The sequence below is a fragment of the Bradyrhizobium sp. S3.7.6 genome, assembly GCF_054061875.1.
This window is the reverse complement of the sequence record NZ_JBSSEQ010000001.1, coordinates 4,776,725-4,833,116: the sequence shown is the minus strand read 5'-3', so window position 1 is coordinate 4,833,116 and position 56,392 is coordinate 4,776,725. Positions and strand designations below refer to the sequence as shown.

Below are 56,392 nucleotides of genomic sequence, written 5' to 3'. Positions count from 1 at the left end.
GCGTCGGATCGGGGTCAGCTCACCGGAGGCCGAGATGATGGCGGTCTCCTCGCAGCGACAGCGCGGGCATACGAAGCGGACCTCGTGCGGCGACGAAGACCAGCTCGAACGTTTGACGTTGGCCGCCATCGGGCTTGCATCGCAATGCGAGCACGACACCAGGAACCGACCGGGATCGAGCATACCCATTCCATAGGACTCCGCGTCCTGCCTGCCGCTTCAATGACTAACCCATGTGAATCGTTCCGGTGCCCGAGCACCCTCAGCGCTAGCTCCAGCCAGCGCCGCCGCTCAGTGGGCACCCTTGAGGGTGCATGACGTGGTGCAGGTGACGGTGTTGCCGTGGTCGCACGCCTTGCAGGCGGCAACGCACTGGTTCATGTCGCGGGGATTGTAGGAGCTGTAGTTCCGCATCGCACAGACCGGGGTCGAGCCGGTGATGTCCTGCTCCTGGTTGCAGGCGGCCGTCATGAGCGCGAAGATGAGGACTGCGAGAAGGCGCATGGGATTGCCCTGGTGAGGAGCGGCAAAGCGACGTCAGCGAGATGCGCTGCACCGCAACGGACCTCGGCATTCCCAATGCGAGCAATCATGATCGCGACGCTCGCATCCTCAAAGGATGCGCGCCAAACATTAAGAACGGATTGCAGGCGGCGTCAGGCCGCGGCCTTGGTCGCGATCGCCTTCCGCATATCCACCGCCAGCTGACGATACTGCTCCGAGAGTCTCAGATAGAACTCGCGCTTGGTGCTGTCGGTGGCGAGCTTGGCAATCAGCTCGCATTCGGCGGTGAGCGTCTCGAACCGTTCCAGCCTGTCATGAAGTTCTGTCATCGGCGTGTCCCCATCAAACGCCACAAGGGACGTCAAACCTAAGCCTGAGAAATAGGTCACGGCGAACATCGTTATCGAGTAGAAACGTTTTTTCCAGCAAGGGCGGTGCAAGCCCAGCAAGAACGGCTATTTCTGCTCCAGCCGCCAGGCACCATCCCAAGCTGCGTCCGGCGGATTGGCCTCGAACTGCGCGATGCGGCCGAGCAGCGTGCGCGAGGGACCGTCGCCGGGCACGGCTTCGAGCGCTGCATTGAACGCGGCGCGAGCCTCGTCGAAGCGCTGCGCGCGGTAGGCGGCGAGGCCTTCGGCGTAGCGCGCGCGCAGGCTCTCCTGCGGGACGCTGAGCCCGTGCGCCTTGCTCATCACCTCGAAAATGGCCTGCGATGCGCTTTGGCCGGCCACCGCCAGACGATCGATCTCGCGCAGCTCGAGGTTCGAGCCGATCGCGTCCGCCGTGGCCTGCGCGATCAGGATCCGCGTGCCGTAGATCTTGTTGACCAGCTCGAGACGCGAGGCGAGGTTCACGGCGTCGCCCATCACCGTAAAGCTCATCATCAGCTCGGAGCCGATGCTGCCGGTCAGGACCTCGCCGGTGGCAATCCCAATGCGCAGATCACAAGGGCCTGGCATGGCGCGGATGCCGAGCAGGTCAGGCAATTGCTTCTGCAACGCCGGCACCTCATCGGCCATATCGATGGCGGCGTAGCAGGCGAACAGCGCCGGCTCGTCCTCCTCAATGAAGGGAGGGCCCCAATAGGCCATGATGGCATCGCCGATATATTTATCGATGACGCCGCGATGGCTCCGGATCGGCGCGGACATCACCGTGAAATAGTGGTTCATGACCTTGACGAGGCCGCGCGGGGTCATGCCCTCGCTCATCGAGGTGAAGCCGCTCATGTCGGAGAACATGATGGTCATCACCCGGCGCTGGCCGTCGATGGCGACCTCCGGGCGGTCGATCAGCCCCTGCGCCACCTTGGGATCGATATAGCGGCCAAAGGTCTCACGGATCCGCTCGTTGTGCCGCAGCTGCTCGATCATGCGATTGAAGGCGGCGGCGAGTTCGCCGATCTCGTCCTGGGTCGAGACCGTGATGGTCTTGTCGAAGCGGCCCGCCTCGACCTCGCGGGTGCCGGCGAGCAACAGCCGCACCGGTCGCGTGATGCCACTGGAGACGAGGAGCGCGAAAGCAAATCCGACCACCGCCGCGAGGATGGTGACGATGCCCGAAATGATCATCGCCTGGTGCTGGCGACCGATCACTGTCGCCGTACTGGCGAAGACCTGCTTCAGCATGTCGGCGCGGATCGCGTCGATCTTCTGGTTGAACTGGTCGCGTATGGTGTCGAGATGCTCCAGGGTCCCGCGCGCCTCCGTCATCTGCTTGCCTTCGACCTGCTTGAGGAGTTTTGCGTGGTCCTCATTCATGTCGTGACGCAGCTCGGTGAGAGCGGTTTCGATGCGGGTCTCGATCCGCGCCAGCCCGGCATTGTCGGAAGGCGTCCTCTTGTCGTCGATGATCGCGTTGATGTGCGTGCGCGCGGCCTCGGCTTCCTCGTCGATCTTCCGATCGGCCTCCTCGAATTCGCGCAGGCGCGCCGCGTAGGCCTCCTCCTCCGAGGGGGCCTGCATCTTCATCATAACCATCCGCCGCAGCGCCACCGAGCGCTCCAGCGAGCGGATGTTGGCGCGCGCCAGATGGCCATAGGCCGGAATGTAGCGATCGGTCAGCTCGTCGAGCAGGACACCGACCTGGCTCGACATCACCATCGAAAGAATCGCGGTGACCAGCATCAGGACGATCAATCCGAGGGCGATCCCGACGATCTTGCGCCTGATCGACTGGTTGAAAAGTGGCATGAGCGGTGGGGGTAAGAGCTGAAAGGACCGGTTGGGAACTCAATACACCGGTTTTGGCGGCGGGAACACGCGCAATCTGGCCCGTGCGACGCCCCTGACCGCGCGCAACCGTCGCGCGAGCCCTATTCGTTAACAAAGATTGAAGGCATTGCCCTTCCCGCCTTTTCGGAAGTTCCCGAGTTCCCATCGGTATTTTGCCGCATTGTTGAAGGAGCGTGAGGACTGCGAAACGATGTCGTGGCATCGTTTGGGGTGTCGTCTTTGATTCTCAAGCCGCATGTCGTCGCGGACCTTGGTTTGTAGTGGTTTCGCAGGGGGACCATCGAATGAACCAGTGCCTACGCTCGCTCGCGTGTGTCGTTGCCGTGGCCGCATTGGCCCTTCTTCCTGCCGAGCTGGCAGCGAAGAGCAGTCACAAATCGTCGGCGTCAAAGAAAACGCATGAGACGAAAGCCGGCGGCAAGCAGCGTCACGCTGCCGCGAAGTCGCGCCACGGCAAGCATGCCGACGCCAAGCGCAAGTCCAAGAAGGACGACGAGCCCTCGGACAAGCCGGCGCCGCCGCCGCTCACCGGCGACCTCGCCGCGCTGAAGGACGCCATCGATCTCGCGCGCAAGGGCAAGACCGACGATGCGAGCGCGGCGCGCGACCGCATTGCCGACCCGGCCGGACAGAAGCTCGCCGACTGGTTCATGCTGCGCCATTCCGAGAGCACGGCACCATTCAAGCGCTACGCCGGCTTCCTGGCCGCCAATCCGGACTGGCCGAGCAGCGCCCTGCTCCGCCGCCGCGCCGAAGCGCGGCTGTGGCAGGAGAAGAGCGACGCGGCGACCGTGCACAAGTTCACGATGGACCGGCCGACCAGCGCCAAGGGCAAGTTCGCGCTCGCCCGCGTGCTCCTGAGTGAAGGCGACAATGACAGGGCTACGCGCCTGGTGCGCGAGGCCTGGCGCACGGACGAATTGTCCGAGCGCAGCGAGGAGGATTCCTACGAAGCGTTCCGCGATCTCCTGACCGCTGACGATCATCGCGCCCGCATGGACAAGCGCCTCGGCGCCAAGGACTATGCAGGTGCGCGTCGCGCGGCCAAGCGGCTTGGCGAAGATGAGCTCGCGATCGTCAAGGCCTGCTCGGCGGTCACCGGCAAGGCCAACAAGGCCAAGGATTATCTCGAGGACGTCTCGACCGAAGCACGCCGCGATCTCGGCTACGTTCTCTGCCGCGCGCAGTGGCATCTCCAGAACGACCGCATCGACGACGCCGCCGAGGTGATCCTCGCCGCCGCGCCCGACACGATGGCGGCCCAGGACACCGATGCCTGGTGGCGCGAGCGGCGCCTGCTCGCGCGAAAGCTGCTCGACCAGGGCAAGTTCAAGACCGCCTACGACGTGGTGCGTGCGGCGGCGGTGCCCGCGATGGAAGTCTATCGCGTCGACTACCACTTCATGTGCGGCTGGATTGCGCTGCGCTATCTCGACGATCCCAAGGCGGCCATGGTGCACTTCGCCGCGATCGACGAAGGCTCGGCCAATCCGATCGCGCTGTCGCGGGCGCATTACTGGCGCGGCCGCGCGGCCGAGGCGATGGGGGCGACGGTGGATGCCCGCATGAGCTATCAGGCGGCGGCGCGCTATCCGACCGCCTATTACGGCCAGCTCGCACGCGCCAGGCTCGGCCTCGACGGGATCGAGCTGCGCGCGCCCTCGCCCGTGCTGGCCGCGGCCGATACACAGCCCGCGGACGAGCGCGTCCGAGCCGCCGAGATGCTCTACGGCACCGGCGAGCGCGACATGGTGTTCTATTATGCCGAGGATTTCGCCAAGGAGAGCACCGACGTCGCAGCGCTGGAAGCGCTCGGCGAGCTCGCCGGCCGGCGCAACGATGCGCGCGTGATGCTGGAGGTCGGCAAGTCGGCGCTGGCGCGCGGGCTTGCACTCGACCATTACGCCTTCCCGACCATCGGCATTCCCGAGCACAAGCAGGTCGCGCCCGCAATCGAGACCAGCGTGATCTATTCGGTGGCGCGCACCGAAAGCTCATTCGACCAGCGCGACAAGTCACCCGCCAACGCGGTCGGCCTCATGCAGGTGACGCCGGAGGCGGGCCGCGATACCGCAAAGCGCTTTGGCCTGACCTATGACTGGGACAGGATGGTGTCCGATCCCGTCTACAACACGCAGATGGGCGCGGCCGAGCTCAGCGCGCTGCTGTCGGAATATCGCGGCGACCAGATCATGACCTTCGCGGGCTACAATGCCGGCCGCGGCCGGGTGCGCGAATGGGTGCAGGCGCGCGGCGACCCGCGCGACCCCAAGGTCGATCCGGTCGACTGGGTCGAGCGCATCCCGCTGTCGGAGACGCGCAACTACGTCCAGCGCGTGATGGAGAATGTGCTGGTCTACCGCGCCCGGTTCGAGGGCAGCGGCACAGCCACGGCGAAGTCCGAGCAACGCGTCACGACGCACGAAGTCAGCGCGGCACCCACGGCAGCGGCCGCAGCCGCCGCGCCCTAGCTTCGCAACGCCGGGGCTGGACGCGGCGCGAAGCTGGATGCAGTGACTGCGGCCGCCGACTCTGCGCGGCCCGCATCGTTAGGCTAGCCGTCACCTCCTTCCGTGGTCAGAAGGTTCGTGCGCGCGCAGAAATGCTTCCGTCAGCGCGCCCGAGAGCGCGCCGAATTGCATCATCCAGCTCCAGCTCGAAATGGCCGCCAACACCGTGACCATCTCGAGCGAACTGCGGTAAGGCCAGAGCGCTTCCATGCTCGTCTGCTGATATCTGCGGTAGCAATCATACTCGCAGTACTGCCGTTGCGTGGACACATGCCGGACGTAGCTCGAACCGAGCGGCCGGGCGCACGCGCTGCAAGTGACGCCATGGCGCGGTTGGTCCTGGTTGACGAGCATGAATTTCAACGTCCTGTCCTCCCCTGCCAGCAGCCGCGTCGGCCGATGCGCCTCGCCCACCCGTCAGCTCAAGACGCCGCTTGCGCTCGCCTCTCGATCAACGGCGCCGCTTCGTGATGGAGCGCGTAACACTCGTAGCCGCAATAGGGCAGCAGCGTCTTCGCGTCGCGCAGATAGCCGCCGCTGATCTCCTCGCAGCACCATAGACAGAATGTCTTGCGGAAAGGGGTCCTGCCGTTCACCAATATGAATCTCACGTGGCACCTCCCAACGCGAAGCAGTAGACCGTGTCGACCAGAGAGGCGGACGGCGGCGGCGCGCAAAGATGGTTGCGGCCGTCGGGATTGTCCCTGTTTCGCTCGACCTTCTGGGATGGAATGAGGATGTACTTCCCGTCCTCCCGGCGCCGCGCGTAGATCCGGCCGTCGACATATCGCACCTCGGTCGGGTAGCAATCCGCGCTGTTGCAGCAGCTGAGCACGGGATTATCGGGCATGTGCCAGCTGGAATAGAACTTCTCGTGCAGGAGCTGATCCTGGAGCGGATGATGACGATGTGCACCATCCTGTCCGAGCTCGTCGGCCTTCACTCCCGTTACCAACGGAAGCGGCAGCGCGATCATCAAGAGGAGCTTGCAAGCACGGTTCAGCACGCAGCCTCCGGTTCAGAATTGCCGAATGGAGCCGATCGAAGGGCTAATCCTCATGCCGCCTGAAATCGAAACAACCATCGGCGGTCGCGTTCGCGGCGCGCCCTGAAGCGATCGAGACATTTTCTGGAGCACAGCGGCGCTCGCCAGGAATAATATCGGATCAGGCCAAACTTGCCGCTACAGACAGCGCAAGCTTTTACGGCAGGGCCACGCTCGGAGTGTTCAGGCGTATCGCACATCATGCTCTCCTCCCGGCTCTCATGGTCGTGGCTTCGCGCGTACGCTGACGCCCGGCCATCCACGCTCGTTAGTGAAATGCGGCCTCTCAATCGCGACCAGCCAATCGTGCGGCAAGTCGGGCAATGGACGCGGAGCCATCAGCAGCACATCGAGCTAATCGCCGGCTTGTGGCCTTGCACATCGCGTCCCTTCGATGGTTGTGAGACTAATCCGCATGCAACGGACGACTCAATTGTACGGAGGTAAATGTGCGCTATGACTTGGGATGCGCGAGCTATACGTAGGTTTGTCCCGTAGTTTTCCGGGCCTTCGCCGCACCTTCGCAACGAGACGGCGCAAGGCCGGCAGGCTGCACGGCTGCCGCGAGTTTCGGCGCAGAGTCTACTTTGGTCGGAGGGAATTGCTCCCCTGATTGCAAAGTGCTCTACTTGCTTCGACCCCTGCGAGCCGGGACGCCCGCGATGATGCCTGGCCAAATCGCGAAATTTGGTAATTCGGCCGCACAATTGCTGCTCGGCGGCCTCGCGGCGCTTCGATCTTTCGGCACCGGCGAGAAGGACAGTTCCGCGGTCGGTGATGACTCGCGACAGGACATCGTCGATCTACGCGACGCCGTGAAGCAGTGGCGCGAGGTGTTCGAGCATAATCCGGTCATGTATTTCATGGTCGATCCGGCCGGGACGGTGCTCAACGTGAACACGTTTGGCGCCGCACAATTGGGTTACACGGCGACCGAGTTGACCGGCCAATCCGTGCTGAACGTCTTTTTCGAGGAAGACCGCGACTTCGTCCGTCAATGCGTAGGGTTGTGCCTGGAAACCGTGGACCAGTCGCACACCTGGGAGATTCGCAAGATCCGCAAAGACGGCTCGGTTCTCTGGGTCCGTGAAAACGCCAAGGCGATGCTGCGCGGCGACGGCACGCCGGTCGTGCTGGTCGCCTGCGAAAACATCACCCAGCGCAAGGAGGCGGAGGATGCGCTGCGGCAGAGCGAGGCCTACCTCGCCCAGGCTCAGGAACTGAGCCGCACCGGCAGCTTCGGCTTGAGCCCCACGACCGACGAGATCTTCTGGTCGAGGGAAACGTTTCGCATTTTCCAATGTGACCCGGCCATGCAGCCGAACCTGGGCTTCGTGTTTCAGCGCATCCATCCGGAGGACCGCGATGCGGTCCGCAAGACTCTTGATCGAGCCTTCCGCGAGGCGGAGGATTTCGACCATGAATATCGCCTGTTGATGCCGGATGGATCCATCAAATATCTCCATTCCGTGGCACGCGCGGTGAGACGTGCATCCGGGCGCATCGAGTTCGCCGGCGCTGTCACCGATGTCACGATTGCAAAGGAAACAGAGAAGAGGCTGCGCCGCAGTGAGGCCTATCTGGCCGAAGCCCAGCGCCTCAGCCATACGAGCAGCTGGGCCTGGGACGTGCGTCGTCAGGAGTTTGCCTACCGATCGGCTGAGCTCTACCGCCTGTTCGGATTTGAGCCGGACCAGATCGATGTCCCGGCGCGGGCTTTCCAGCAACGGATCCTCGCCGATGACTTTCGACGAATTGCCGACGTGGAACGTCGCGCAATCCACCAAGGGGAGCCCTTCGAAATCGACTTTCGGATTGCACGTCCGGACGGTTCGATACGACGTGTCCATACGGAGGGACATCCTGTCAAAGGCGGCGATGGCGATGTGATGGAAATCATCGGCACGCACGTGGACGTCACCGAGCAGTTCGCCGCAAAAGAATCACTGCAAAAGGCCTTTGACGAGCTCAAGCAATCCGAGCAGCGCTTCCGCGACTATGCCGAAACCGCATCGGACTGGTTTTGGGAGACCGGGCCGGATCACCGCATCACCCGGATATCGGAACACGCCGACACGGCCAGTCCGGTGCCGACGGGCTTGATCGGGCTGACCCGTTGGGACATTCCGCCCGATGCCGAGTTCGAGCCCGAGAAGTGGGAGCAGCATCGCGCGGCGCTCGATGCCCACCTTCCGTTCCGCGACCTGGTTTACCGCAGCAGGGATCGCAACGGATCTCAGATTTACGTGCGCACCAGCGGCAAGCCCTTCCATGACGAGAATGGTAACTTCCTCGGCTATCGTGGCGTCAGCAGCGATGTGACGGCGGCAATCCGCACCGAGCAGGCCGAAGATGCCCTGCGCAAAGCGCAAGCCGAGCTCGCGCATGTCACGCGCATCACGACGCTCGGCGAGCTCACCGCCTCGATTGCCCACGAAATCAATCAGCCGCTCGCCGCCGTCATTTCCAATGCCGACGCCTGCATCGGTTGGCTCGGCCGCGACCCGGCCGATCTCGATGCTGCGCGCCGTTCCGTCGAATGGATCGTGGAGGACGCCAATCGGGCCAGCGAGGTGATCCGCCGGATCCGGGCGCTCGCGAAAAAGACCGAAATCGAGATGGTCCCACTCGACATCAATCAGGTCGTGAGGGAGGTGATGGCCCTCGTTCGGCGCGAGCTCGCTACCCATGCCGTGTCGGTGCGGATGGAGTTGTCGTCGGGCCTGCCCAACATTTGCGGCGATCGGATCCAGCTCCAGCAGGTGCTGATCAACCTCGTCATGAACGGGATCGAAGCCATGCAAGCCAATGTCGAGCTCCCGCGCGAGCTGGCAATTCGCTCCAGTCGAGACGGCGACGAGCACCTGCTTCTTACCGTGACGGATCGCGGTCTCGGCCTTGACAGCGACGTGACAGACCGCATGTTCATGCCGTTCTTCACCACAAAGTCGAGCGGCCTGGGGATGGGACTATCGATCTGCCGATCGATCATCGAGGCTCACGCGGGCCGGCTTTCGGCATTCCCAAATGAGGGGAGCGGTGCAACATTCCAGATTGCCCTGCCCTTCCCACACGAGGCCGCGTCGTGACCGACCACGCCAAGCCAACGCAGGCGCAGGCACAGGCGGGGGCCGATGATCCGATCGTCCTGATCGTCGATGACGATCCGTCGATGCGGCGTGCGCTCACCAATCTCTTCCAATCGGTCGGCCTCAGGGTGGAGGCCTTCGGCTCGGCGGCGGAGGTCATGGAAGCCAAGCCGCCGGTGGTCCCCAGTTGCCTCGTGCTCGACATCCGCCTGCCCGGCTCGAGCGGCTTCGACCTCCAGGCGGACCTCGTGAAGGCCGACATTCGCACGCCCATCATCTTCATCACCGGTCATGGCGATATCCCCATGACCGTCCGGGCCATGAAGAGTGGCGCCATCGATTTTCTGACCAAGCCGGTGCGCGACCAGGACATGCTGGACGCGGTCCAGGCTGCGATCGAACGCGATCGCAAGCGGCGCGATGCCGAGAAGTCGGTGTCGAGCGTGCGGACTCGCTTCGAAGGCCTGACGCCGCGTCAACGCGACATTCTCGCCCTGGTTGCGTCCGGCCTGATGAACAAGCAAGTCGCTGCCGAGCTTGGATTGGCTGAGATTACCGTCAAGATCTATCGCGGGCAGATCATGCGGAAAATGGGTGCGAAGTCATTGGCCGATCTCGTCAGAATGACCGAGGTGCTCGGAATTCCACGCCCGGGGGGAAAGGTGCAAACCTAAGTATGCTTTCCAAGGTCGCTCCGGGGGCCCATTTTCCGATGGGCGGCTGCGCCGCGCGCGGCCGCTCCCCGATCAGGAGCGATCATCTTGTCAGTCCCTTCGGTCATTTCCGTCATTGACGATGATCCATCCGTCCGCCTTGCGACCAACAATCTGCTGACGTCGCGGGGACACACCGTCTACATCTTTGGCTCCGCTCTCGAATTTCTCCAGTCGGCCGAACTGAGGACGACGTCCTGCGTGATCGCGGATGTGCAGATGTCGGTCATGAGCGGCGTTGATCTCCTGATGCATATGCGCGGCCTTGGTCACCGCACGCCGTTTATCTTCATGACCGCCTTTCCCGACGATGCCGTGCGCGACCGCGCACTGAAAGCTGGCGCCATCTGCTTTCTCGCGAAGCCGTTTTCCACGCCGGCTCTGATCAATTGTCTGGAGACGGCCCTGTCGAAGCACAGCGAAGCCAAGACGTAACGCGGCGCCGCGTGAACCTGATTGTTCCACAGGGTGCGGCCACTTGACGTTGTGGCCCCATCCGAAGAGGCAATCCGCCTCAATCCACCTTGATGTCGGCGGCCTTGATAATCGGCCACCATTTTGCGATTTCCGCCTTCTGGCGCGCGCCGAGCGCTTCGGGCGTGAGCTGATCCTTGGGCGTCATCTCGAGGCCCTGGCTTTCGAGCTGCTTCTTCACGGCGGGATCGTTCAGCGCTTCCACGGCGGCCGCATTGAGCTTGGTGACGATCTCCTTCGGCGTGCCCTTCGGCACCCACAGGCCCGACCACAACGTCATGTTGAAGCCTTTCAGCCCCGCCTCGGCTGCCGTCGGAATGTCCGGCGCCGACGAGAGCCGCTTGTCGTCGGTAATGGCATAGGCGCGGATCGTGCCGGCGCGGACCTGGTTGATGGAGTTGGAGGTCTGATCGATGATGACGTCGATCTGGCCGGCGATGAGATCGTTCAGCGCGGGAGCCGTGCCGCGATACGGCACATATTGCAGCTTGATGCCGCTGACGCTCTCGAAATAGACACCGGCGATATGGCTGCCGGAGCCCGCGCCGGCGGTGCCGGCGGTCGGCGGCGACGGCCGCGACTTCAGCCACTCGATGAGCTCCTTCAACGAGGTCGCGGGCACCGCGTTCTTGCTCACCACGATCATCGGATTGCTCGGCAGCAGCACCACCGGCTCGAGATCGGCGACGAGGTCGTATTTGAGCTTGTAGACGGCGCCGTTGGCAACATGGGTGCCGAGATGACCGAAGGAAATGGTGTAGCCGTCCGGCGCCGATTGCACGGCGCGACCGACGCCGATCGAGCCGCCCGCGCCGGTGACATTCTCGATCACCAGCGGCTGGCCGAGCGTCACCCGCATGCGCTCGGCGAGCACGCGCGCCATCGCATCCGACGGGCCGCCGGCGGCGAAGGGAACGATGACGGTGATGGGATGCGAAGGATAGTCGTCGGCGCGCGTGGCGCCGGTCACAGCGAGAATACCGAGCAGCCCGGCCCAGATGGCCTTCTTCATTGTCTTCTCCCCAGCGATGTCTTTGTTGTTTTTTGTGCCCTCCCGCGTACGGGAAGAGGGATCGGTCGTGACGAGACGAAATGACGCGCCAGAGCGCGATCATCGCGCTCCGGCGGTCTGGTCGTGCCTAGAACTGCGTGTAGTCGATCGGCTTGTGGCGATCGAGCGTGCGGGTGACCGGCGGCAGCGGGTATTTCAGGCCGGTCGCGCAGTTGAACAGCATCACGCGGTCGGTCTTGCTGACGCGGCCGTCGGCGAGGCTGTCCTTGTAGGCGGCGTAGGTGGCGGCGCCCTCGGGGCATAGCAGCAGCCCCTCCTCGCGCGCGACCTCGTTCAGCGCCGACGAGATCTTGTCGTCGTCGACCGCGATGGCAAAACCCTTGCTCTCGCGCACCGCGCGCAGGATCAGGAAGTCGCCGATCGCCTGCGGCACGCGGATGCCCGACGCAATCGTGTGGGCGTCCTCCCAGCGCGTCGCATGCTCGGTGCCGGCGTCGTAGGCCCGCACCATCGGCGCGCAGCCCGACGCCTGCACCGCGACCATGCGCGGGCGCTTGGAGCCGATGAACCCGATCTTCTCCAGCTCGTCGAAAGCCTTCCACATGCCGATCAGGCCGGTGCCGCCACCGGTCGGATAGAAGATCACGTCGGGCACGTCCCAGCCGAGCTGCTCGGCGAGCTCCAGGCCCATCGTCTTCTTGCCCTCGATGCGGTACGGCTCCTTCAGCGTGGACGTGTCGAACCAGCCGACTTTTGCCTTGCCTTCGCCGACGATCTTGCCGCAATCGTCGATATAGCCGTTGACGCGATAGACGGTCGCGCCCTGAAGCTCGATTTCGCTGACGTTCACCTCCGGCGTGTCCGCCGGGCAGAAGATCGTGGTCTTGATGCCGCAGGAGGTCGCGTAGGCCGCGAGCGCTGCGCCGGCATTGCCGTTGGTCGGCATCGCCATGTGCTTGATGCCGAGCGCCTTGCCCATCGACACCGCCATCACGAGGCCGCGCGCCTTGAACGAGCCGGTCGGCAGGCGTCCCTCGTCCTTGACGATGATCTCGCCGCCGCCAAGCTTGGTGCCGAGCTTCGGTAGCCGGATCAGCGGCGTCGTGACCTCGCCGAGCGAGACGATGTCCTTGCATTTGCGCACGGGCAAGAGCTCGCGGTAGCGCCACATGTCGCCAGGACGCTGGGCAAGCGCGTCCTTGGTCAGCGCCTTCTTCACGCCCGCGAGGTCGTAGCGCACCAAAAGCGGCTTGCCGGCCTTGGAGAGATTGTGGACCTGGTCGGCAGCGTAATGATCGCCTTCCATCGCGCATTCGAGATGAGTGACGAAGGTCGGGCGTTCGATGGTGAGATTGTCGTTATCGTGCATGGGTTGACCCCTCTTGTTGTTCTGCTTGGTTACTATTGAACTCGTCACCCTGAGGTGCCGGAGCGAAGCGGAGGCCTCGAAGGGCGACGAGCCCGGCTGCTGCATCTCGGCCGTTCACCCTTCGAGGCTCGCTTTGCTCGCACCTCAGGATGACGGATCGGGCACGGCGCCGCCGTCCAATCCTCAAATATTCAACACCCTTCCATACGCATCGAGCACGGCTTCCTTCATCATCTCCGACAGGGTCGGATGCGGGAACACCGTGTGCATCAGCTCTTCTTCGGTCGTTTCCAGGTTCATGGCGACGACGTAACCCTGGATCAGCTCGGTGACTTCAGCACCGACCATGTGGGCGCCGAGGAGCTGACCGGTCTTCTTGTCGAAGATCACCTTGACCAGGCCCTGATCCTCGCCCAGCGCAATCGCCTTGCCGTTGCCGACGAAGGGGAAACGGCCGACGCGGATCTCTCGGCCACTTTCCTTGGCCTTGGCTTCGGTGAGGCCGACGGAGGCGACCTGCGGCTGGCAATAGGTGCAGCCCGGGATCAGGTTCTTGTCCATGGGATGCGGATGCAGGCCCTTGATGGCCTCGACGCAGATCACGCCTTCATGCTCGGCCTTGTGCGCCAGCATGGGGGGACCGGCGACGTCGCCGATCGCGTAGATACCGGGGACGTTGGTCTTGCCGTAGCCGTCGATGACGATACAGCCCCGGTCAGTCTTCACACCGAGCTTTTCGAGGCCGAGATTCTCGATATTGCCGACGACGCCGACCGCCGAGATCACCCGCTCGAACTCGGTGGTGACGGGCTTGCCCTTGCCGTCGTCGATGGTGGCGACGACGCTGTCGGCCTTCTTCTCCAGCTTCGTGACCTTGGTCGAGGACATGATCTTGATGCCCTGCTTCTCCAGACGCTTGCGGGCGAGGCCTGCGATCTCGGCGTCCTCGACGGGCAGGATCTGCGGCAGCACCTCGACCACGGTGACCTCGGAGCCCATGGTGTGGAAGAACGAGGCGAACTCGATGCCGATCGCGCCGGAGCCGACGACCAGCAGCGACTTCGGCATCTTCTCCGGGACCATCGCTTCAAAATAGGTCCAGATCAGCTTCTTGTCAGGCTCGAGCCCGGGCAGCACGCGCGGCCGCGCGCCGGTTGCAATAATGATGTGCTTGGCCTGGTAAGCCCCCTCGCCCAGCGCGCCCTTCGGGCCCTCGACGTCGGACTTCTTCACGGTGACCTTGCCGGGCGCGTCGATCGAGGCCGCGCCCCAGATCACGCTCACCTTGTTCTTCTTCATCAGGAAGCCGACGCCGTCGTTCAGCCGCTTCGAGACGCCGCGCGAACGCTGCACCACGGCCTTCGGGTCGAACGAGACCTTCTCCGCCGACAGGCCGTAATCCTTGGCGTGCTGCATGTAGTGGTAGATCTCGGCGGAGCGCAGCAACGCTTTGGTCGGGATGCAGCCCCAGTTCAGGCAGATGCCGCCGAGATAGGACTTCTCGACGATCGCGACCTTGAGGCCGAGCTGGGCGGCGCGGATCGCGGTGACATAGCCGCCGGGGCCGGAGCCGATGATGATGACGTCGAAGGATGTATCGGCCATGGCGGCTCCCGTTCAACTCAAGCGGTCGTTGCGCCGCGGGCGCGGCGATTGCGGATGTAGCTTCTGATCAGCCATTCCGAGAGAATGGCGGCCGCCACGACGGCGAAGATGGTGAGCGCGATCGGCGCCCAGATGTTGCGCGACAGCGCCTCGCCGGCGAAGAAGGCGGCGTCAACGATGTCGCGGCCGAGCGGGCTGAGCGTGAGGATCAGCGAGACCAGCATCGAGATCCAGGGCCAGCGCGTCCTCATGCGCCATCTCAGACCATCATCATGACGGGATTTTCGATCAGCTGCTTGAACGCGCCGATCAGCTCGGCGCCAAGCGCGCCGTCGATGGCGCGGTGATCGCAGGACAAGGTCACGCTCATCATGTGCGCAATCTCGATCTTGCCGCCACGGACGACGGGCCGCTCCTCGCTGGTGCCGACCGCGAGGATCGTCGCATGCGGCGGGTTGATCACGGCGGTGAAGTGGCTGATGCCGAACATGCCGAGGTTGGAGACCGCGGTGGTGCCGCCCTGGTATTCCTCCGGCTTCAGCTTGCGCGAGCGGGCGCGCGCGGCAAAATCCTTCATCTCGTTGGAGATGGTGGAGAGCGTCTTGGTCTCTGCCTTGCGGATGATCGGCGTGATCAGGCCGCCGGGCATCGCCACGGCAACACCGACGTCGGAATGGTGGTGCTTGACCATGCCGCTTTCGGTCCAGCTGACGTTGCAGTTCGGGATTCTCTGGAGCGCAACGGCCATCGCCTTGATAACGAAGTCGTTGACCGAGATCTTGTAGAGCGGCTTCTTCTCCTTGTCCTTGGGAGCAGCCGCATTGATCTCCTCGCGCGCGGCGAGCAGCTTGCCGATATCGCAGTCGATGGTGAGGTAGAAGTGCGGGACGTTCTGGATCGACGCAGTCAGGCGCTGCGCGATCGTGCGGCGCATGCCGTCATGCGGCACGATCTCGTAGGAGCCGGGCTCGAACAGCGACAGGATCTGCTTGTCCGACATGGTCGGCGCGATCGAGGGCGCCCCGGACGGCGCAGCGGCAGGCGCCTTCAGGCCCTTGCCGGACTTGGCTTGCTCGACGTCACGTGCCACCACGCGGCCGTGCGGGCCGGTGCCCGTCACCATCGACACGTCGATGCCTGCATCCTTGGCGAGACGGCGCGCCAGCGGCGATGAGAACACGCGGCCGCCATGGCCGTTGCTCTGCGCGGCCGGAGCTGCGGCCTGCGGCGCCGGTGCAGCGGCAGGCGGCGGTGCTGCCTTGGGCGCGGCAGGCGCAGCCGCGGCGGCGGGCGCCTCAGGAGCTTTCGGAGGTGCGGCCGAGGCGCTGGGCTTGGCGGCACCAGCCGCCTTCACGTCCTCGCCCTCGCCGGCCAGCACGGCGATCACGTCGTTGACCGGGACGTCCTGCGTGCCCTCGGGCACGAGGATCTTGGCGATCGTGCCTTCGTCGATCGCCTCGACCTCCATGGTCGCCTTGTCGGTCTCGATCTCGGCGATGACATCGCCGGATTTGACCTTGTCGCCTTCCTTCTTCAGCCACTTGGCGAGGTTGCCCTTCTCCATTGTCGGCGAGAGAGCGGGCATCAGGATGTTGATGGGCATGCTGACCTCAAGAAGAACTTTGCAATACGTCGTCTCCGACAGCGAAGACGACCAGGTTTAGTTGCCGATGTCGCCCTGCCAAAGGCGCTCGTTGGCAGGGATGGAACGCCAATTCTTCATCATGGTGATGGAGCGGTCGTCGGCAAGGTCGATCCAGGGGATGCCGAACTTGTCGAGGATGTCCTTGGAGCCCGGGAAGGTGACGGATTCTCCGATCACCACCAGCTTCACCTTGAACAGAGCGAGTGCGCCGGCACACATCGAGCATGGCGACAGCGTGGTGTACATGACGGTGTCGTGGAACGAGATCACGCCGGCTTCGCGCAGGCAGCTCATCTCGCCGTGGAGGATGACGTTCTTTTCCTGCACGCGGTTGTTGTGGCCGCGGGCGATGATCTCATTGCCGCGCGTCAGCACGGCGCCGATCGGCAGGCCGCCCTGCGCGATCGAGGCCTCCGCCTCACGGATCGCCTCCAGCATGAAATCGAAATGATGGGCTTCGATCGCCACGATCAGTGCCCCTTCCCGCGCGGTGTCGTCGTGCCCGTATCGGTTGGCCGTTCAATCTCCGCCTGGAACATCTCGAGGATCCGGCTCAGCGCATCCTCCTCGGTGTATTCGCTCTCGCGCGCATAGGCGCGCGCCGCGTGACGGGCGAGATCGACGAGCAGGAGGCCCCACATGTCGGGCTCCTCGAAGGCGCGCTGGAACGCCATTGACAGCCCGCCGTCCAGCACGAATACGCGCAGGATCTCGACCGCATCGTCGCGGGCGAGGACGTCGGGTGGCAATGGCTGCTCCTTCGGGCCCGCCATGATCTACCTGTAGCAGACGGCTTTGGCGGCCTCGACCACTTCGGCTGCCGACGGCAGCGCGAGCTTCTCCAGGTTCGCGGCATAGGGCATCGGCACGTCCTTGCCGGAGACGCGCGCGACCGGCGCGTCGAGATAGTCGAAGGCGTTCTCCATGATGCGCGCGGCGATCTCGGCGCCGACGCCGCTCTGTGCCCAGCCCTCTTCCACCGTGACCGCACGACCGGTCTTCTTGACCGAGTTGACGATGGTCTCGGTGTCCATCGGCCGCAGCGTGCGCAGGTCGATCACCTCGGCTTCGATACCGTCCTTGGCGAGTTCGTCGGCGGCCTTCAGCGCATAGGTCATGCCGTTCGACCAGGAGATGATGGTGACGTGGCTGCCCGAACGCACGATGCGCGCCTTGCCGATCGGGATCACGAAGTCATCGAGCTTCGGCACTTCGCCGGTATGGCCGTAGAGCACCTCGTTCTCGAGGAAGATCACCGGATTGGGATCGCGGATCGCGGCCTTGAGCAGGCCCTTGTAGTCCGCTGCGGAGAACGGCGCGACCACCTTGAGACCCGGGACGTTGGAATACCAGGACGAGTAGTCCTGGCTGTGCTGGGCGGCGACGCGCGCGGCGGCGCCGTTCGGGCCGCGGAACACGATCGAGCAGCCCATCTGGCCGCCGGACATGTAGAGCGTCTTGGCAGCCGAGTTGATGATCTGGTCGATCGCCTGCATGGCGAAGTTGAAGGTCATGAACTCGACGATCGGCTTCAGCCCGGTCATGGCAGCGCCGACGCCGATGCCGGCAAAGCCGTGCTCGGTGATCGGCGTGTCGATGACGCGCTTGGCGCCAAATTCCTGCAACAGGCCCTGGGTCACTTTGTAGGCGCCCTGATATTCAGCGACTTCCTCGCCCATCACGAAGACGTCGGCGTCGCGGCGCATCTCTTCGGCCATGGCGTCGCGCAGCGCTTCGCGGATGGTCTGTGTCACCATCGCGGTGCCGGCGGGCACTTCGGGATCGGGTTCGGCGACGGCCTGGGGTGCAGGCGCGGCCTTCGGCGCCGAGATCATCGGCTTGCCTTCGCCGACCGGCGAGCGGGATTCGGCGACTTCCTGCGCGACGCTCGGCGCGGGCGCGGCCGGCGCCTTGGCGAGATCGGCGGCCGTCTCGCCATCGGCGAGGATGGTCGCGATCGGCGTGTTCACCGCAACGTCGGCGGTGCCCTCGGGGATCAGGATCTTGCCGAGCGTACCTTCATCGGTCGCCTCGACCTCCATGGTCGCCTTGTCGGTCTCGATCTCGGCGATGACGTCGCCGGACTTGATCGTCTCGCCCTCTTTCTTCAGCCACTTGGCAAGGTTGCCCTTCTCCATCGTGGGCGACAACGCGGGCATCAGCACTTGAATTGGCATATCGACTCCAAAAGAAAGCTTGCGCGCGTTCAGCGATAAATGTCGGTCCAGAGCTCGGCGGCATCCGGCTCGGGATCATGCTGGGCGAAGTCGGCGGACGCATTGACGATGTCGCGGACCTCGGCGTCGATCGCCTTGAGATCGGCCTCGCTCACCTTGGCCGCGAGCAGGCGGTTGCGCACCTGCTCGATCGGGTCCTGGTCGTGGCGGACTTTTTCGACCTCTTCGCGCGTTCTGTACTTTGCGGGGTCGGACATCGAGTGGCCGCGATAGCGGTAGGTCTGCATCTCCAGGATGAAGGGGCCCTTGCCGGCGCGGCACCAGGCGGCCGCCTCCTCGCCCGCGGCCTTCACGGCGCGGACGTCCATGCCGTCGACCTGCATCCCGGGGATATTGAAGGACGCGCCGCGCTTGGAGAAATCCTGCTGCGCCGAAGCACGCGACACCGAGGTGCCCATGGCGTAGCGGTTGTTCTCGATGACGTAGATCACCGGCAGCTTCCAGAGCTCCGCCATGTTGAAGCTCTCATAGACCTGGCCCTGGTTGGCCGCGCCGTCGCCGAAATAGGTGACGCTGACATTGTCGTTACCACGATAGTGGTTGGCGAAGGCCAGACCCGTGCCGAGCGAGACCTGGGCGCCGACGATGCCGTGGCCGCCGTAGAAGTGCTTCTCCTTGCTGAACATGTGCATGGAGCCGCCCTTGCCCTTGGAATAGCCGCCGCGCCGGCCGGTGAGCTCGGCCATGACGCCGTTGGCCTCCATGCCGGTGGCAAGCATATGACCGTGATCGCGATAGCCGGTGATGACCTGATCGCCCTGCTTCAGGGCCATCTGCATGCCGACCACGACGGCCTCCTGGCCGATATAGAGGTGGCAGAAGCCGCCGATCGCGCCCATGCCGTAGAGCTGGCCGGCCTTTTCCTCGAACCGCCGGATCAGGAGCATGTCGCGGAGCGCTTTGAGCTCCTGCTCTCTGGTGAATTCCGGGGGCGAACCGCCGTCGGTCTTGTCCTGTGGAGTGCTTGCGGCGGCTTTCTTGGGTGCGGCCATGGGAATTCCGGGTCAGAGAAAACTTCAGCCCTCTCTAACCCAAGTCAAACGCCCTTGGAAAGGACCGCGGCGGCATGGCGCGACTTTCATTATGCCGCACTGCAACGTGACCGAAACTTTGCAAAACCTTTGGCGCCGATCGGGCAACTTTAGCTCACCGGTCAGCGAAGGGAACGTGAGCAGCCAACGCAGAGAAATCGGACGCGCTGTTTTGTATCCGAAATCCCACGCGCGTCCGATTCGCCGTACCGGCCTTACCAGCCCAACTCGCGCAAATACGCAGCCCGGGCGGCAACGCCGGTATGCGTGAAGTCGCTGAAGACCCCATCGACGCCGAGCCGGTAGAATTTGAGATATTCAAGGCTCGGGTCGCCGCGATAGTCGGCGGCAAGATATTTCTTCTCGTTCCGAAACGTGAAGACATGGACGAAAAGACCGAGCTTGTGCGCGTCCGCGACAAGGCTGGTCGCGTCCTGCGTCGAAGCCTCCGGCGTCGATCCCTTGTAGGGCGTGCCATCGGCGTTGCTGTCCTTCCACGGCGCGATCTTGAGCGGAACGATATAGGCCTTCCACGGACCGATGCCCTCGGCATAGGTCTTGATCTCGGCAAGCCCCTCGGGCGTCAGCATCGCATCGTACAGGCGGGCCTCACCCGCAACGGTCCAGTCGAACGGGCGCGAATTCGTGATGTTGTTGAGGAGAACCTTGCCGGTTTTGAAGTCGATTCCGTTGCCGTCGACGAGTTGGACCTGCCGCGTCTGAAGGCCGTGGCTGCGCATATATTTCAGGCTGCCGGGCTCGAAGCTCTGAACCAGGATGGGAGCGTCCTTGGTGTTGAGGCCGTTATCCCCGATGATCTTGATCAGGGCATCCTCGAGCGGACGGCTGCCGGCCGCACCGCAGCCATTGGCGATCGCCTGGGCATTGTTCCAGGTCGGGTTCTTGGTTTCGGGATAGACGAGGATGGACCGCCCGGTCTCCTTGCTCTTGACCTTGGCGATGTCGATGACGTCCTGGAAGCTGATGATCGGGAGTTTGCCGTTGAAGACTTTCGGCCGCTCGTTGGCCGCGTCATAGGTGGTGCCGCCGATCCATTGCTTCAGCTCGGCCATGGTGAAATCGCTGATCGACCAATCGTTGGTATGATCCTCGCCGTCGACGATCAGCGACTTCAGCACCGATTTGGGATCGGCCGGGTCGCTGAGATCCGTCAGGTAGTCGGCAGGCACGCCGGTGGCCGACGGCGCCTTGACGCGCACACCGGGCACGGTCCGCTTGCGGGCAGCGACGGCCGCATTGGTCTTCGCCACCTCGGCAATGTTGGTGTTGTCGCTCAGCCAGGGGTTATGGCGCACGCAATCCTTGGTCAGCTGCAAATCCTCTTCGAGCGCATCGGTCCCGAGCGCAGCGGCGAGGTCGTACGACGCCTCGGTCTCTTCAGGTACCAGGCCCGGCAGGCCGCGATGGCCAAGGACCAGCGGCGCCTTTCCATCGACGGTCAGGAAGGGCTTGGCGCCGGCTGGCGCCGGGCCGGACTGTGCGAAGGCCATCGACAGCGGCAGCACCGCCGCGCCGAACAGCATCGCTGCGACACCCATTGTCCGTCCTGAACGACTGTTCCGCATCACCGAGCCTCCGTCTTTGCCCGGCATCGCTTCGAATGCTGCGGGCGCCGAACCGGATACGGTCGGCGCTGTCGTCTTGTCTCAAGACTCTGACAGACAGATGACGGCGGAGAGGGCAGCGCAAGGTTGCGCCGCCCTCTCCTGCCCGATCAGATCTTGCCCCATCAGATCTTGCCCGATCAGAAGAAGCCAAGCTTCTTCGGGCTGTAGCTGACCAGGAGATTCTTGGTCTGCTGGTAGTGATCGAGCATCATCTTGTGGGTCTCGCGACCGACGCCCGACTGCTTGTAGCCGCCGAACGCGGCATGCGCGGGATACGCATGGTAGCAGTTGGTCCAGACCCGGCCGGCCTGGATAGCCCGGCCGAAGCGGTAGCAGCGGTTGGCATCGCGACTCCAGACGCCGGCTCCCAGGCCATAGAGCGTGTCGTTGGCGATCGCGAGCGCTTCGTCATCGGTCTTGAAGGTCGTGACCGAGACGACGGGACCAAAGATCTCCTCCTGGAAGATTCGCATCTTGTTGTGGCCCTCGAACACCGTTGGCTGGACGTAGAAGCCGCCGGACAGATCGCCGCCGAGCTCGGCACGACCGCCGCCGGCCAGCACCTTGGCGCCCTCCTGCTTGCCGATGTCGATATAGGAGAGGATCTTGGCGAGCTGCTCGCTAGATGCCTGCGCGCCGATCATGGTGTCGGCCGCACGCGGGTCGCCCTGCTTGATCGCGGCGACGCGCTTCAACGCCCGCTCCATGAAGCGGTCGTAGATGTCGGCGTGGACAATCGCCCGGCTCGGACAGGTGCAGACCTCGCCCTGGTTCAGCGCAAACATCACAAAACCTTCGATCGCCTTGTCGAAGAAGTCGTCGTCCTCTGCGGTGACGTCGTTGAAGAAGATGTTCGGCGACTTGCCGCCGAGCTCGAGCGTGACCGGGATCAGGTTCTGGCTGGCATATTGCATGATCAGCCGGCCCGTCGTGGTCTCGCCGGTGAAGGCGATTTTCGCGATCCGCGGGCTGGACGCGAGCGGCTTGCCGGCTTCGAGGCCAAAGCCATTGACGATGTTGAGGACACCGGGCGGCAGGAGATCGCCGATGATCTCGGCCCAGACCATGATCGAGGTCGGCGTCTGCTCGGCCGGCTTGAGCACGACGCAATTGCCGGCGGCAAGCGCCGGCGCGAGCTTCCAGCATGCCATCAGCAGCGGGAAGTTCCAGGGGATGATCTGGCCGACCACGCCGAGCGGTTCGTGGAAATGATAGGCGATGGTGTCGTGGTCGATCTCGCCGATCGAGCCTTCCTGTGCGCGCACCACGCCGGCGAAATACCGGAAATGATCGATCGCGAGTGGCAGGTCGGCGGCGCGGGTCTCGCGGATCGGCTTGCCGTTGTCCCAGGTCTCGGCAATCGCAAGGCGCTCCAGATTCTCTTCCATCCGGTCGGCGATCCGGTTCAGGATCGCGGCGCGCTCGGCGACGCTGGTGCGTCCCCAGGCGCCCTTGGCGGCGTGCGCCGCATCGAGGGCGGCCTCGACGTCCTGCGCGTCGGAACGCGCGATCTTGCAGACGATCTGGCCGTTCACCGGCGAGGCGTTGTCAAAGTACTTGCCGGAGATTGGCGCGACGAATTTGCCGCCGATGAAATTGTCATAGCGTTCGGCGAAGGGAACCTGGGTGACGCCGAGGAATTCCACCTTGTTCATTGATCACTCCCGATGTTTGCTGTTTGCGCAATTCGTCGCGTGTTCACGACTTGCGCCGACGATGTCGCGGGAGCGTTTTTCTGTCAGCCCGGGCGTGAGCGATGGCCGGGGTAACCTGTCGCAGTTCTGCGACAGGTGACGCAGCTACCCCCACACACTCAGCCCTCATCCTGAGGAGCGCGCTCTTGCGCGCGTCTCGAAGGATGGCCGCGGGCACAGCCAGGCCTGCATGGTTCGAGACGGCCGCTTCGCGGCCTCCTCACCATGAGGGTCGAGTTGGTGGGCGCGGAAGAAAAATAGAGCCGCAGCTCAGTGCTTCAGCTCGAACCGCTTCAGCTTCCTGTGCAGCGTGGCGCGGCTGACGCCGAGGGCTTTGGCGGCGGCCGAAACATTGCCGCCCGCGCGCAGCAGCGCCCGCTGCAGCACCGCGCGCTGGCCGCCCGCAAGATGGTCATGCGCGGGTTCGCCGCCGAGGAGGTCAGCCGCGGGAACAGGCTGCAAGAGACGGCCGGGCGCAATCCCGAGTCCCACCCGCGCGGACCGGGTCGCGCCGATCACGAGATCATCCGCATCGACCGCGACGAGGCCGCCGGTCTGGCCGTCGGCGCCTTGCGTCAGCACGATGCGGGCATGGGCGAAGGCGCGGCGAAACAGATCAGCTTCGATGCGCCTCGCCGCCTCACCTGCCGCGAGCGCGATCAGATTGGAAAACGCATCGGTCCGGTCGGCGCGGCAGGAGGAGACATCGAGCACGCCCGCAAACGCCGCCTCGTGGTCGTAGATCGGAACGGCGGTGCAGCTCAGAAGCGTGTTGCGGGTGAAGAAATGCTGGTCGCGGTCGATCGTCAGCGGGCGCTGCTCGACGACGCAGGTGCCGATGCCGTTGGTGCCTTCATGATCCTCGCTCCAGAGCGCGCCGGTCCACAGGCCCCAGGATTGGAACGTCGCATCGTCCACCGCTGTGCCGCGGCGGTCGACCGGCACGCCCGCGCCGTCGGCGAGCAGCACGCAGCAGCCGCTCGCGCCGACCGCCTGATAGAGCCGGTCCATCGCGCTTTGCGCGGCGGCGAGCAACGGCGCGACGCGCTCGCGCGCCTGCCGCAACTCGACATCACTCAGCCGCATCGGCGCACTGCGGCCGGCGGGATCGAGATGATGCAATCGGGACGAACGGCGCCATGAGGCCACCAGCGCGGAGCGCGCGGCCTGGCCTGACGCAATGGCGGCCTCGACGCGGGCCGCGTGATGCCGGGACATTGGCCCATTCATCACTGTTTCCTCCGGGTGGCAGTCTAGGCTGCGCCGGCACGGCCCGGTTGATCTGCGTCAACTCAGGCAGACGGCGGCAGAAGCCATGGGGCCGTTGCCGCGTTGCCGTCAAGGCGGCAGCCCGGTTCCAAGCCTAAGACTTTCGGTAGAATTGCTACACGGTTGCGGGATTTCGGCAGCGGCTTTCGATGCCGGTTTCGAATGCAGCGAAAAGCGCTACTTGGCCGGGATCATCCGAACGAGATCGCGCGGATTGACATAGTCGAGCTGATAGCGCGCCCGCTCGTCCAGCATGTCAGGATCGATCCGCGATGTCCGCAGCAGCGACACGCGCTGCTCGCTCTTCGCGCGCTCGCGCTTGAGCTGGGCCAGCTCGCTCGTCAGCGCGATGATCTCCTGGTCGAGTTCCTGACGGGCGTTGAGGCCGTATTTGCCGGTGTAGGCGTTGACGCCGAAATAGCCGACGATAGCGGCCGCCATCGCATAGAGGGCAAGGCCGGTCAGGATCGATTTCAGGCGCGCGCGGGAGACCATCTTGGGAAGATGCGGCAGGTTGGTTAAGGGAGTGCTAATCGCCCCCCTTCGCGTTCCAATCCCTACTCCCAGCCGCCATGCCCGGCCTTGTGCCGGGCATCCACGTTTTTCGTCACCGCGAGCCAAGACGTGGATGGCCGGGACAAGCCCGGCCATGACGAAGAAAGACGTCAGCCGTGGTGTTTGGCCACGTGCGCAGCAAACGCGTCGATATAGGCCTGGAGGACGGGCTTCAGAGATTCCTTGATCAGGTTCCCCTCCGCATCGAAGGCATCGCCGACCGCGTTCAGATAGATCTCCGGCTGCTGCAGGATCGGTCCGGCAATGCCCGGCAGGATGTTCTGCAGCGTCTTGGCGGCGCTGACGCCGCCGAGCGGGCCCGGCGAGTTCGAGATGATGCCGACCGGCTTGCCGTTGAACGAGCTCTTGCCATAGGGGCGCGAAGCGACGTCGATGGCGTTCTTGAGCACGCCCGGGATGGCGCGGTTGTATTCGGGGGTGACGAAGATCACGCCGTCCGACTTCTGCAGCTTCTCGCGGAAGGACAGCCAGTCCGCGGGCGGCGCGCCCTCGAGGTCCTGGTTGAAGAACGAGATGCCTGCCAGCGTGATGACCTCGAGCTTGAGCGAGGCCGGCGCGAGCTTTGCGAGCGCGTTGGCGACCTTTAGCGAGAAGCTGTCCTTGCGCAGGCTGCCGGCGATCACGACGATGTTGTAGGCCATGGATTGTCCTTGAGGGCTTGAGCGGAAGTTCCGGGGCGGCACTTAAGCGATCCCGACCGATGGATGCAAGTGCATGAACCGGTCCCGTTTGGAAACGCTGAGTTTCTCGAAAGCAGATGGTCGCTACGATCCAAAAACAATCAGGCCGCCCGAAGGCGGCCTGATGTTTCTCGCAAACCCCTGGCCCGGTTCAGATCGTCGGATTCCAGGCCGACGGGATCAGGCGGTATTTCGCGCCGTCCTTCTCGACATGCCCCACCGAGGGGAAGGTGAAGTGGAATCCGATCACGGTCGCTTTCTCGGCTGCTGCCATGTCGTAGAATTTGTGGCGGGTGGCCTGCGCCAGTGCCGGATCGTTGTCGAACGCCACGTGCCAGTCCGGATTGCGCAGGAAGAACTCCGGAATGTTGGTGACGTCAGACTGGATCAGCACCTTCTTGTCGCCGGAGGCCACCGCGAACGAGGTATGACCCGGCGTATGGCCGGGCGTCGCGATCGAGGTGATGCCCGGCGCGACCTCCTTGCCCCACTCGTACTTCGTGACCTTGGATTCGAGGCCGGCAAAGGTCTTCTTCACGTTGGCGAAGTAGTTCTTCGTCATGTCGTTCGGAGCCTTGGCCGCGTTCTCGTCGCTCGCCCAGAACTCCCAATCCTTCGCCGGCACCATGATCTCCGCATTCGGGAACGCCAGCGCGCCGTCGGCCAGACGAATGCCGTTGGTGTGATCGGGATGGAGATGCGACAGCAGCACGATGTCGATGTTCTTCGGGTCGACGCCGGCAGCGGCGAGGTTCTGCAGCGTACGGCCGACCGCGCCCTTGCTCGGCTCGAGATTGGCAACGCCGTTGCCGGTGTCGATCAGGACCAGCTTCGAGCCGGTGTTGATGAGCTGGGGGTTGAACGGCGCCGTGACCATGCCCTTCGGCATGTACGCCGCCTCGCCTGCGGCCAGCGCTTCCTCCTTCGGCAGGTTGACCACGAACTTGTCGGGCATCGGGAAGGTGCGCGCGCCGTCGTTGATCGAGGTGCACTCGTAGCTGCCGACCTTGTAGCGATAGAAGCCGGGCGCCTGCGCCCCGCTTTGCGGCACCGAGGCACTGGCAGTGGTCGGTCCAAGTCCGGTTACGGCCGCCGCGCCCATAGCGGCAGCGCCCGCGAGCAAGTCGCGGCGATTCAGATCAGTCATGGAAGTGTCCCCTTCTGTGCTTTGCGGTTGCCCCGCTTTCAATTGCGGCGCGAATGTTCCCGCGCTTCGCTCAGAAGGCAAGTCCTTCTTTGGATGGTGTGCCGTGGCACATCACGAAGATTTATTCGGGTTGATGAGGAATTTTTCGCCGGTGGCCCGTTTGGCATAGACCGCGATGTTGGCGGGATCGAGCGCCTCGGTCAGCGACACCACCTTGGTGTAGTGGCTGGCGAAGGTCGTCTTCAATTCGTCGACGACGCGCTGGCGCAGCCTGGCTCCGTCCGCCTGCCCGATCTTCATCAGGAACGGAAACAGCAGCCAGCCGCCGACGCCCCAGGCCATGCCGAAGCCGCGCGGCAGCTCGATCGGGCGGATATCGAGCGCGCCGTAGACGTAGACCTGCTTGTGCACGTTGGAGCCGTAGCGGCTGTATTCCTTGGCGGTCTTGTTGATCGCGGCTTCCATGCAGTTGAGGATGTCGCCGGCCAGCTTGCCGCCGCCGATGGCATCGAAGGCGATGGTGGCGCCGGTCTCGACCAGCGCATTGGTGAGATCGCCGAGGAAGCTCGGTGCGGTGGAATCGACGACGTATTTGGCGCCGATCTTGTGCAGGATGTCGGCCTGCTCCTTGCTGCGCACGATGTTGACCAGCGGAATGCCGTCCTTGATGCAGATCTTGTTTGTTCAGCATCTGGCCGAGATTGGAGGCGGCCGCAGTATGCACCAGCGCCTTGTGCCCCTCGCGCCGCATGGTCTCGGTCATGCCGAGCGCCGTGAGCGGATTGACGAAGCAGGAGGCGCCTTCGGCCGGCGTGGTGCCCGCCGGCAGCGGCAGGCACTCGCGCACTTTCAGCGTGCGGTACTGCGCGTACATCGCTCCGCCGATCATCGCGACGGTCTTGCCCATCAATGCTTTCGCGGCATCGGACGAGCCGGTCTTGATGACGACGCCCGCGCCTTCGTTACCAACCGGCATGGCTTCGTCGAGCCGGCCGGCCATCGCCCGCATCGCGCCCTCCGGCACCTTCGCGGTGATGACGGGAGCGTCCTTGGTGCCGGACGCTTTCGCCGTGCTCATATCGGCCGCGCCGACGAGGAGGCCGAGGTCGGACGGGTTGATCGGCGCCGCCTCGACGCGGACGACGACCTCGTCCGCCGCGGGCTCGGGAGTCGGCACGTCGACGAGCGAGATTTCCAGTTCACCGCTCTTCTTGATCAGCGAACGCAGTTGCAGTCCGGTCTTGCCGTCGCTCATGTCGATCCTCCCCTGTCCTAGCTGGAGCGCCGGCTTATGCCAGCGCCTTCAATGCCGCCTTACCGCCGTAGAGTGCCTGCTTGCCGAGCTGTTGTTCGATGCGCAGGAGCTGATTGTATTTGGCGGTGCGGTCGGAACGCGCAAGGGAGCCGGTCTTGATCTGCCCGCAATTGGTGGCGACCGCGAGGTCGGCGATGGTCGAATCCTCGGTCTCGCCGGAGCGGTGCGACATCACCGAGGTATAGCCGGCCTTGTGCGCCATCTCGACGGCAGCGAGCGTCTCGGTCAGCGTACCGATCTGGTTGACCTTGATCAGGATCGAATTGGCGCGGCCGGCCTTGATGCCTTCGGCCAGGCGCTTGACGTTGGTGACGAAGAGATCGTCGCCGACAAGCTGGCACTTCTTGCCGATGAGGTCGGTGAGCTCCTTCCAGCCGTCCATGTCGTCTTCCGACATGCCGTCCTCGATGGTCACGATCGGATAGCGCGACACCAGGTCTGCGAGGTACTTGGCCTGCTCGGAGATCGAGCGGGTCTTGCCCTCGCCTTCATAGACGTATTTGCCGTCCTTGAAGAACTCGGTCGAGGCGCAGTCGAGGCCGATCACGATGTCGGTGCCGGCCTTGTAGCCGGCCTTGCCGATCGCGTTCATGACGAATTCGAGCGCGGCGTCCGCCGACGGCAGGTTCGGGGCGAAACCGCCCTCGTCGCCGACATTGGTGTTGTGGCCGGCCTTCTTCAATTCCGACTTCAGGGTGTGGAACACCTCCGCGCCGTAGCGCAGGCCCTCGGCAAAGGACGACGCGCCCACGGGGAGGATCATGAACTCCTGGAAGTCGATCGGATTGTCGGCATGAACGCCGCCATTGATGATGTTCATCATCGGCACCGGCAACAGACGCGCCGAGGTGCCGCCGACGTAACGATAGAGCGGCATGTCGAGCGAGTTTGCGGCAGCCTTGGCGCAGGCAAGCGAGACGCCGAGGATGGCATTGGCGCCCAGCCGGCTCTTGTTCGGCGTACCGTCGAGGTCGATCATGATCTGGTCGATCTGGGCCTGCTGCTCGACATCGAGGCCGCTCAGGGCCTCGAAGATCTCGCCATTGACGGCGCCGACGGCCTTGGTGACGCCCTTGCCGAGATAGCGGGCCTTGTCGCCATCGCGCAGTTCCACCGCCTCATGGGCGCCGGTGGAGGCGCCCGACGGCACCGCGGCACGGCCGAGCGCACCATCTTCCAGCACGACGTCGACCTCGACGGTGGGATTGCCACGGCTGTCGAGAATTTCGCGGCCGATGATGTCGATGATGGCGGTCATGATGTGCACTTCCGTTCGTTAGGGCTGATCGGTGCCGGGGGTCTTACACGGGCCGCAAGCAAATGTGAACGCTTGGACGGCGTGCTTCGACTGACGCGTGAGCGGGCTCGGACTATCCTTGAAGTCGCCTGCTCTGCGCGTCCAACCTCAATCTGAAACAGTCGGGGTAACGCCATGAACCGCCGCCAGTTTCTTGCCTCGAGCGCCGCCCTCCTCGCCGTTCGCCCAAGTTTTGCGCAGGAAGGCCTGTTCCGGACAAAATATTTCCCCATCAGCGCCGGCATCGGCCTGCACGATCTCGCCCCCGCTCGCGACGGCACGGTCTGGTTCACGGCGCAGGGCAAGGGCATGCTGGGTAGGCTCGACCCCCGGGATGGCAGTTTCAAGACAGTCAGCCTCGGCCAGGGCGCCGCACCGCACGGCGTGACGATCGGCCCCGACGGTGCCCCCTGGATCACCGAGGGCGGCCAGAACGCGATCGCCCGGGTCGATCCCGGCGATCTCAAGGTCACGCTGTTCCGCCTGCCCGAGAAATTCGCCTCCGCCAATCTCAACACCGGCGTGTTCGACAAGGACGGCACCTACTGGTTCACCGGCCAGTCCGGCTATTACGGCCGGCTCAAGCCGGGATCGGGCGAGATGGACGTGTTCAGGGCGCCCAGGGGTGTTGGCCCCTACGGCATCGCGGTGACGCCCAAGGGTGAGGTCTGGTACGCCTCGCTGGCCGGCAGCCATATCGCGAAGATTGATCTTGCGACCGGCAATGCCGCCATTGTCGAGCCGCCGACGCCGAGCCAGGGGTCGCGGCGGGTCTGGTCAGATTCGCAAAGCCGGATCTGGGTCAGCGAGTGGAACAGCGGTCACGTCTCGGTGCACGATCCCGCCAACGGCTCCTGGAAAACCTGGAAGCTGCCGGGCGATCGCCCTCGCACCTATGCCGTCTATGTCGACGACAAGGACAAGGTCTGGCTGACCGATTTCTCCGCCAATGCCATCGTCCGCTTCGATCCCGCGACAGAGCGGTTCAACGTTTTCGCCAGCGACAAGGCCAATGCCAATGTGCGCCAGCTCGACGGCCGCCCGGGTGAGCTCTGGGGCTGCGAGTCCGGCAACGACCGGATCGTCATGATCCAGACGATCGCGGCTGGTTGACGACGGCGACATTTGCGTCCATCCCGGCACCCTCTGGAGCGCGATCTTATCGCGCTCCGGTTTTTTAGTTGAACATGATCTTTCGGAAAACCGGTGCCCACTTTTCCGGATCATGCTCGAACAGGATGTGACGACGATGGCGAAGAAATCCCTCCAGCTCGGCCGCGCGGTCGAATGGCCGCACACACCGGAAGAAGCCCAGCTCGACCGCGTGCCCAATCCGCAAAAGGGCACGGACTATCTGGTGCGCTTCACCGTGCCGGAATTCACCTCGCTTTGCCCGGTCACGGGACAACCGGATTTCGCGCATCTGATGATCGACTACGCGCCCGGCCCGTGGCTGCTGGAGTCGAAGTCGCTCAAGCTCTACATCGCGAGCTTCCGCAATCACGGCGCATTCCACGAGGACTGCACCGTCATGATCGGCAAGCGCATCGCGAGCGAGATCAAGCCGAAGTTCTTGCGCATCGGCGGCTACTGGTATCCGCGCGGCGGCATCCCGATCGACGTGTTCTGGCAGACCGGCCGCGTACCGAAGGGATTGTGGGTGCCGGAGCAAGGCGTCGCGCCGTATCGTGGACGGGGTTAGTTGGAGACGAATGACGATGACATCGATATCAGCAACATTCCGCAACATTGCCTTCGGCGTTCTAACCGTCCTGTGGCTGACCGGCGTGGCCGAAGCTGCCGAGGTCCATGTGATGATCTCGGGCGGATTGACGGCTGCCTACAAGGCGCTCGTGCCGGAATTCGAGAAGGCCACCGGCAACAAAGTGCTGACGGAATATGGGCCGTCGATGGGGACGACCACCAATGCGATCCCGGTCCGGCTGGAGCGCGGCGAACCCGCCGATGTCCTGATCATGGTGGGCTATGCCCTCACTGACCTCGCCGGCAAGGGCAAGGTCGTGGCCGGCAGCCAGGTCGACCTCACCAGATCGCCGATCGGCGTTGCCGTGAAATCGGGTGCGCCGAAGCCGGACATCGGCTCGGTGGAGGCGGTCAAGCGCGCGCTGCTGGCGGCGAAGACGATCGCCTATTCCGACAGCGCCAGCGGCGTCTACGTTTCGACCGAGATGTTTGACAAGCTCGGCATCGCCGACGTCATGAAGGACAAGGCACGAAAGATTCCGGCAACGCCGGTCGGCGAGATCGTCGCGCACGGCGAGGCCGAGCTCGGCTTCCAGCAGATCAGCGAGCTGAAGCCCGTGAAGGGCATCGACATCGTCGGACCGCTGCCGAAGGAATTGCAGAAGATCACGATCTTCTCGGCCGGAATCGCGGCCGGTTCGAAGGAGCCCGAAGCCGGCCGTGCCCTCATAAAATTCCTCGCCTCCCCCGCCGCGCGCGAAGCGATCATCGCAAGCGGGATGGAGCCGATCCCGGCGGGGGGCGCGAATTGAGGCAGGCCTACTCCACGCGCTGCTCCTGACACGCCCTCAACAGATTGGCTTCGCCACTCTTAGTCAATCGGAGGCTGCTGAGGTCTTCTTGACCGGACCGAGATCGCGCGCCGGATAGTTGGCGCCGGATTCGACGATGTGTCGTCGCACTGCTGCAACGAGCGCGGCGAGATCGCGAGACTCGATCGCATCGACGATCTCGACATGGTGTGCAGCACTTCTCTGCAGCTCGGCGTTCGAGGGCCACAAAGCAATCGGCCCTGGTCTGGCGCGATTTCTGATTTCCACGATGAGGCTGGCGAGCGATTGGTTCGTTGCATGGCGATAGATCTCGTCGTGAAAGGCTGCGTTGGTATTTGCCTGATCCGCCTTGCTGCCGCGCGCCACAGCATCTTCGAAGATTTGCTGAGCCTGCTTGATCTTCTCGAGTTCGTCGGGACCGATATTCGGTAGCGCCTGCCTTGCCGCTTCAACTTCGAGCAGCGTGCGGATCGCCAATATCTCGCGAACGACGTTCAAGTCGGGTTGCGCGACCCGGTATCCACGATTTTCGACGTGCGTCACCATCCCGCTTGCGGCGAGCTGAGTCAGCGCACTGCGAACGTCAAACCGTTTGGCAGCGAAGGCTTCCTCCAGGTCGATCTGGCGCAGCCATTCGCCGGGCCGGTAGTCGCCTTGCAGGATGGCGGCACCGATTTCCGCCGCCAACAGCCTCTTCTGCTCCTTCCGTACTTTCATGGCTGCTTCCCTTTTTGGAGCGCTTGACTCACCGCAACTATTGCGCACAAATTGGCGCCAATAAATGTACATAACAAATCGCGGCGGCCGGAGGAACAGTAGATGTCGAGCATCGATCGTAGAAGCTTAATGGTGATGTCGGTTCTCGGCGCCACGATGGGGCTCCGGGGCACGGCCCAGGCGGCGCCGAACGGGTATCCCGAGAATTATCAGAAGATCATCGACGACGCTCATAACGAGGGCAGCCTCCTCATTTACTCGATTATGTCGCCGGAAAACTGGCGTCCCGTGATCGAGGGCTTCAACAAGCTCTACCCGAAGATCAAGGTCGAGACCCTGGATCTCCCCGCCTCCCGCGAGAGCTTCGAGCGATATCTGGCCGAGCGGAGCACCAACAGCCGCACCTGCGACCTCATCGCGACGGCCGATCCGGGCGGATGGATCGATTTCCAGGAGCGCGGTGAAGTCCTCGACTACGTATCGCCTGAAGCGAAGGCCTGGCCGGATTGGTCAAAGCCGTTTCCCGGCGTCTACACCGTCTCGTCCGACCCCATGGCGCTGATCTGGAACAACACGCTGGTGGCCGACGGCAAGCGTCCCAAGACACTTGCCGAGTTCGTCGAACTTGCGGTCGCAAACGAGAAAACCTGGCGCAACCGCATCACCAGCTACGGCGTGCATCAAACAACTTTCGGCTACGGCATCAGCTACGCGTTCGTGAAGAAGCACGGCGAAAAGGCCTGGGACTGGTTCGCCCAACTTGCAAAGCTTTCGCCCCGATTCGAGCGTTCCGGCGGCCCAATGACCGAGAAGGTCACCTCCGGCGAATACACCATGGGCTTCTTCGTTTCGGCCATCACCTTCTGGCCGCGCCTGAACGATCCGGCGCGGGCAAAGATCCTCGGCTGGAGCTTCATCGGAGACGGTCAGCCGGTCGTGCTGCGTGGCATCGCGATTCCGAAGGGATCGAAGAACGTCAACGCAGCAAAACTGATGCTCGACTACGTCGTCTCGGAGGACGGTCAGCGCGCATTCGGACGGGGCGGCCTGACGCCGGCACGCCCCGGTGTGAAGCCGGGTGACGGAATCCGCCACACCTACTCGTCGATCGTGGAAGCCGTCGGCGAGCAGAACATCTGCTACATCGGCTACGATCGGGACGCGGTGCGGGACTACGACAGCTTCCTCGCGCGCTGGAAAAAGACCTTCAATGTCGCTTGACGCAAGCAGCGCGCTGGGGTCGTCGGCCGCGGACGCCCTGCCGAAGCCGCTGCCCGGCCGCGATACCGTCATCCAGTACGGCATGGCGCTGCTGACAAATTGTCCTGATCGCAGCGCCTCTCCTGCCCGTTCTCTATCAATCCTTCCTGGATCGTGCGCTCTACGATTCCGGCCAGCAACTGACGCTGGGCAATTTCGGGCGCCTGCTTCGCACCGACGGCTTCGCGCTCGTCATCTGGAACACGTTCGTGTTCGCCACCCTCACCACTGTGATTTCGCAGACGCTGGGCACGCTGGCGGCGGTGCTGTTCGGCCGCACCGACATGCCGTTTGCCCGGTTGTTCGGCGAGCTCTTCCTGTGGCCGATCTATCTCTCGGCGCTGGTACTGTCGTTCGGCTGGTACACGATCTACGGACCGGCCGGCTACCTCACGCTTCTGGTTCAGTCGATCTTCGACGGCGCGCCCTGGAATCTCTACTCGCTGCCGGGCATGGCGATGATCGCGGGCGTCTCGCAAGCACCAGTCGCTTACATCTACTGCATGTCGTCGGCCTCGATCACCGATCCGACTTTGGAGGAAGCCGCGCGCGTGACCGGCGCCGGCACCTTGAGGACCTTGTGGCGGATCACGCTGCCGCTCCTCATGCCGGCAATCGCCTATAGTGCCGTGCTGAACTTCACTGTGGGACTGGAGCTCCTCGCAATTCCGCTGGTGTTCGGAGATCCCGCCGGCATCACTGTGCTGACCACGTTCCTCTACAACAACGGCGTAGCGTCGGCCCGCCCCGACCACGGGCTGGTGGCAACGGCTGCCGTGCTGATGCTTGCCGTCGTCTGCGTGTTGGTGTGGCTACAAGGACGCCTGCTCGGCAATACAAGGCGCTTCGTCACGCTCGGCGGCAAGGCCACGCGACCGCGCCCTTTCCGCCTGAACAACCTGCGCTGGCCGCTTTGCATCGTCTCGGCGATCTACATCACCGCAACTGTCGTGATGCCGATCGGCGCGCTGCTGCTGCGCGCCTTCACGAGCCTGCTGTCGCCGATGGTGCCGATCAGCGAGGTGCTGACGCTCGGCAACTTCGCCAACATGCTCGAATACCCGGTCTACCCGCGTTCGATCTGGAACTCGCTGATCGTCAGTTCGGTCGGTGGCGTCGTCGCCACTGCGATGGTCGCCCTGATCGCCATCATCGTGCTGCGGTCCGACTTCCGCTGGCGTGGCGCGCTACACTACGTCGCGCTGTTTCCCCGTGCCGTGCCCGGCGTCGTCGCCGGCATCGGTTTCTTCTACGCGTTTGCGCTCGTGCCTGGCCTGGGCGGCCTCCGAAACACGATCTGGATTCTGGTTGCCGCCTTCACGATGCACTTCATTCCTGTGGGGCTCGGTGCGGTTGCTCCGATGTTGTTGCAGATGAGCCCGGACTTCGATCGCGCCGCCCGTACGCAGGGCGCGGATTGGTGGACGACGAGCCGGCGCATCGTTTTGCCCTTGCTGCGCCCGGCGCTGGTGGCCTGCTTTATCATCCTCTTCATCACGTTCTTCAAGGAATACACGACAGCGATCTTCCTGTTCGCACCCGGCAGCGAAGTGATCGGGACCACGCTGCTCCAGGCATGGACGCAGGGCGAGGTCGGTCTGGTGTCCGCGCTGGCGACCGTCCAGATCCTGGTCATCGGAGTCTGCGTCACGGCGGCGCGCGCTTTTCTCGGAGTGAAGCTTTATGGCTGATTTGCTGATCGAGAACCTGCACAAGCGGTACGGACCTGTCAAAGCGATCGACGACGTCAACATCCACGTTGCCGATGGCGAGTTCGTCACGCTGCTGGGGCCGTCAGGGTGCGGCAAGTCAACAACGCTCGGCGCCATTGCCGGACTGGATCAACCGACGAGCGGACGCATCCGCGTCGGCAACAAGACCTATTTCGACGGCGAAAAAGGAATCTTCCTGCCGCCGGAAGCGCGCCATTGCGGGCTCGTGTTCCAGAGCTACGCTTTGTGGCCGCACATGACGGTCTATGACAACGTCGTGTTTCCGCTCAAGCTGCGCAAGGTATCGACTGCCGACTGCAAGCGCCGCGTCGAGGAGAGTCTCGCTCTCGTCGAGATGGAGCGCTTTCAGGACCGCTATCCGCATCAGCTCTCGGGCGGCCAGCAGCAGCGTGTCGCGCTCGCACGAACGCTGGTCTACCAGCCCGAAATCCTCCTGCTCGACGAGCCCCTGTCGAATCTCGACGCAAAGCTGCGCGATCGCGCCCGGACCTGGCTTGCCGAACTGCGCACGCGCCTCGGCCTGACGACGATCTACGTGACGCACGACCAGGTCGAAGCGCTGGCACTGTCCGACCGCATCGTGGTCATGAATGGCGGCCACATCAGCCAGATCGGCTCGCCCCAAGAGATCTACACGCGGCCGGCAGACTGTTTCGTCGCCGACTTCATCGGAACGACCAATTTCCTGAACGGCGACGTGGTCGGGGCGCCCGACGGCGATGGACAGACACTGGTCAGTCTCGCCGATGGTCAGCGCGTTCTGATCAAGTCCGACAAACGTCCATCCCTGGGCGACAAGGTCACGTTTGCCTATCGCCCCGAGCAGATGCGCCTGGCGGCGGCCAACGATCAGGCGATCGGAGGTTCGATCGTTGAAGCCGACGTGGTCAGCCATTCCTATGTTGGCGGCCGATGGCAAATCGGATTGAGCGTCGGCGGAAATCAGATCCGCATCGAAACCCAGGAGGCAACGACTGACCGCCAGTTGCGCCTGTGGCTGCCTGTCACCGGCGGCATCCTGTTTACAGAACGGAACCATGGCAAATCCCACTGACGCCACCTCTCCCGAAAGCGGACTGCATCAGGCCGATTACACCCCCGGTGTCCGCGGCCCGCTGACAGGGCTCCGCGTCATCGACCTCTCGAGGCTGGTCGCAGGCAATCTGCTCACCCAGCATCTCGCCGACTTCGGCGCCGACGTCATCAAGGTCGAGCCGCGCGAAGGCGATACGCTGCGCGGCTGGCGCACCAAGGGTGTCGAGACCAACTGGAAGATCCATTCGCGCAACAAGCGCAGCATCTGCCTGGAATTCCGTCACGACGAAGCGGTGCCGCTGATCCGCAAGATGATTCCCGGCGCCGCGATGCTGGTCGAGAGTTTCCGTCCCGGCACGCTCGAGCAGATGGGGCTCTCGCCGGAGGAACTGCTGCGGCTAGAGCCCAAACTCGTGATCGTTCGCATATCGGGATGGGGGCAGACCGGCCCCTATCATCGCCGGCCCGGCTTTGGGACGCTGGTGGAGGGCTTCTCCGGCTTCGCCGAGATGAACGGCTTCCCCGATCGTGAGCCGGTATTGCCGCCTATGTATCTGGCCGATGCCCTGTCCGGTCTCACCGGAGCGTTCGCCGCGATGGCGGCCCTTCGGGAGGTCGAGATCAACGGCGGAAAGGGACAGGTGATCGACCTGCCGCTGCTCGACCCGATCGTCAACTCGCTCGGGCCTCAGGCGGCAAATTACCGTTTGACCGGCGTGGTCAAACCGCGCAGCGGGAGCCGCTCGAGCGGCTCGGTACCGCGCAATGTCTACCGCACGCTCGATGGCGGCTGGGTTTGTCTGTCGGCATCCACGCAAGGCATGGCGATGCGGGTGCTGCGTTCGATCGGCCGCCCGGAGCTCTGCGAGGATCCAAAGTTCAAGACCAACGAGCAGAGGCTCGTCCATGTCGCCGAACTCGACAAGATCATCGGCGATTTCATCGCGACACGAACGGTCGACGACAACGTCGCCTTCTTCGAGGCGGCCGAGGTCACGATCGGTCCGGTCAACGACACCGTCCGCTTGATGAACGATCGCCACGTGCAGGCCCGGGGACTGCTGGCCGACTATCCCGACGAGGACATGGGAACGTTCCCGATGCACGCCGTCCCGGTTCGCCTGTCCGAGACGCCCGGAAGCATCCGGACGCCTGCGCCACGCCTCGGTCAGCACAGCCGCACCATCCTGGCCGAAGCCGGCCTCAGCCCTGACGACATCGATGCCGCCCTCGCCTCGGGCGTTGTGAAGGAAACCAGCACATGACAGTTGAACGAAAATTCCCGGTCTGGCGCTCTGCGCTGTTCGTACCCGCGAACGTCGAGCGGTTCGTGGTCAAGGCCGTCGAGCGCGGCGCGGACGCGCTGATCATCGATCTCGAGGACAGCGTGCCGCTGGCTGAAAAGGCCAACGCTCGAAAGCTGATCCCGGGCATCGTGAAGCGCTTTCGCGACACCGGAAGTTCGGATGTCATGGTGCGGATCAACCAGCCGCTCGAATTGGCGGTGCCCGATCTGGAAGCGGCTGTCATCGCCGGCGTGGACGCGATCAAGATCACCAAGGTCGAAGGCGCCGAGCATCTGCGCCTGCTCGACGAGATGGTGACCAGACTGGAGATCGAGCGCGGATTGCCCATCGGCAATATCTGGTTTGTCGGCCTGATCGAGGCGCCCGGTCCTCTCTGTAGGGCTCACGAGATCGCGCGATCGATCCCGCGGCTGGCCGGCATTTCACTGGGTGCGGAAGATTATGCCACCGCCATCGGCGCCAAGCCGACGGAGGAAACCCTGTTGATGCCGAAGCAACAGGTCGTGCAGGCAGCCCGCGCCGCCGGCATCATGCCGCTCGGCACCATCGGCTCAGTCGCCGATTTCTCCGATCTGGAAGGATACACAAGGATAGTCAGGCGCTCTGCGGACTTTGGCTTCGTGGGCTCTGCCTGCATCCATCCGTCGCTGGTGCCGATCCTCAACGAGGGTTTCAGTCCCTCCGCCAAGGAGGTAGCGGACGCCGAGCGTGTCGTTGCGCTCAACAAGCAAGCGGCCGCCGAGGGACGCGCATCCTTCGCCATCGACGGCAAGATGATTGATATTCCGATCGTGCAGCGAGCCGAAGCGCTGCTCGAGCGCGCGCAAGCAATCGCCGCCCGCGCGCATCGCCCTCGTTGATTGTGCTACCCCAGCGCGGCGCGAAGCGCCGTCTCTGGTGGCCAAGGAGAGCGCGCGCCAGCTTACGCCACCGCCCTCACCTTGCTGATAAAGCCGTCGACCTCCGACGTCAGCGAGGTCGACTGGCTCGACAGGTTGGCGGCGGCCTTCAGCACGCCGGACGCGGCGCGGCCGGTCTCGTTCGCCGCTGACGACACGGTTGCGATGTTGCGGGTGACAGTCGAGGTCGCTTCCGCCGTGTGCTGCACGGTGTTTGCGATCTCGGCGGTGGCCTTGTTCTGCTCCTCGATGGCGGCGGCGATGACGCGGTTGATGCTCGAGACCTCCTCGATGGTCTTGACGATGCCGTCGATCGCCGAGACCGCCTTCTGCGTCGCCCCCTGGATCTCCGTGATCTGGGCGCTGATCTCTTCGGTCGCCTTCGCCGTCTGGGAGGCCAGGTTCTTCACCTCGCTCGCCACCACCGCAAAACCCCTGCCGGACTCGCCGGCTCGGGCTGCCTCGATCGTTGCGTTCAGCGCCAGCAGATTGGTCTGGCCGGCGATCGAGGTGATGAGGCCGATAACCTCGCCGATGCGATCGGCGCCGTCGGCAAGCGCGCGCATGGTGCTGTCGGTTTCCTTGACGGTGACGACCGCCTGCTCGGTGGCGCGCGTCGCCTGCTCGACCTGACGGTTGATCTCGCGGATCGAGGCGTTGAGCTCCTCCGCCGCGGCCGCCACGGTCTGCACGCCGCCGCCGACCTGGTCGGCCAAGGTCGAGGCCGAGCCGGCCTGGGTCTGGGCCTCGGCCGCCGTGCCCGACATCGAGCGCGCGGTCATCTCCAGCTCGCCCGACGCGCTCGACAGCGTCTGTACCATCTGGCCGATGCGGCTTTCGAATTGCCGCACGAGGCCGGACAATTCGGCTGCACGCTTCTCCTTGTCGGCGCGCTCGACGGCCTGGTCGCAGGACAGGCGCTCGGCGTTGATCATGGCCTCCTTGAACACCTGGAGCGCCGCGGCCATGCGGCCGATCTCGTCGTTGCGGCCGAGACCCGGCACCTCGCCGGCGAAATCATGCGCCGCGAAACGGGTCATGACACCGGTGATCGCGGTCAGCGGCTGGGTGACGCGGTTGCGCATCAGCATCAGCCCGCCGACCGTCAGCGCCAGCGAGGCCGGCACCAGCAGGCCGAACAGGATCAGGCTGACGCGGGCGCGCGAGGCACCGTCTTCGGCCCGCGAGATCATGTTGGCGAGCGCGGTTTGTGTGACGATCACGACATTGTTGGCGCCGACAAGCTGACGATCGCGGTAGTCGATGCCTGCGACGCCGGCGGGCTCGCCGGCGAGCAGCTTGGTCGCAATGGCATTGCGTTCGTCGCTGAGCGCGCCGGAAATTTCCGGCTCGGCGTTACGGATCGCCTGCAACAGCTCGGGCGAGGCCACATTCGGGCTGAGATCGCGCACGACCACCCAGGACTGCTGGATGCGGCCGCGCAGATCGGCGAAGGTGACACCATCGGCCGCGGTCCAGGTCTTGTTGGCGAGGATCGAGGAGAACTGGATCAGAATGGTTTGGCCGGCATTGGCGCGGGCCTGCCAGGAGGCCTGCTTGGCGATCAGGAGGCGATCGACCACGGGATCGATCAGCGTCATCGCGTTGTCGACATGGGCGGTGACGTCGCCGATCGCGTCCATATAGGCGTCGCTGATCCTGGCCCAGCTCGGTTGCAGGTTCGCGTCACGCGCCGCCTTCTCCTGCTTCAGGGCAGTGACCGCGCGCGGCCGCAACTCCTCGAGCTGCGCCCAGATGCCGCGGAGCTTGTCGAGCTTTTCGGCAAGACCGGGCGCTTCGGCAGAGGCGAGGCTCTGCAAGGCCTGCGCGTAGTTCTTTTGCACCGTGGCTCGCTGCTCGGCGAGGCTGCTCATGACGCTGTCGGGCGCGGGGGCAGCCGACGCCAGATAGCTCAGCGTGTCACCGCGCTCCAGGCGGAAAATCACGAGCGTATTGGTCAGGTCGCGGCTGGCGACCGCGAGCGAGACGATGCGGTTGCTGTCCGAGTAGCGGGTGACCGCGAGCTTCAGCGCATAGGCGCAGATGACGACGAGGACGAGACCGAGAGATCCAACCACCGCCCCGAGGATGCGGGCGACCGAACGCTGCTTTTGCATCGACTGATCCATATTGCCGCCAAGACGCGGTTCGCGGGCAATCTACGGAGCGAACGATGAGATTTGATTTAAGATTGAACGGCTTTGGCTACCAATCTCTTCCGGGAAAATACGGAAACCGGTAGTTCGATACTCCCCTCAGACCCGTGCGTCCGAGGGTGCCCGCTGCTTGAGCAGCCGGGCGCAGACGAGACCAAGCGCCACCATGATCGCGGCGCTCGTGAGCAGGGTCGAGACCTTGCCACCGTGCTGGAGGCCAAGGCCATAGGCGATCGGGCCAACGGTCTGCCCCATGAAGAAGAAGAACGAATGCAGCGACATCGCCGTTGCCCGCGCCCCGATCGACAGCTCGCTGGCGAACACCTGCAGGCAGCCGTGGATCATGTAGAACCCCCAGCCCATCGCCAGCATGCTGGCGAATTGCAGCTTCCATCCGGGACCGAAGGCGAGCACGCCGAGCTGCAGTCCGACGAGGCCCGCGCCCGCAATCATCATGCCTCTCACGCCGAGCCACGGCAGGAAGCGTGAGACCGTGAAGGTGTAGAACAGTCCGCCGATCGCAAAGCCCGCGATCACGATGCCCGCGATCGACGGTGACTTCTCGCCGAGATCGAACAGCAGCGCGGCGATGAACGGAAACAGGCCGAATACGCAGCAGCCCTCGACGAAGACCGCCGAGTAGCAGTAGCGCGTGTTGGGGTTGGCGAAGATGGTCCGGTAGCCCTGCCGCAAGGCCTTCAGATCCGTCTTCGGCGGCGCCGTCAGCGCGGCACCGCGAAAGCCCGCCGCCACCGCAACGGCCGCGATCAGGCCGAGCGCGCCGAGCATCATGAGCACACCGCGCCAGCCGATGAGTTCACCGATGATGCCGGAGGCGGTCGCACCGAGCAGATTGCCGGTCATCGAACCCGCAAGCGTGCGGCCGATCGCGACCTGCCGCTTGGCGGGAGCAACGAGGTCGGCGGTCAGGCCGAGAGCAACCGGAAACACGCCACCGGAGGCGATACCAGCGAGGATGCGGCTCGCGAACAGGCCCGAGAAGGTGGTCGCGACCGCGCCAAGAATGCAGGAGACGCCAAGCAGCGCCAGGCACAGTGTCATCAACCGCGCCTTGCCGAACAGATCGGCGGCCGCTCCGATCACCGGCTGAACCAGCGCGTAGATCAAGGCGTAGCCGGCCGCGATGCTGGCGGCCGTCGTGATACTGATCGAAAAATCTTCCGCGACATGCGGCAGGACGGGATCGAGCGCGCGCGTGGACAACGCCGCCGAGAAGCTCGCGAGCGCGATGATATTGATCGCGGGCGGAAACTTCTGGTCGGACGACGGCCCGGTCGCAGGCTGGGACATCAGCGCGTTGTGCTTTTCGTCACCGCGTCGAATGCCATCAGCGTGCGGATCAGTCCTTCGAAGTCGCGCAGCGGCACCATGTTGGGCCCGTCCGAGGGCGCGCGATCAGGGTCGGGATGGGTCTCGATGAAGACGCCGGCAACGCCGACCGCGACGGCTGCGCGCGCCAGCACCGGCACGAACTCACGCTCGCCGCCGGAGGACGTCCCCTTCCCGCCCGGCTGCTGCACCGAATGGGTGGCGTCGAAGATCACGGGCGCACCGGTGGTGCGCGCCAGGATCGGCAGCGCGCGCATGTCGGAGACCAGCGTGTTGTAGCCGAACGAGGCGCCGCGCTCGGTGACGAGCACGTTGGGATTGTTCGCGGTCGTGATCTTGGTCACGACATTGGCCATGTCCCAGGGCGCGAGGAATTGCCCCTTCTTGACGTTGACGACCTTGCCCGTCGCGGCGGCCGCCAGCAGCAGATCGGTCTGCCGGCACAGGAAGGCCGGGATCTGGAGGATGTCCACGGCTTGCGCCACCTCGGCGCACTGCGCGGCGTCATGTACATCGGTCAGGACCGGCAAGCCGAGGGAGGCGCGGATCTCGGCGAAGATCGGCAGCGACTGTGCGAGCCCGAGACCGCGTGCCGCCGACGCGCTGGTGCGGTTGGCCTTGTCGAACGAGGTCTTGTAGACGAGTCCGATCTTCAGCCGCGCGGCGATCTCCTTCAGCGCGGAGGCCACCTCCAGCGCATGTTGGCGGCTTTCGAGCTGGCACGGCCCGGCAATGATCGAGATCGGCAGATCGTTGCCGAACCTGACTGTGCCAATGGTGACGACCGGCGCCGCTGAATTCGAAGAGCTCAAGGCCAATGTCCCTCGTTTCGGCGCGACCATAGCCGCCATCAGGGTCGGATCAACCCCATTCGCCCCGGGCCACCCGAATATCAGGGTTGCGCCGGGGTTCCGTGCGAGGCCCTTGCGCCGGCGGCCCCTTACTTCACCGCCGAGAAGGCGGTCGGCGTCAGGAGCTGGCTGACGATGTTGCCGACGATCTGGCCGTCCGCTTCGCTCTCGGCACGCGCCTTCATCCAGTCCGGGTCGGTCATGAACTTGCCCCACTTCGCTTCGCGGTCGGCGAGCGAATCCCACGCCAGGAAATAGGTCAGCTCCTGGTTGGATTCGCCGATCAGCGTGGTGAAGAAGCCGGCCTGCTTGATGCCGTGCTTCTCCCAGAGCTTCAGCGTGACCGTCTCGAACCGCTTCAGGAGCGCCGGCAGGCGGCCGGGCACGCAACGGTAGATGCGCATTTCATAGATCATTCTTGTTCCTCCCTGATGACGTCGGGGGTTATAACGGCTGGCCGTGACGGTGTCTTCGGCCCTGCCCGATACCGCCCGCGGCGTCTAGCGCATGGCTTGCCGGCCCCGATCGCACCCGGTTCCCGTAATGCTGCCGCAATGATACTGCCGCTACAACGCCTCGGTTGAGGCTCAGGTGCGGATCATGCGGATTTTGCTCGTCGAGGATGAAGCGGAGATGGCCGGAGCGCTGGCCTCGGCGCTCAAGCGGTACGACATGATCGTCGATCACGTGCCAACGCTCGCCGAGGCCGAAGAGGCCATTTCCGCCGACGTGCACGCCGCCGTGCTGCTCGATCGCCAGCTGCCCGACGGCGACGGTCTTGCCCTGATTCCGAAACTGAGAGCGCGCGCCGACGGTGTGCCGATCATCGTGTTGACGGCACGCGGCGAGCTCGCCGATCGCGTCGCCGGGCTCGACAGCGGGGCGGATGATTATCTGGCAAAACCGTTCGCGGTGGAGGAATTGCTGGCGCGCCTGCGCGCGGTGTTGCGACGGCCCGCCGGGCTTCAGCCCGACATCATTCGCGCCGGCCGCCTCGCCTTCGACTTCGGCCATCGCGAGGCGAGCGTCGACGGGGCTCCGCTCGAACTGCCGCGGCGGGAGCTCCTTGTGCTCGAAGCCCTGGTCCGCCGCATGGGCCGGACCGTGCTGCGATCGGCGCTGGAGGAAGCGGTTTACAGTTTCGACGACGAGATCCAGTCGAACGCACTCGATACGCATGTCTCGCGGCTGCGCCGCAAGCTTGCCGAAGCCGACGCGCACGTGGAGATCCACGGCATCCGCGGCGTCGGCTATCTGCTGAAGAAACTGCCGTGAGCAGGCACTCCGACCCATATTGCCTGCGCTCTCGGCTGAGCTGGCGCCTGCTTTCGCTCCAGGCCGCGCTGTTCGTCGCTTTGGTCGTCGTCATCATCGGCGCACTGTGCGCTACAGGCTTCGTGCTGGTCCAACGGGACGAAGACCGCGTGATCGACGTCGTGCAGAGCGCGCTCGCGCGCGACGCAGCCGGCGGCCTGACGCTGCGGCCGACGGCTGAGCTGAAAGCCTTGCGCGAGGAGACCCCCGACCTCTGGTTGCTGGTTCGCGACAGGCAGGGGCATTCGCTCAGTGAAGGCTCCGTACCGGCTGAATTCGCCGGGATCGGCGGCGCCCTCGACCAGATCAGCCAGGCGCGGCTCGGCTGGCAGCTCTTCGAGGACGATCCACGCAAGCCGGCGGCGCGGTTGAAACGCATCGACACGGCCGTCGGCAACGTGCAGGTCATCACGGCGACGCAGGGGAAGCTCAGCGGCGCCAAGGCGGTGTTCACGACGTCGCTCGTGTTGCTGGGCATCGCGCTCCCCGGCCTGCTGTTGATGGGGACCGCGACGTTCATCGCGACGCCGATGGTCGTGCAGCGCGCTTTCAGAGGATTGGACGCGACCGCAGACCAGGCCCGGCGGATCGATATCCATCAGCGCGGCGCGCGGCTGTCAGTGGAGCAAATTCCGCTTGAAGTCGTACCGCTCGTGGCCGCGGTCAATGACGCTCTGGCGCGGCTCGATCAGGGTTACGCCCGCCACAAGCGCTTCGTTGCCGACGCCGCGCACGAGCTGCGTACGCCGATCGCGATCCTGAACACGCGCCTGGAGTCATTGCCGTCGGGACCGGACAAGACGCGCCTGATCGAGGATGCGGCGCGGCTCGCGACGCTTGCCGAACAATTGCTGGATATCCAGCGGCTCGACCGTTGCGGGCATCCATTCGTGCCGGTCGACCTGGTCTCCGTCGCGCAAGGCGTTGCCGCCGACCTCGCACCACTGGCGATTGCGGCTGGCTATGAGCTGTCCTTCGACGCGCCTGCGGCGCGGATCGACGTACTCGGCGACGCGGCCGCGCTCGAACGCGCGCTGACTAACCTCGTGCAGAATGCCATCCAGCACGGCCCTCGCCGCGGCACGATCGTCATTCGTGTCAGCCGTCCCGCCAGCATCGAGGTCACCGACGAGGGCGCGGGCATTCCGGCCGATCAGCGCGAGCTGATCTTCGAGCCGTTCTACCGGCTCACGCCGCTCGATCGCGGCGCCGGCCTCGGCCTCAACATGGTGCACGAGATCATGCTCCTCCATGGCGGTCACGTTTCGGTCCTGGACGGACCGAACGGCGGTGCGTGCTTCAGGATGACGCTGCCGCCCCTGCAACAGGGCTGATTCAATTCGTCTCTGCGTCTCAAGCGCAATGCTGTCGCAATGCGCTCAGGCGACTCTTCGACCGCCTCACCTCTGCTTTGCGAGGCGCAATCGAAATGCCGGAGTGCGCATGCCCAACGATTTCCTCTCATTCTTCCTGTCCTGGATGTCGGCCCCGCGGCGGGTCGGCGCGATCGCGCCTTCGGGCGCAGCCCTTGCCGATCTCATCACCCGCGAGATCACCGCAACGACCGGCCCGATCCTCGAGCTCGGCCCCGGCACCGGCGCTTTCACCTACAAGCTCCTGAAACGCGGCGTGCACCAGCAGGACCTCACGCTGATCGAATACGGCTCGGACTTCACCAAGCTCCTGCAAATCCGTTTTCCCGGCGCGCGCGTGTTGTGGATGGATGCAGGACGGCTCACGACGGAGCGGCTCTATGACGGCGCGCCGGTCGGCGCCGTGGTCAGCGGCCTGCCGCTGCTCAATATGTCGACGCGCAAGGTCGTCTCCATCATTGGCGGTGCGTTCCGTTACGTCCGCCCGGGAGGCGCGTTCTATCAGTTCACCTACGGGATGAGCTGCCCGGTGCCGCGGCCGGTGCTCGACCGGCTGGGCTTGCGTGCAAAGCTGGTGGATCGCGCCTTGCTGAACGTGCCGCCGGCCGCCGTCTACAAGCTGACGCGACGGCCGCAGATGAAGATCGTCACGGGAACGCTTGCGCCCGATGCCTCAATGCCGGTCGCGCCGGCGCCGATGCACCTCGTGCGCGACTACACCGCTGCGCCCTGAGACATCACACCAGCCGCGACTGCACCATCGCCGCCTGAATGAACGAGGCGAAGAGAGGATGAGGCTCAAAAGGCCGCGACTTCAGCTCGGGGTGGAACTGAACGCCGATGAACCAGGGATGATCCTCGTACTCGACGATCTCCGGCAGCACGCCATCGGGCGAGAGGCCGGAGAATTTCAGCCCGTGCTGCTCGAGGCGGTCCTTGTAGGCGGTGTTGACCTCGTAGCGGTGGCGGTGGCGTTCGGAAATCTCGGTCGCGCCGCCATAGACCTGCGAGACGCGGCTGCCGCGGTTGAGCGCCGCGGGATAGGCGCCCAGACGCATCGTGCCGCCGAGATCGCCGGCCTTGGAGCGCTTCTCGAGCTCGTTGCCGCGCAGCCATTCGGTCATCAGGCCGACCAGCGGCTCCTTGGTCGGGCCGAACTCGGTGGAGTTGGCGTCCTCGATGCCGACGAGGTTTCGCGCGGCCTCGATCACCGCCATCTGCATGCCGAAGCAGATGCCGAAATACGGCACGTCGCGCTCGCGCGCGAACTGCGCCGCGCGGATCTTGCCTTCGGCGCCGCGCTGGCCGAAGCCGCCCGGCACCAGAATGCCATTGACGTGTTCGAGGAACGGCGCGGGATCTTCCTTCTCGAAGATCTCGCTCTCGATCCAGTCGAGATTGACCTTCACCTTGTTGGCGATGCCGCCATGCGAGAGCGCCTCGATCAGCGACTTATACGCATCCTTCATGCCGGTATATTTGCCGACGATGGCGATGGTGACGTTGCCTTCGGGATTGCGGACGCGCTCGTTGATCTGCTGCCAGCTTCGCAGCTCCGGAGGAATCCGCGAGCCGATGCCGAAGGCGGCGAGCACTTCGTCGTCGAGGCCCGCGTTATGATAGGCCTCGGGCACGGCGTAGATGTTGTCGACGTCGCGCGCCTCGATCACGGCGCTTTCGCGCACGTTGCAGAACAGCCCGAGCTTGCGCCGCTCTTCCTTCGGGATCTCGCGGTCGGTGCGGCAGAGCAGGATGTCCGGCTGGATGCCGATCGAGCGCAGCTCCTTCACCGAGTGCTGCGTCGGCTTGGTCTTCAGCTCGCCCGCGCTCGGGATGTAAGGCAGCAGCGTCAGATGAATGTAGACGGCATGATCGCGCGGCAGCTCGTTCTTGAGCTGACGAATCGCCTCGAAGAAAGGCAGGCCCTCGATGTCGCCGACGGTGCCGCCGATCTCGACCAGCACGAAGTCGTAATCGTCATTGCCGGAGAGGACGAATTCCTTGATGGCGTTGGTGACGTGCGGAACCACCTGGATGGTCGCGCCGAGATAATCGCCGCGCCGCTCCTTGGAGATGATGTCCTGGTAGATGCGCCCGGTGGTGATGTTGTCCTGCTTGGTCGCAGGCCGGCCGGTGAAGCGCTCGTAGTGACCGAGATCGAGATCGGTCTCCGCGCCGTCATCGGTCACGAACACTTCGCCGTGCTGATACGGCGACATCGTTCCAGGATCGAGGTTGAGATAGGGGTCGAGCTTGCGGAGGCGGACCTTGTAGCCCCGGGCTTGCAACAGGGCACCGAGTGCCGCTGAAGCCAGACCCTTGCCGAGCGAAGAGACCACGCCGCCGGTGATGAATATGTACCGCGCCATGGGACTTAACCTCTAATCCCTCGAATTCGATTCGCCAAAGCGATTCGTATTCCGCCCCAAATATTTTGCGGGCCTGTGGGTGAGCCAAAACTAAGAGTGGTGACAGAGCCTTGATGGGGATTCTTGATGCAGGACGGTAGAAGCCGCCCTGCATGGCCCCCCTGCTTTATTGCGAGCGCGGCACCTGCGGGCCGGCTGGCGCCTGGTTCTGCTGCTGTTCGTCGGCCTTCTTCAGCGAATCCAGGATGCCGCCCGAGGTCGGCGGCGCGATCGGGGCGCCTCCGGCCGGCTGGGTCTGGGACGCCGGCGCGCCGATGATCGACGAAGGCGCCCGGTTGTAGCCGGCATGCCAGGACAGGAACAGGCTGGTGAGGAAGAAGCCCCCAGCCAGGATCGCGGTGGTCCGCGTCAAAAGGTTCGCGGTGCCGCGGCTCGACATGAAGCCTGCGCCTCCGCCCATGCCGAGGCCGCCGCCTTCCGACTTCTGAAGCAGGACGGCGCCGATCATGACGGCGACGATCATGAGGTGAATGACGATGACAACAGTCTGCATAGTGTCCTTCCGTCACAAGCCGACAGCGCCGAGACGGCGGCCGATCGCGCTTCGCGGGTTTTCCTGAAGTTGCGCGGTGTTACACGATCGGAAGAGGCATTGCCACCCCCCGATCGGCCACGGCCGCGCTTTGAGATTAGCTAGGGGCAGCCCTTCGCAATCGCAAGGAAATCGGCCGCCTTCAGGCTGGCGCCGCCGACCAGCGCGCCGTTGACGTTTTTCACGGACATCAGCTCGGTCGCGTTCGACGGCTTGACCGAGCCGCCATAGAGGATGCGCATCCTGGCCCCGTCCGCCCTGAACCGGGAGGTCAGGAGTTCCCGGATAAAGCTATGAATCTGCTCGACATCCTGGGCCGTCGGGGTCAGGCCGGTGCCGATCGCCCAGACCGGCTCATAGGCCACGACCAGGTTGGCGGCGGTCGAGCCGTCCGGCAGCGAGCCGTCGAGTTGGCCGCGCAGGATGTCCAGTGTCTGGCCGGCATCGCGCTGGCCCTGCGTCTCACCGATGCAGACGATCGCGGTGACGCCGGCGCGCCAGGCGGCCTCGGCCTTCTGCCGGATCAGGGCATCGCCCTCGCCGTGGTCGGCGCGACGCTCGGAATGGCCGACGATGATGGCGGTCGCACCGGCATCGGCCAGCATTTCGGCAGCGATATCGCCGGTATGGGCGCCGGAGGCCTTGGGGTGGCAATCCTGCGCCCCCACCGCGACCTTGCTGCCGCGCGCCTTGTCGGCGAAGGCCGCGATCAGGGTCGCCGGCGGGCAGACCAGCAGGTCGGCCTTGGCGGCCACCTCTGCCGCGCCTTTGAGCATGGCGTCGAATTCGGCAGCCGAGCCCTTGAGGCCGTTCATTTTCCAATTGCCGGCGATCAGCGGTCGGATGGCGTCGGTCATGTCAATTTCCAGCAAAATGAGGTTTGTGCATCCGCTAGCAGAGCTGTCGCGGCAGTTCCAGAGAGCCCAGGGCTTTTAACCGCAGCGTCGAGGGACCGCGTGGCCTGAGGTTGCGGGGGGAAAGCCACCACTTTATGATGATTGATCAATTTGGTGACGCGCTTTTGCGGAATCTGCATTAAGACGCGCTCCCGTTCCCCTCCTGCCAAACAAGTTGGACCAAATGCTTCGAGGAATGCGCAAGGCCTCATCAAACTGGCTCGGCAAGACCATTATGGCCGTGGTGATGGGCGTGTTGATCATCAGTTTCGGCGTTTGGGGCATCGCCGACATCTTCAAAGGCTTCGGGCAGTCCACGGTGGCCAAGGTCGGCAGCACCGAGATTTCGTTGAACGAGTTCCGGCAGACCTATACCGACCGGCTGCAACAGATCAGCCGCCAGTTCGGCCGGCCGCTGACGCCTGACCAGGCGCGTGCCTTCGGCCTCGACCGCCAGGTGCTCCAGCAGACGATCGCGGAAGCCGCCCTCGACGAAGAAGCCCGCCGGCTCGGGCTCGGCCAGTCCGACGAACAGATCCGCCAGGTCATCATGAACGACCCCAACTTCAAGGGCGTCGGCGGCAGCTTCGATCCGAACCGCTTCCAGGCCGTGATCCGCAATTTCGGCTATACCGAGCAGCGCTACGTCTCCGAGCAGCGCAAGGTGTCGCTGCGCCGGCAGATCACCGGCACGATCGGCGCCGGCCTCGAACCGCCGAAGGCCATGATCGACGTGCTGACGCGCTTCCAGAACGAGCAGCGTGCGATCGAATTCGTCAGGCTCGACGCCGCGCAGGCCGGCACCATCGACGCTCCCTCGCCCGAAGCCCTCGCCGCCTATTTCGAGGACCATAAAGTCCAGTTCCGCGCGCCCGAATATCGCAAGATTTCCTTCGTCGTGGTCTCGCCGGAAGAGATCGGCAAATGGAGCGAGGTCTCCGACGAGGACGCCAAGAAAGTGTTCGACCAGCGCAAGGACCGGCTCGGCACGCCGGAGAAGCGCCAGATCCACCAGATCGTATTCCCCAACGCCGCCGAGGCGCAGGCCGCACGCGAGCGTCTCGCCGGCGGAATGTCGTTCGAGGACCTCGGCAAGGAGCGCGGGCTGAGCAGCTCCGATGTCGACCTCGGGCTCGTGACCAAATCGTCGCTCGACCCCGCGGTCGGCGATGCCGCCTTCGCGCTTCCCGCGGGCGAGATCAGCCAGCCGATCCAGGGCCGTCTCGGCACGTCCATCGTCAAGGTCGACAAGATCGAGCCGGGCAGTGAAGCGAACTACGCCAGCCTTGTCGGCGACATCAAGCGCGAGATCGCCACCGAGCGCGCCCGCGTCAAGGTCAACGATCTCCGCGACAAGATGGAAGACGAGCGCGGCGGCGGCGCCAGCGTGATCGATGCGGCGCAGAAGCTCGGCCTCACGGCCGTGACCATCGACGCCGTCGACCGCTCCGGCCGTACCCCGAACGGCCAGCCAGTCACCAGCATCCCGCAGGGCCTCGACGTGGTGTCGCAGGCCTTCAACACCGATGTCGGCGTCGACAACGACGCGATCTCGTTCAAGGGCGGCTATGTCTGGTACGACGTGCTCGCCATCACGCCCTCGCGCGACCGCAATCTCGACGAGGTCCGCGACCAGGTCGAGGCGCGCTGGCGCCAGGACCAGATCGCCGCCAAGCTGAAGACCAAGGCGACCGAGATGGTGCAGAAGCTCGAACAGGGCGGCAAGCTCGCTGACGAGGCCGCCGCGATCAACGCCAAGGTCGAGACCGCCTCCGGCTTCAAGCGCGACGACTCGCCCGCCGGCGTGCCCGCCAACGTCGTTGCGGCCGCCTTCCGCACCGCCAAGGACGGGGTCGGACAGACCGCGGTGAGCGGCGGCAGCGAGGTAATCGTCTTCCGCGTCACCGACATCGTCGAACCCGCGGTCGACGCCGCGTCCGACGCGGTGAAGAAGCTGAAGGACAGCCTCGACCGCGCGCTGACCGACGAGCAGGTCGCCTCCTACGTCAACAAGCTTGAAACCGACATCGGGACCACCATTAATCAGGCCGCCTTCGCGCAGGTGACCGGCGCGAACCAGTGAGTTGAAAGCACGCGATGGACGACCTGAAATCGATCATTGGAAAAGTGGCGACCGGCGCCAGCCTGTCGCGTGACGAAGCGGCTTCCGCCTTCGACGCCATGATGTCCGGCGAGGCCACACCCTCGCAGATGGGTGGCCTCCTGATGGCGCTGCGGGTGCGCGGCGAGACCGTGGACGAAATCACCGGCGCGGTCTCGGCGATGCGCTCCAAGATGCTCACGGTCGACGCGCCCGCGGACGCCGTCGACATCGTCGGCACCGGCGGTGACGGCTCCGGCTCGGTCAACGTCTCGACCTGCGCGTCCTTCATCGTCTCGGGCACCGGCCTGCCGGTGGCCAAGCACGGCAACCGTGCGCTGTCGTCGCGCTCGGGCGCCGCCGACGTGCTGGCGTCGCTCGGCGTGAAAATCGACCTCAGGCCCGAGCAGGTCGGCCGCTGTGTGCGCGAATGCGGCATCGGCTTCATGTTCGCCCCTGCCCACCATCCGGCGATGAAGAACGTCGGCCCGACCCGGGTCGAGCTTGCGACACGCACGATCTTCAATCTGCTCGGCCCCCTGTCCAACCCGGCCGGCGTCAAGCGCCAGATGGTCGGCGTGTTCTCGCGGCAATGGGTGCAGCCGCTTGCGCAGGTGCTGAAAAACCTCGGCTCGGAATCCGCCTGGGTGGTGCATGGCTCCGACGGCCTCGACGAGATCACCCTCACCGGCCCGACCTTCGTCTCCGCGCTCCATAATGGCGAGATCCGGAATTTCGAGGTGACGCCGGAGGACGCCGGCCTACCGCGCTGCGATCCCGGTGCGCTCAGGGGCGGTGACGCCGACGCCAATGCGATCGCCTTGCAGAGCGTGCTCGACGGCAAGCCGAGCCCCTACCGCGATGTCGCGCTGATCAACGCCGCCGCAGCGTTGGTCGTGGCCGGCCGCGCCAAGGATCTCAAGGAAGGCGTTGCGATCGGTGCGAAGTCGCTCGACAGCGGCGCCGCGAGCGCGCGGCTGAAGCATCTGATCGCGGTCTCGAACGGTTGAGCCTGACATGTCGGACATCCTGACCAAGATCGAAGCCTACAAGCGCGAAGAGATCGCAGCCGCCAAGCGCGCGCAGCCGCTCTCGGAAGTCGAGGCCAAGGCCGAGGCGCAAGGAGTCCCGCGCGGCTTCGTGCGCGCGATCAAGGCCAAGCACGCCAATGGCGACTACGCGCTGATTGCCGAGGTCAAGAAGGCCTCGCCGTCGAAGGGGCTGATCCGCGCCGATTTCGATCCGCCGCTGCTCGCCAAGGCCTATGAGGCCGGCGGTGCAGCCTGTCTGTCGGTCCTGACCGACACACCATCGTTCCAGGGCCATCTCGACTTCATGGTGGCGGCGCGCGCGGCGACGTCGCTCCCGGTGCTGCGCAAGGATTTCATGTTCGACACCTATCAGGTGATCGAAGCGCGCGCGCACGGCGCCGACTGCATCCTGATCATCATGGCCGCGCTCGACGATGCCACAGCCAAAGATCTCGAGGACGCCGCCCTCACCTACGGCATGGACGTGCTGATCGAAATCCACGACCGCGCCGAGCTCGACCGTGCGCTGAAGCTGCGTTCGCCGATGATCGGCGTCAACAACCGCAATTTGCGCACCTTTGAGACCACGCTCGCGACCAGCGAGACGCTGGCGCCGCTGATCCCTGCGGAACGGCTGATGGTTGGCGAGAGCGGCATCTTCACGCCCGCCGATCTCGCCCGGCTCGAGCGCGTCGGCATGTCGACCTTCCTGGTCGGCGAGAGCCTGATGCGCCAGGCCGACGTGACCGCCGCCACCCGCACGCTGCTTGCGCGCGAGAACGTGCCGCGCGCGTCGGGTACGCGCTGACATGGCGCGCAAGCCCGCCAAGGCCAGGCAATCCAAAGCGAAAGCCGGCCCTGCCCTCACCCATATCGGCGCCTCCGGCGAGGCGCGGATGGTGGACGTGTCGGACAAGCCCGCGACCGAACGGCTCGCGGTCGCCGAAGGCCACGTCGTCATGACCAAGGCGACGCTTGATCTCATCGTCTCGGGCAACGCCAAGAAAGGCGACGTGCTCGGCACCGCGCGCATCGCCGGCATCATGGCCGCCAAACGCACCTCGGAGCTGATCCCGCTCTGTCATCCCCTCGCGCTGTCGAAGGTCACCGTCGACATCGAGCCCGACCCGAAGCTGCCAGGCTGCCTCGTCCGCGCCAGCGTGAAGGTGACGGGCCCGACCGGCGTCGAGATGGAGGCGCTCACGGCGGTGTCGGTCGCCTGCCTCACCATCTACGACATGATCAAGGCGGTCGAACGCGGCGTGCGCATCGAAGGCATCCATCTGGTCGAGAAGCTCGGCGGCAAGTCGGGCCACTACCGCGCCTGAGCGCCGCGTGATCTATTTCGCCTCGCGCTGCCGCTCGCGATAGGCGCGCGTCTTCATCCGGTTGCCGCACAGCGTCGACATGCACCACCGCCGCGTCGATGGTTTCGACCGGTCGAAGAACACCCGGCGGCATTCCTCCGACGCGCACATCTTCAGCCGGTCCAGTGTTCCCACAAGCGTTGCGTCATGGAGCTCGATCGCGATGGCCGAGAGGCCTGCGAGCGCATCCTCGCGCGCTGCCGACAGCATCGCGCCACGGCCTGCGCGCGCCTCCACCCGCAACGGAAACGGCGCGAGCGCCTCATTAAGAGTGCTGAGAACGCTCCTGTTCCGGGGCCGCTCGGCAGGCTCACATTGCAGATAGGCGCGCAAGGCGCCGCGCAGTCGTAGCGCCGTCTCAAACATCGCGGGCGTGACACGCCCGCCCTCGGCGCCAAGGCCGCGTTCCCGCATCCAGTCCGCAAGTTCCTTCGGCCCGCCGAGCTCATCGCTCTCCGGGTGCTCCACGCCGAAATGCATGAAGTGGCGAACATCGAGCGTGTTGGCGAAATCGTAGACGTTCGCCAGCGTGTCGGGAACCTGGAATTTGCGAGACTCTTTCGACATCGGGACACCAAAGATTGGAACACCAGTAAAACAGATTTACTGGTTGACAGCAAGCGACACCTGTATCCTAATTATACTAGTGTCGAATCCTTCGGGATCGAGCGCCCATTGCGATCACCAGAACGGAGACCCCGAACCGATGGCCGACGCCCTGCACTATCTCGAACTCACCGCGCTCGCAGCACGCCTCAAGGCGCGCGACATCTCCGCGCTGGACGTGACGCGCGCGCAACTCGACCGTATCGACGCCATGGACCGGGGTCTCGGCAGCTACGTTCACGTGATGGCAGAAACGGCCATCGCCGAGGCAAAAGCCGCGGACGCCGAAATCGCACAGGGCCGGTATCGGGGGCCGCTGCATGGCGTGCCGATTGCGCTCAAGGACCTGTTCTGGACCAAGGGCATTCCGACGGCGGCCGGCACCATGCTTCATCGCGACTTTCGTCCCCACGAAGACGCAACCGTCGTGCGCCGGCTCAAGGACGCAGGCGCCGTGATACTCGGCAAGCTGCAACTCACCGAGGGCGCCTATTCCGATCACCATCCATTGGTGACGCCGCCGAAGAATCCGTGGAATGCGAGTTACTGGCCGGGCATTTCGTCCAGTGGCTCGGCGGTCGCAACCGCTGCCGGGCTTTGCTTCGGCTCGCTCGGCTCCGACACCGGCGGTTCGATCCGCTGGCCCTGCGCCGCCAACGGGCTGACTGGATTGAAGCCGAGCTGGGGTCGCGTCAGCCGACACGGCGCGTTCGAGCTGGCCGCGACGCTCGACCACGTCGGACCGATCGGCCGCAGCGCAGCCGATGCGGGCGCGCTGCTCGGCGTCATTGCCGGACACGATCCCAACGACCCGACCTCGGTGTTCAATCCGGTGCCCGACTATCTGGCCGCGGCCGCACAGGACGTGCGGGGCTTGCGCATCGGCGTCGATGCCGCCTGGAACAGCGACGACGTGGACGTTAAGACACAGCACGTGCTGGCAGACGCCATCGATGCGTTCCGCGCGCTAGGCGCCGGCATCGTCGATGTCAGATTTCCCGACGTCATGCAGGCGATTGCCGACTGGACACCGAATTGCGCGGTGGAAGCCGCGGTCGCGCACGAGGCGACCTATCCTGCCCGCAAGAACGAGTATGGTCCGATGCTCGCCTCGCTGATCGAGGCCGGTCGCGCTCTCTCTGCTCTCGATTATCAGAAGATCCTGCTGCGGCGGCTGGCGCTGCGCGGCCGTGTCACCGCGCTGTTCGAGACCATTGACCTGCTGCTGATCCCGGTACACCCGTTCCCGCCGGTGACGCTCGCCATGATCCAGACGCTCGGCGAGCAGCCGGATCTGATCGCGAAGCTGCAGCGCTACACCTGCCCGTTCGACATGACCGGTCATCCCACGATCACGCTACCAGGTGGTGCATCGGCCGACGGACTGCCGATCGCGTTCCAGCTCGTCGCCGCTCATCTCGACGAGGCCATGCTCGTGCGCGCCGGCGCGGCGTTCCAGCGTGCCACGTCCTGGCATCGCCGCCATCCTTCCCTCAGCTCGCGGAGGCAGCATTGACCGTTCAATCCACGCTCGTTCAGCGAAGCATTTTCCATGGCTGGTTCGTGGTCGCGGCGGCGTTTGCCGTCATGTTCGTCGGCTTCGGCTCCGCCTACACGTTCAGCGCATTTCTGGAGCCGCTCCAGCGCGATTTCGGCGCCTCGCGCGGTTCGATCTCGCTCGTGTTTTCGATTGCGGGCTTTCTGTACTTCGCGCTCGGACTCGTCAGCGGTCCCCTCGCCGACCGGCTCGGCTCGCGTCCGCTGGCCATCGCCGGCATGATCCTGATCGCGGTCGGACTTGCGGCGGCGAGCGCGGCACGTTCC

53 protein-coding genes and 1 pseudogene (2 of these 54 cut by a window edge) are annotated in these 56,392 nt (G+C 64.6%); 21 read left to right on the top strand and 33 right to left on the bottom strand.

Annotated features, from left to right (window positions below; translation table 11 throughout):
• The 4 genes from ACVJ5M_RS23345 to ACVJ5M_RS23330 form a co-directional block, all read right to left on the bottom strand.
• Positions 1–189: the 5' portion of a hypothetical protein gene (locus tag ACVJ5M_RS23345; RefSeq protein WP_283016625.1), read on the bottom strand. Its footprint begins 69 nt before the window's first position; 189 of the gene's 258 nt are visible here — the first part of the coding sequence; the start codon lies at positions 187–189; its stop codon lies off the left edge, out of view.
• A gap of 102 nt (positions 190–291) precedes the next feature.
• Positions 292–504, bottom strand: a complete 213-nt coding sequence (locus ACVJ5M_RS23340) for a hypothetical protein (protein ID WP_063983092.1) — start codon at positions 502–504, stop codon at positions 292–294.
• A gap of 152 nt (positions 505–656) precedes the next feature.
• Positions 657–833 (bottom strand): hypothetical protein, encoded by a 177-nt coding sequence (locus ACVJ5M_RS23335; RefSeq protein ID WP_166341944.1) that lies wholly within the window; start codon positions 831–833, stop codon positions 657–659.
• A gap of 126 nt (positions 834–959) precedes the next feature.
• The gene (locus tag ACVJ5M_RS23330; RefSeq protein WP_283016626.1) at positions 960–2,696 is read right to left on the bottom strand and encodes an adenylate/guanylate cyclase domain-containing protein; all 1,737 of its coding nucleotides are present in this window, start codon (positions 2,694–2,696) and stop codon (positions 960–962) included.
• A 326-nt stretch (positions 2,697–3,022) separates the two neighbouring features.
• Here ACVJ5M_RS23330 and ACVJ5M_RS23325 point away from each other — a divergent pair, with 326 nt between their 5' ends.
• Positions 3,023–5,209, top strand: coding sequence for a lytic transglycosylase domain-containing protein (locus ACVJ5M_RS23325; RefSeq protein ID WP_354097608.1), 2,187 nt, complete (start codon positions 3,023–3,025; stop codon positions 5,207–5,209).
• 90 nt (positions 5,210–5,299) lie between these two features.
• Here the strand turns inward: ACVJ5M_RS23325 and ACVJ5M_RS23320 are convergent, their stop codons facing one another.
• The 3 genes from ACVJ5M_RS23320 to ACVJ5M_RS23310 all read right to left on the bottom strand — a co-directional run bounded on the left by ACVJ5M_RS23320 (position 5,300) and on the right by ACVJ5M_RS23310 (position 6,254).
• Positions 5,300–5,602, bottom strand: a complete 303-nt coding sequence (locus ACVJ5M_RS23320; protein ID WP_175618423.1) for a hypothetical protein — start codon at positions 5,600–5,602, stop codon at positions 5,300–5,302.
• 68 nt (positions 5,603–5,670) lie between these two features.
• Positions 5,671–5,859: a hypothetical protein gene (locus ACVJ5M_RS23315; RefSeq protein ID WP_084795121.1), complete on the bottom strand. Its 189-nt coding sequence runs from the start codon at positions 5,857–5,859 to the stop codon at positions 5,671–5,673.
• On the bottom strand, positions 5,856–6,254 hold the full coding sequence (locus ACVJ5M_RS23310) for a hypothetical protein (RefSeq protein WP_014495024.1): 399 nt from the start codon (positions 6,252–6,254) through the stop codon (positions 5,856–5,858). Before ACVJ5M_RS23310 ends, ACVJ5M_RS23315 begins: the two co-directional genes overlap by 4 nt.
• Positions 6,255–6,955: 701 nt before the next feature.
• Here ACVJ5M_RS23310 and ACVJ5M_RS23305 point away from each other — a divergent pair.
• The 3 genes from ACVJ5M_RS23305 to ACVJ5M_RS23295 all read left to right on the top strand — a co-directional run bounded on the left by ACVJ5M_RS23305 (position 6,956) and on the right by ACVJ5M_RS23295 (position 10,530).
• Positions 6,956–9,382 carry a PAS domain S-box protein gene (locus ACVJ5M_RS23305; protein ID WP_354100070.1) on the top strand — a complete coding sequence of 809 codons (2,427 nt, stop codon included), beginning with the start codon at positions 6,956–6,958 and terminating at the stop codon, positions 9,380–9,382.
• Positions 9,379–10,056 (top strand): response regulator transcription factor, encoded by a 678-nt coding sequence (locus ACVJ5M_RS23300; RefSeq protein WP_085404624.1) that lies wholly within the window; start codon positions 9,379–9,381, stop codon positions 10,054–10,056. The genes ACVJ5M_RS23305 and ACVJ5M_RS23300 overlap by 4 nt, the downstream gene beginning before the upstream one ends.
• 87 nt (positions 10,057–10,143) lie before the next feature.
• The gene (locus ACVJ5M_RS23295) at positions 10,144–10,530 is read left to right on the top strand and encodes a response regulator transcription factor (RefSeq protein ID WP_456679394.1); all 387 of its coding nucleotides are present in this window, start codon (positions 10,144–10,146) and stop codon (positions 10,528–10,530) included.
• Between the two features lie 79 nt (positions 10,531–10,609).
• On the opposite strand, the gene ACVJ5M_RS23290 is transcribed toward ACVJ5M_RS23295, so the two are convergent.
• The 17 genes and pseudogenes from ACVJ5M_RS23290 to eno form a co-directional block, all read right to left on the bottom strand.
• Complete coding sequence (locus ACVJ5M_RS23290) at positions 10,610–11,581, bottom strand: tripartite tricarboxylate transporter substrate binding protein BugD (protein ID WP_354097610.1); 972 nt, start codon at positions 11,579–11,581, stop codon at positions 10,610–10,612.
• Between the two features lie 127 nt (positions 11,582–11,708).
• The gene (locus tag ACVJ5M_RS23285; protein ID WP_354097611.1) at positions 11,709–12,950 is read right to left on the bottom strand and encodes a threonine synthase; all 1,242 of its coding nucleotides are present in this window, start codon (positions 12,948–12,950) and stop codon (positions 11,709–11,711) included.
• A gap of 183 nt (positions 12,951–13,133) precedes the next feature.
• Entirely contained in the window at positions 13,134–14,555 is a 1,422-nt protein-coding gene (gene lpdA, locus ACVJ5M_RS23280; protein WP_208087044.1) for a dihydrolipoyl dehydrogenase, read from the bottom strand.
• Between the two features lie 17 nt (positions 14,556–14,572).
• Positions 14,573–14,806, bottom strand: coding sequence for a hypothetical protein (locus tag ACVJ5M_RS23275; RefSeq protein ID WP_354097612.1), 234 nt, complete (start codon positions 14,804–14,806; stop codon positions 14,573–14,575).
• Positions 14,807–14,814: 8 nt separating this feature from the next.
• Positions 14,815–16,158: a pyruvate dehydrogenase complex dihydrolipoamide acetyltransferase gene (locus ACVJ5M_RS23270; protein ID WP_354097613.1), complete on the bottom strand. Its 1,344-nt coding sequence runs from the start codon at positions 16,156–16,158 to the stop codon at positions 14,815–14,817.
• A 57-nt stretch (positions 16,159–16,215) separates the two neighbouring features.
• The gene (locus ACVJ5M_RS23265; RefSeq protein ID WP_014495015.1) at positions 16,216–16,668 is read right to left on the bottom strand and encodes a nucleoside deaminase; all 453 of its coding nucleotides are present in this window, start codon (positions 16,666–16,668) and stop codon (positions 16,216–16,218) included.
• A 2-nt stretch (positions 16,669–16,670) separates the two neighbouring features.
• On the bottom strand, positions 16,671–16,973 hold the full coding sequence (locus tag ACVJ5M_RS23260; protein WP_028149595.1) for a DUF5076 domain-containing protein: 303 nt from the start codon (positions 16,971–16,973) through the stop codon (positions 16,671–16,673).
• A 3-nt stretch (positions 16,974–16,976) separates the two neighbouring features.
• Positions 16,977–18,377, bottom strand: a complete 1,401-nt coding sequence (locus tag ACVJ5M_RS23255) for a pyruvate dehydrogenase complex E1 component subunit beta (protein WP_354100069.1) — start codon at positions 18,375–18,377, stop codon at positions 16,977–16,979.
• Between the two features lie 29 nt (positions 18,378–18,406).
• A complete protein-coding gene (pdhA, locus tag ACVJ5M_RS23250; protein WP_063983080.1) occupies positions 18,407–19,429 on the bottom strand; it encodes a pyruvate dehydrogenase (acetyl-transferring) E1 component subunit alpha in 1,023 nt (340 codons plus the stop codon).
• A gap of 254 nt (positions 19,430–19,683) precedes the next feature.
• Entirely contained in the window at positions 19,684–21,027 is a 1,344-nt protein-coding gene (locus tag ACVJ5M_RS23245) for a glycerophosphodiester phosphodiesterase family protein (RefSeq protein ID WP_354097615.1), read from the bottom strand.
• A gap of 206 nt (positions 21,028–21,233) precedes the next feature.
• The gene (gene adh / locus ACVJ5M_RS23240) at positions 21,234–22,751 is read right to left on the bottom strand and encodes an aldehyde dehydrogenase (RefSeq protein ID WP_354100068.1); all 1,518 of its coding nucleotides are present in this window, start codon (positions 22,749–22,751) and stop codon (positions 21,234–21,236) included.
• A gap of 309 nt (positions 22,752–23,060) precedes the next feature.
• The gene (locus ACVJ5M_RS23235; protein ID WP_354097616.1) at positions 23,061–24,020 is read right to left on the bottom strand and encodes a helix-turn-helix domain-containing protein; all 960 of its coding nucleotides are present in this window, start codon (positions 24,018–24,020) and stop codon (positions 23,061–23,063) included.
• A gap of 216 nt (positions 24,021–24,236) precedes the next feature.
• Positions 24,237–24,554 (bottom strand): FtsB family cell division protein, encoded by a 318-nt coding sequence (locus tag ACVJ5M_RS23230; RefSeq protein ID WP_354097617.1) that lies wholly within the window; start codon positions 24,552–24,554, stop codon positions 24,237–24,239.
• Positions 24,555–24,724: 170 nt separating this feature from the next.
• Complete coding sequence (locus tag ACVJ5M_RS23225) at positions 24,725–25,276, bottom strand: NADPH-dependent FMN reductase (protein WP_354097618.1); 552 nt, start codon at positions 25,274–25,276, stop codon at positions 24,725–24,727.
• Positions 25,277–25,466: 190 nt separating this feature from the next.
• The gene (locus tag ACVJ5M_RS23220) at positions 25,467–26,462 is read right to left on the bottom strand and encodes an MBL fold metallo-hydrolase (protein ID WP_354100067.1); all 996 of its coding nucleotides are present in this window, start codon (positions 26,460–26,462) and stop codon (positions 25,467–25,469) included.
• A gap of 111 nt (positions 26,463–26,573) precedes the next feature.
• Positions 26,574–27,717 (bottom strand): annotated as a pseudogene (locus tag ACVJ5M_RS23215) (zinc-binding dehydrogenase).
• 34 nt (positions 27,718–27,751) lie between these two features.
• Entirely contained in the window at positions 27,752–29,035 is a 1,284-nt protein-coding gene (gene eno, locus ACVJ5M_RS23210; RefSeq protein ID WP_028149603.1) for a phosphopyruvate hydratase, read from the bottom strand.
• 174 nt (positions 29,036–29,209) lie between these two features.
• Here eno and ACVJ5M_RS23205 point away from each other — a divergent pair, with 174 nt between their 5' ends.
• The 3 genes from ACVJ5M_RS23205 to ACVJ5M_RS23195 all read left to right on the top strand — a co-directional run bounded on the left by ACVJ5M_RS23205 (position 29,210) and on the right by ACVJ5M_RS23195 (position 31,590).
• Positions 29,210–30,187: a Vgb family protein gene (locus ACVJ5M_RS23205; protein ID WP_247305205.1), complete on the top strand. Its 978-nt coding sequence runs from the start codon at positions 29,210–29,212 to the stop codon at positions 30,185–30,187.
• Between the two features lie 112 nt (positions 30,188–30,299).
• A complete protein-coding gene (gene queF, locus ACVJ5M_RS23200) occupies positions 30,300–30,776 on the top strand; it encodes a preQ(1) synthase (protein WP_041960296.1) in 477 nt (158 codons plus the stop codon).
• A gap of 16 nt (positions 30,777–30,792) precedes the next feature.
• Entirely contained in the window at positions 30,793–31,590 is a 798-nt protein-coding gene (locus ACVJ5M_RS23195; protein ID WP_354100066.1) for a substrate-binding domain-containing protein, read from the top strand.
• Positions 31,591–31,653: 63 nt separating this feature from the next.
• Here ACVJ5M_RS23195 and ACVJ5M_RS23190 read toward each other — a convergent pair whose 3' ends face one another.
• The gene (locus tag ACVJ5M_RS23190) at positions 31,654–32,328 is read right to left on the bottom strand and encodes a GntR family transcriptional regulator (RefSeq protein ID WP_354096053.1); all 675 of its coding nucleotides are present in this window, start codon (positions 32,326–32,328) and stop codon (positions 31,654–31,656) included.
• A 102-nt stretch (positions 32,329–32,430) separates the two neighbouring features.
• Between ACVJ5M_RS23190 and ACVJ5M_RS23185 the strand changes: the two genes are divergently transcribed.
• The 5 genes from ACVJ5M_RS23185 (at position 32,431) to ACVJ5M_RS23165 (ending at position 38,523) form a co-directional block, all read left to right on the top strand.
• Positions 32,431–33,549 (top strand): ABC transporter substrate-binding protein, encoded by a 1,119-nt coding sequence (locus ACVJ5M_RS23185; RefSeq protein ID WP_354096054.1) that lies wholly within the window; start codon positions 32,431–32,433, stop codon positions 33,547–33,549.
• A 248-nt stretch (positions 33,550–33,797) separates the two neighbouring features.
• Positions 33,798–35,279: an ABC transporter permease gene (locus ACVJ5M_RS23180; RefSeq protein WP_456679393.1), complete on the top strand. Its 1,482-nt coding sequence runs from the start codon at positions 33,798–33,800 to the stop codon at positions 35,277–35,279.
• Positions 35,272–36,375 carry an ABC transporter ATP-binding protein gene (locus ACVJ5M_RS23175; protein ID WP_354100064.1) on the top strand — a complete coding sequence of 368 codons (1,104 nt, stop codon included), beginning with the start codon at positions 35,272–35,274 and terminating at the stop codon, positions 36,373–36,375. The genes ACVJ5M_RS23180 and ACVJ5M_RS23175 overlap by 8 nt, the downstream gene beginning before the upstream one ends.
• The gene (locus ACVJ5M_RS23170; RefSeq protein ID WP_028156065.1) at positions 36,359–37,621 is read left to right on the top strand and encodes a CaiB/BaiF CoA transferase family protein; all 1,263 of its coding nucleotides are present in this window, start codon (positions 36,359–36,361) and stop codon (positions 37,619–37,621) included. The genes ACVJ5M_RS23175 and ACVJ5M_RS23170 overlap by 17 nt, the downstream gene beginning before the upstream one ends.
• Complete coding sequence (locus ACVJ5M_RS23165) at positions 37,618–38,523, top strand: HpcH/HpaI aldolase/citrate lyase family protein (RefSeq protein ID WP_354096057.1); 906 nt, start codon at positions 37,618–37,620, stop codon at positions 38,521–38,523. The genes ACVJ5M_RS23170 and ACVJ5M_RS23165 overlap by 4 nt, the downstream gene beginning before the upstream one ends.
• A 62-nt stretch (positions 38,524–38,585) precedes the next feature.
• Here the strand turns inward: ACVJ5M_RS23165 and ACVJ5M_RS23160 are convergent, their stop codons facing one another.
• The 4 genes from ACVJ5M_RS23160 to ACVJ5M_RS23145 form a co-directional block, all read right to left on the bottom strand.
• Positions 38,586–40,679 carry a methyl-accepting chemotaxis protein gene (locus ACVJ5M_RS23160; RefSeq protein WP_456679392.1) on the bottom strand — a complete coding sequence of 698 codons (2,094 nt, stop codon included), beginning with the start codon at positions 40,677–40,679 and terminating at the stop codon, positions 38,586–38,588.
• Positions 40,680–40,817: 138 nt separating this feature from the next.
• Complete coding sequence (locus ACVJ5M_RS23155) at positions 40,818–42,029, bottom strand: MFS transporter (RefSeq protein WP_085404603.1); 1,212 nt, start codon at positions 42,027–42,029, stop codon at positions 40,818–40,820.
• Positions 42,029–42,880 carry a 3-deoxy-8-phosphooctulonate synthase gene (gene kdsA / locus ACVJ5M_RS23150; RefSeq protein WP_354100063.1) on the bottom strand — a complete coding sequence of 284 codons (852 nt, stop codon included), beginning with the start codon at positions 42,878–42,880 and terminating at the stop codon, positions 42,029–42,031. The genes ACVJ5M_RS23155 and kdsA overlap by 1 nt, the downstream gene beginning before the upstream one ends.
• A 128-nt stretch (positions 42,881–43,008) precedes the next feature.
• On the bottom strand, positions 43,009–43,335 hold the full coding sequence (locus ACVJ5M_RS23145) for an NIPSNAP family protein (RefSeq protein WP_063983065.1): 327 nt from the start codon (positions 43,333–43,335) through the stop codon (positions 43,009–43,011).
• A 184-nt stretch (positions 43,336–43,519) separates the two neighbouring features.
• Here ACVJ5M_RS23145 and ACVJ5M_RS23140 point away from each other — a divergent pair, with 184 nt between their 5' ends.
• The 3 genes from ACVJ5M_RS23140 to ACVJ5M_RS23130 all read left to right on the top strand — a co-directional run bounded on the left by ACVJ5M_RS23140 (position 43,520) and on the right by ACVJ5M_RS23130 (position 46,339).
• Positions 43,520–44,194: a response regulator transcription factor gene (locus tag ACVJ5M_RS23140; RefSeq protein WP_028156062.1), complete on the top strand. Its 675-nt coding sequence runs from the start codon at positions 43,520–43,522 to the stop codon at positions 44,192–44,194.
• The gene (locus ACVJ5M_RS23135; protein ID WP_354100062.1) at positions 44,191–45,567 is read left to right on the top strand and encodes a sensor histidine kinase; all 1,377 of its coding nucleotides are present in this window, start codon (positions 44,191–44,193) and stop codon (positions 45,565–45,567) included. The genes ACVJ5M_RS23140 and ACVJ5M_RS23135 overlap by 4 nt, the downstream gene beginning before the upstream one ends.
• 109 nt (positions 45,568–45,676) lie before the next feature.
• A complete protein-coding gene (locus tag ACVJ5M_RS23130; RefSeq protein ID WP_354100061.1) occupies positions 45,677–46,339 on the top strand; it encodes a class I SAM-dependent methyltransferase in 663 nt (220 codons plus the stop codon).
• A 4-nt stretch (positions 46,340–46,343) separates the two neighbouring features.
• On the opposite strand, the gene ACVJ5M_RS23125 is transcribed toward ACVJ5M_RS23130, so the two are convergent.
• From ACVJ5M_RS23125 to tpiA, 3 genes are all read right to left on the bottom strand, one after another.
• On the bottom strand, positions 46,344–47,975 hold the full coding sequence (locus ACVJ5M_RS23125) for a CTP synthase (RefSeq protein WP_014494987.1): 1,632 nt from the start codon (positions 47,973–47,975) through the stop codon (positions 46,344–46,346).
• Between the two features lie 166 nt (positions 47,976–48,141).
• On the bottom strand, positions 48,142–48,528 hold the full coding sequence (gene secG, locus ACVJ5M_RS23120; RefSeq protein WP_063983061.1) for a preprotein translocase subunit SecG: 387 nt from the start codon (positions 48,526–48,528) through the stop codon (positions 48,142–48,144).
• Between the two features lie 140 nt (positions 48,529–48,668).
• Positions 48,669–49,424 (bottom strand): triose-phosphate isomerase, encoded by a 756-nt coding sequence (gene tpiA, locus ACVJ5M_RS23115; RefSeq protein WP_354100060.1) that lies wholly within the window; start codon positions 49,422–49,424, stop codon positions 48,669–48,671.
• A gap of 223 nt (positions 49,425–49,647) precedes the next feature.
• On the opposite strand from tpiA, the gene ACVJ5M_RS23110 reads away from it, so the two are divergent.
• Genes ACVJ5M_RS23110 through moaC form a run of 4 tightly spaced genes read left to right on the top strand, consistent with a single transcriptional unit; the run spans position 49,648 to position 53,923 of the window.
• Positions 49,648–51,546: a peptidylprolyl isomerase gene (locus ACVJ5M_RS23110; RefSeq protein WP_354100059.1), complete on the top strand. Its 1,899-nt coding sequence runs from the start codon at positions 49,648–49,650 to the stop codon at positions 51,544–51,546.
• Between the two features lie 14 nt (positions 51,547–51,560).
• On the top strand, positions 51,561–52,574 hold the full coding sequence (gene trpD / locus ACVJ5M_RS23105; RefSeq protein WP_166341966.1) for an anthranilate phosphoribosyltransferase: 1,014 nt from the start codon (positions 51,561–51,563) through the stop codon (positions 52,572–52,574).
• Between the two features lie 7 nt (positions 52,575–52,581).
• Positions 52,582–53,403, top strand: a complete 822-nt coding sequence (gene trpC, locus ACVJ5M_RS23100) for an indole-3-glycerol phosphate synthase TrpC (protein ID WP_354100058.1) — start codon at positions 52,582–52,584, stop codon at positions 53,401–53,403.
• Position 53,404: 1 nt separating this feature from the next.
• A complete protein-coding gene (moaC, locus tag ACVJ5M_RS23095) occupies positions 53,405–53,923 on the top strand; it encodes a cyclic pyranopterin monophosphate synthase MoaC (protein ID WP_166096900.1) in 519 nt (172 codons plus the stop codon).
• Positions 53,924–53,935: 12 nt separating this feature from the next.
• On the opposite strand, the gene ACVJ5M_RS23090 is transcribed toward moaC, so the two are convergent.
• Positions 53,936–54,529: a CGNR zinc finger domain-containing protein gene (locus ACVJ5M_RS23090; RefSeq protein WP_354100057.1), complete on the bottom strand. Its 594-nt coding sequence runs from the start codon at positions 54,527–54,529 to the stop codon at positions 53,936–53,938.
• 139 nt (positions 54,530–54,668) lie between these two features.
• On the opposite strand from ACVJ5M_RS23090, the gene ACVJ5M_RS23085 reads away from it, so the two are divergent.
• Together ACVJ5M_RS23085 and ACVJ5M_RS23080 are read left to right on the top strand one after the other, a co-directional pair.
• A complete protein-coding gene (locus ACVJ5M_RS23085) occupies positions 54,669–56,084 on the top strand; it encodes an amidase (protein WP_354100056.1) in 1,416 nt (471 codons plus the stop codon).
• Positions 56,081–56,392 carry the 5' end (the start) of an MFS transporter gene (locus ACVJ5M_RS23080; RefSeq protein WP_354100055.1) on the top strand. Its footprint extends 945 nt past the window's final position, so only the first 312 of its 1,257 coding nucleotides appear in the window; the start codon lies at positions 56,081–56,083; the stop codon falls past the right edge of the window. Before ACVJ5M_RS23085 ends, ACVJ5M_RS23080 begins: the two co-directional genes overlap by 4 nt.

Coding starts and splice junctions, on each gene's coding strand:
- ACVJ5M_RS23340 (WP_063983092.1), bottom strand. CDS start 504: ATGCGCCTTCTCGCAGTCCTCATCTTCGCGCTCATGACGGCCGCCTGC.
- ACVJ5M_RS23335 (WP_166341944.1), bottom strand. CDS start 833: ATGACAGAACTTCATGACAGGCTGGAACGGTTCGAGACGCTCACCGCC.
- ACVJ5M_RS23330 (WP_283016626.1), bottom strand. CDS start 2,696: ATGCCACTTTTCAACCAGTCGATCAGGCGCAAGATCGTCGGGATCGCC.
- ACVJ5M_RS23325 (WP_354097608.1), top strand. CDS start 3,023: ATGAACCAGTGCCTACGCTCGCTCGCGTGTGTCGTTGCCGTGGCCGCA.
- ACVJ5M_RS23320 (WP_175618423.1), bottom strand. CDS start 5,602: ATGCTCGTCAACCAGGACCAACCGCGCCATGGCGTCACTTGCAGCGCG.
- ACVJ5M_RS23305 (WP_354100070.1), top strand. CDS start 6,956: ATGATGCCTGGCCAAATCGCGAAATTTGGTAATTCGGCCGCACAATTG.
- ACVJ5M_RS23290 (WP_354097610.1), bottom strand. CDS start 11,581: ATGAAGAAGGCCATCTGGGCCGGGCTGCTCGGTATTCTCGCTGTGACC.
- ACVJ5M_RS23285 (WP_354097611.1), bottom strand. CDS start 12,950: ATGCACGATAACGACAATCTCACCATCGAACGCCCGACCTTCGTCACT.
- lpdA (WP_208087044.1), bottom strand. CDS start 14,555: ATGGCCGATACATCCTTCGACGTCATCATCATCGGCTCCGGCCCCGGC.
- ACVJ5M_RS23275 (WP_354097612.1), bottom strand. CDS start 14,806: ATGAGGACGCGCTGGCCCTGGATCTCGATGCTGGTCTCGCTGATCCTC.
- ACVJ5M_RS23270 (WP_354097613.1), bottom strand. CDS start 16,158: ATGCCCATCAACATCCTGATGCCCGCTCTCTCGCCGACAATGGAGAAG.
- ACVJ5M_RS23260 (WP_028149595.1), bottom strand. CDS start 16,973: ATGGCGGGCCCGAAGGAGCAGCCATTGCCACCCGACGTCCTCGCCCGC.
- ACVJ5M_RS23255 (WP_354100069.1), bottom strand. CDS start 18,377: ATGCCAATTCAAGTGCTGATGCCCGCGTTGTCGCCCACGATGGAGAAG.
- pdhA (WP_063983080.1), bottom strand. CDS start 19,429: ATGGCCGCACCCAAGAAAGCCGCCGCAAGCACTCCACAGGACAAGACC.
- ACVJ5M_RS23245 (WP_354097615.1), bottom strand. CDS start 21,027: ATGGGTGTCGCAGCGATGCTGTTCGGCGCGGCGGTGCTGCCGCTGTCG.
- adh (WP_354100068.1), bottom strand. CDS start 22,751: ATGAACAAGGTGGAATTCCTCGGCGTCACCCAGGTTCCCTTCGCCGAA.
- ACVJ5M_RS23235 (WP_354097616.1), bottom strand. CDS start 24,020: ATGAATGGGCCAATGTCCCGGCATCACGCGGCCCGCGTCGAGGCCGCC.
- ACVJ5M_RS23230 (WP_354097617.1), bottom strand. CDS start 24,554: ATGGTCTCCCGCGCGCGCCTGAAATCGATCCTGACCGGCCTTGCCCTC.
- ACVJ5M_RS23225 (WP_354097618.1), bottom strand. CDS start 25,276: ATGGCCTACAACATCGTCGTGATCGCCGGCAGCCTGCGCAAGGACAGC.
- ACVJ5M_RS23220 (WP_354100067.1), bottom strand. CDS start 26,462: ATGACTGATCTGAATCGCCGCGACTTGCTCGCGGGCGCTGCCGCTATG.
- eno (WP_028149603.1), bottom strand. CDS start 29,035: ATGACCGCCATCATCGACATCATCGGCCGCGAAATTCTCGACAGCCGT.
- ACVJ5M_RS23205 (WP_247305205.1), top strand. CDS start 29,210: ATGAACCGCCGCCAGTTTCTTGCCTCGAGCGCCGCCCTCCTCGCCGTT.
- queF (WP_041960296.1), top strand. CDS start 30,300: ATGCTCGAACAGGATGTGACGACGATGGCGAAGAAATCCCTCCAGCTC.
- ACVJ5M_RS23195 (WP_354100066.1), top strand. CDS start 30,793: ATGACATCGATATCAGCAACATTCCGCAACATTGCCTTCGGCGTTCTA.
- ACVJ5M_RS23190 (WP_354096053.1), bottom strand. CDS start 32,328: ATGAAAGTACGGAAGGAGCAGAAGAGGCTGTTGGCGGCGGAAATCGGT.
- ACVJ5M_RS23185 (WP_354096054.1), top strand. CDS start 32,431: ATGTCGAGCATCGATCGTAGAAGCTTAATGGTGATGTCGGTTCTCGGC.
- ACVJ5M_RS23175 (WP_354100064.1), top strand. CDS start 35,272: ATGGCTGATTTGCTGATCGAGAACCTGCACAAGCGGTACGGACCTGTC.
- ACVJ5M_RS23170 (WP_028156065.1), top strand. CDS start 36,359: ATGGCAAATCCCACTGACGCCACCTCTCCCGAAAGCGGACTGCATCAG.
- ACVJ5M_RS23165 (WP_354096057.1), top strand. CDS start 37,618: ATGACAGTTGAACGAAAATTCCCGGTCTGGCGCTCTGCGCTGTTCGTA.
- ACVJ5M_RS23160 (WP_456679392.1), bottom strand. CDS start 40,679: ATGCAAAAGCAGCGTTCGGTCGCCCGCATCCTCGGGGCGGTGGTTGGA.
- ACVJ5M_RS23155 (WP_085404603.1), bottom strand. CDS start 42,029: ATGTCCCAGCCTGCGACCGGGCCGTCGTCCGACCAGAAGTTTCCGCCC.
- ACVJ5M_RS23145 (WP_063983065.1), bottom strand. CDS start 43,335: ATGATCTATGAAATGCGCATCTACCGTTGCGTGCCCGGCCGCCTGCCG.
- ACVJ5M_RS23140 (WP_028156062.1), top strand. CDS start 43,520: ATGCGGATTTTGCTCGTCGAGGATGAAGCGGAGATGGCCGGAGCGCTG.
- ACVJ5M_RS23130 (WP_354100061.1), top strand. CDS start 45,677: ATGCCCAACGATTTCCTCTCATTCTTCCTGTCCTGGATGTCGGCCCCG.
- ACVJ5M_RS23125 (WP_014494987.1), bottom strand. CDS start 47,975: ATGGCGCGGTACATATTCATCACCGGCGGCGTGGTCTCTTCGCTCGGC.
- secG (WP_063983061.1), bottom strand. CDS start 48,528: ATGCAGACTGTTGTCATCGTCATTCACCTCATGATCGTCGCCGTCATG.
- tpiA (WP_354100060.1), bottom strand. CDS start 49,424: ATGACCGACGCCATCCGACCGCTGATCGCCGGCAATTGGAAAATGAAC.
- ACVJ5M_RS23110 (WP_354100059.1), top strand. CDS start 49,648: ATGCTTCGAGGAATGCGCAAGGCCTCATCAAACTGGCTCGGCAAGACC.
- trpD (WP_166341966.1), top strand. CDS start 51,561: ATGGACGACCTGAAATCGATCATTGGAAAAGTGGCGACCGGCGCCAGC.
- trpC (WP_354100058.1), top strand. CDS start 52,582: ATGTCGGACATCCTGACCAAGATCGAAGCCTACAAGCGCGAAGAGATC.
- moaC (WP_166096900.1), top strand. CDS start 53,405: ATGGCGCGCAAGCCCGCCAAGGCCAGGCAATCCAAAGCGAAAGCCGGC.
- ACVJ5M_RS23090 (WP_354100057.1), bottom strand. CDS start 54,529: ATGTCGAAAGAGTCTCGCAAATTCCAGGTTCCCGACACGCTGGCGAAC.
- ACVJ5M_RS23085 (WP_354100056.1), top strand. CDS start 54,669: ATGGCCGACGCCCTGCACTATCTCGAACTCACCGCGCTCGCAGCACGC.